The 54,953-nt window shown below is 59.8% G+C and carries 58 protein-coding genes (2 of these 58 running past the window's edge); 34 read left to right on the top strand and 24 right to left on the bottom strand.

Annotation, left to right across the window (positions count from 1 at the left end; all coding sequences use genetic code 11):
* Positions 1-221, top strand: the 3' end of a protein-coding gene (locus E5180_RS13555) for an ATP-binding protein (protein ID WP_254700484.1). Its footprint begins 229 nt before the window's first position; the window shows 221 of its 450 coding nt (coding positions 230-450); its start codon lies off the left edge, out of view; its stop codon occupies positions 219-221.
* Positions 222-537: 316 nt separating this feature from the next.
* On the top strand, positions 538-2,115 hold the full coding sequence (locus E5180_RS13550) for a gamma-glutamyltransferase family protein (protein WP_138924848.1): 1,578 nt from the start codon (positions 538-540) through the stop codon (positions 2,113-2,115).
* A gap of 36 nt (positions 2,116-2,151) precedes the next feature.
* On the opposite strand, the gene hspQ is transcribed toward E5180_RS13550, so the two are convergent.
* On the bottom strand, positions 2,152-2,478 hold the full coding sequence (gene hspQ / locus E5180_RS13545; protein ID WP_138924847.1) for a heat shock protein HspQ: 327 nt from the start codon (positions 2,476-2,478) through the stop codon (positions 2,152-2,154).
* 424 nt (positions 2,479-2,902) lie between these two features.
* On the opposite strand from hspQ, the gene E5180_RS13540 reads away from it, so the two are divergent.
* Positions 2,903-3,493, top strand: coding sequence for a transglycosylase SLT domain-containing protein (locus E5180_RS13540; RefSeq protein ID WP_171048952.1), 591 nt, complete (start codon positions 2,903-2,905; stop codon positions 3,491-3,493).
* A gap of 58 nt (positions 3,494-3,551) precedes the next feature.
* On the opposite strand, the gene E5180_RS13535 is transcribed toward E5180_RS13540, so the two are convergent.
* The 4 genes from E5180_RS13535 to E5180_RS13520 form a co-directional block, all read right to left on the bottom strand.
* Positions 3,552-4,154 (bottom strand): LolA family protein, encoded by a 603-nt coding sequence (locus E5180_RS13535; RefSeq protein ID WP_138924845.1) that lies wholly within the window; start codon positions 4,152-4,154, stop codon positions 3,552-3,554.
* Between the two features lie 172 nt (positions 4,155-4,326).
* Complete coding sequence (locus tag E5180_RS13530) at positions 4,327-7,248, bottom strand: DNA translocase FtsK (protein ID WP_138924844.1); 2,922 nt, start codon at positions 7,246-7,248, stop codon at positions 4,327-4,329.
* Positions 7,249-7,265: 17 nt separating this feature from the next.
* Positions 7,266-8,447, bottom strand: coding sequence for an aminotransferase class I/II-fold pyridoxal phosphate-dependent enzyme (locus tag E5180_RS13525; RefSeq protein ID WP_138925226.1), 1,182 nt, complete (start codon positions 8,445-8,447; stop codon positions 7,266-7,268).
* Positions 8,448-8,556: 109 nt separating this feature from the next.
* Entirely contained in the window at positions 8,557-9,885 is a 1,329-nt protein-coding gene (locus E5180_RS13520; RefSeq protein WP_138924843.1) for an amidase, read from the bottom strand.
* 89 nt (positions 9,886-9,974) lie between these two features.
* Between E5180_RS13520 and E5180_RS13515 the strand changes: the two genes are divergently transcribed.
* Positions 9,975-11,201, top strand: coding sequence for a UbiH/UbiF/VisC/COQ6 family ubiquinone biosynthesis hydroxylase (locus E5180_RS13515; RefSeq protein ID WP_138924842.1), 1,227 nt, complete (start codon positions 9,975-9,977; stop codon positions 11,199-11,201).
* 24 nt (positions 11,202-11,225) lie between these two features.
* Here the strand turns inward: E5180_RS13515 and E5180_RS13510 are convergent, their stop codons facing one another.
* From E5180_RS13510 to E5180_RS13490, 5 genes are all read right to left on the bottom strand, one after another.
* Complete coding sequence (locus E5180_RS13510) at positions 11,226-11,378, bottom strand: Trm112 family protein (RefSeq protein WP_171048985.1); 153 nt, start codon at positions 11,376-11,378, stop codon at positions 11,226-11,228.
* A 29-nt stretch (positions 11,379-11,407) separates the two neighbouring features.
* Positions 11,408-12,052, bottom strand: coding sequence for an LON peptidase substrate-binding domain-containing protein (locus E5180_RS13505; RefSeq protein WP_138924840.1), 645 nt, complete (start codon positions 12,050-12,052; stop codon positions 11,408-11,410).
* Positions 12,053-12,079: 27 nt separating this feature from the next.
* Entirely contained in the window at positions 12,080-13,000 is a 921-nt protein-coding gene (trxA, locus tag E5180_RS13500) for a thioredoxin (protein WP_138924839.1), read from the bottom strand.
* Between the two features lie 52 nt (positions 13,001-13,052).
* Positions 13,053-13,841: an exodeoxyribonuclease III gene (locus tag E5180_RS13495; RefSeq protein WP_138924838.1), complete on the bottom strand. Its 789-nt coding sequence runs from the start codon at positions 13,839-13,841 to the stop codon at positions 13,053-13,055.
* A gap of 242 nt (positions 13,842-14,083) precedes the next feature.
* Positions 14,084-14,770 carry a response regulator transcription factor gene (locus E5180_RS13490; protein WP_093731987.1) on the bottom strand — a complete coding sequence of 229 codons (687 nt, stop codon included), beginning with the start codon at positions 14,768-14,770 and terminating at the stop codon, positions 14,084-14,086.
* Between the two features lie 165 nt (positions 14,771-14,935).
* Here E5180_RS13490 and ribA point away from each other — a divergent pair, with 165 nt between their 5' ends.
* Both ribA and E5180_RS13480 read left to right on the top strand, forming a co-directional pair.
* Positions 14,936-16,024 carry a GTP cyclohydrolase II gene (gene ribA / locus E5180_RS13485; RefSeq protein WP_138924837.1) on the top strand — a complete coding sequence of 363 codons (1,089 nt, stop codon included), beginning with the start codon at positions 14,936-14,938 and terminating at the stop codon, positions 16,022-16,024.
* On the top strand, positions 16,021-16,512 hold the full coding sequence (locus E5180_RS13480) for a L,D-transpeptidase family protein (protein ID WP_138924836.1): 492 nt from the start codon (positions 16,021-16,023) through the stop codon (positions 16,510-16,512). The genes ribA and E5180_RS13480 overlap by 4 nt, the downstream gene beginning before the upstream one ends.
* Positions 16,513-16,521: 9 nt before the next feature.
* Here the strand turns inward: E5180_RS13480 and E5180_RS13475 are convergent, their stop codons facing one another.
* Together E5180_RS13475 and E5180_RS13470 are read right to left on the bottom strand one after the other, a co-directional pair.
* Entirely contained in the window at positions 16,522-17,175 is a 654-nt protein-coding gene (locus E5180_RS13475; protein ID WP_138924835.1) for a YggS family pyridoxal phosphate-dependent enzyme, read from the bottom strand.
* 103 nt (positions 17,176-17,278) lie between these two features.
* A complete protein-coding gene (locus E5180_RS13470; RefSeq protein ID WP_138924834.1) occupies positions 17,279-18,250 on the bottom strand; it encodes a porin in 972 nt (323 codons plus the stop codon).
* Positions 18,251-18,536: 286 nt separating this feature from the next.
* On the opposite strand from E5180_RS13470, the gene E5180_RS13465 reads away from it, so the two are divergent.
* From E5180_RS13465 to E5180_RS13445, 5 genes are all read left to right on the top strand, one after another.
* Positions 18,537-19,034 (top strand): DUF3576 domain-containing protein, encoded by a 498-nt coding sequence (locus E5180_RS13465; RefSeq protein ID WP_138924833.1) that lies wholly within the window; start codon positions 18,537-18,539, stop codon positions 19,032-19,034.
* 85 nt (positions 19,035-19,119) lie between these two features.
* The gene (gene leuS, locus E5180_RS13460; RefSeq protein WP_138924832.1) at positions 19,120-21,666 is read left to right on the top strand and encodes a leucine--tRNA ligase; all 2,547 of its coding nucleotides are present in this window, start codon (positions 19,120-19,122) and stop codon (positions 21,664-21,666) included.
* Positions 21,653-22,138, top strand: coding sequence for an LPS assembly lipoprotein LptE (lptE, locus tag E5180_RS13455; protein WP_138924831.1), 486 nt, complete (start codon positions 21,653-21,655; stop codon positions 22,136-22,138). Before leuS ends, lptE begins: the two co-directional genes overlap by 14 nt.
* Complete coding sequence (holA, locus tag E5180_RS13450) at positions 22,135-23,133, top strand: DNA polymerase III subunit delta (protein WP_138924830.1); 999 nt, start codon at positions 22,135-22,137, stop codon at positions 23,131-23,133. The genes lptE and holA overlap by 4 nt, the downstream gene beginning before the upstream one ends.
* Positions 23,134-23,163: 30 nt before the next feature.
* Positions 23,164-23,754 carry a glutathione S-transferase family protein gene (locus tag E5180_RS13445; RefSeq protein ID WP_138924829.1) on the top strand — a complete coding sequence of 197 codons (591 nt, stop codon included), beginning with the start codon at positions 23,164-23,166 and terminating at the stop codon, positions 23,752-23,754.
* On the opposite strand, the gene E5180_RS13440 is transcribed toward E5180_RS13445, so the two are convergent.
* The 3 genes from E5180_RS13440 to E5180_RS13430 all read right to left on the bottom strand — a co-directional run bounded on the left by E5180_RS13440 (position 23,751) and on the right by E5180_RS13430 (position 26,532).
* Entirely contained in the window at positions 23,751-24,953 is a 1,203-nt protein-coding gene (locus tag E5180_RS13440; RefSeq protein WP_138924828.1) for a TIGR03862 family flavoprotein, read from the bottom strand. The genes E5180_RS13445 and E5180_RS13440 overlap by 4 nt on opposite strands.
* Before the next feature lie 197 nt (positions 24,954-25,150).
* Positions 25,151-25,786, bottom strand: a complete 636-nt coding sequence (locus E5180_RS13435) for an enoyl-CoA hydratase/isomerase family protein (protein ID WP_138924827.1) — start codon at positions 25,784-25,786, stop codon at positions 25,151-25,153.
* Entirely contained in the window at positions 25,783-26,532 is a 750-nt protein-coding gene (locus E5180_RS13430; RefSeq protein WP_093731998.1) for an SDR family oxidoreductase, read from the bottom strand. Before E5180_RS13430 ends, E5180_RS13435 begins: the two co-directional genes overlap by 4 nt.
* Before the next feature lie 234 nt (positions 26,533-26,766).
* Between E5180_RS13430 and E5180_RS13425 the strand changes: the two genes are divergently transcribed.
* The 6 genes from E5180_RS13425 to lpxK all read left to right on the top strand — a co-directional run bounded on the left by E5180_RS13425 (position 26,767) and on the right by lpxK (position 33,027).
* Positions 26,767-28,293, top strand: coding sequence for a DUF2125 domain-containing protein (locus E5180_RS13425; protein ID WP_138924826.1), 1,527 nt, complete (start codon positions 26,767-26,769; stop codon positions 28,291-28,293).
* Positions 28,294-28,389: 96 nt separating this feature from the next.
* Positions 28,390-29,736, top strand: coding sequence for a TldD/PmbA family protein (locus E5180_RS13420; RefSeq protein WP_138924825.1), 1,347 nt, complete (start codon positions 28,390-28,392; stop codon positions 29,734-29,736).
* Positions 29,723-30,517 carry an inositol monophosphatase family protein gene (locus E5180_RS13415; protein WP_138924824.1) on the top strand — a complete coding sequence of 265 codons (795 nt, stop codon included), beginning with the start codon at positions 29,723-29,725 and terminating at the stop codon, positions 30,515-30,517. Before E5180_RS13420 ends, E5180_RS13415 begins: the two co-directional genes overlap by 14 nt.
* Positions 30,518-30,559: 42 nt before the next feature.
* Complete coding sequence (locus E5180_RS13410; RefSeq protein ID WP_005850395.1) at positions 30,560-30,802, top strand: DUF4170 domain-containing protein; 243 nt, start codon at positions 30,560-30,562, stop codon at positions 30,800-30,802.
* A gap of 6 nt (positions 30,803-30,808) precedes the next feature.
* Positions 30,809-32,038: a 3-deoxy-D-manno-octulosonic acid transferase gene (locus E5180_RS13405; protein ID WP_138924823.1), complete on the top strand. Its 1,230-nt coding sequence runs from the start codon at positions 30,809-30,811 to the stop codon at positions 32,036-32,038.
* Complete coding sequence (gene lpxK / locus E5180_RS13400; protein ID WP_138924822.1) at positions 32,035-33,027, top strand: tetraacyldisaccharide 4'-kinase; 993 nt, start codon at positions 32,035-32,037, stop codon at positions 33,025-33,027. The genes E5180_RS13405 and lpxK overlap by 4 nt, the downstream gene beginning before the upstream one ends.
* A 46-nt stretch (positions 33,028-33,073) precedes the next feature.
* On the opposite strand, the gene E5180_RS13395 is transcribed toward lpxK, so the two are convergent.
* Genes E5180_RS13395 through E5180_RS13385 form a run of 3 tightly spaced genes read right to left on the bottom strand, consistent with a single transcriptional unit; the run spans position 33,074 to position 35,419 of the window.
* Entirely contained in the window at positions 33,074-34,186 is a 1,113-nt protein-coding gene (locus E5180_RS13395) for a CaiB/BaiF CoA transferase family protein (RefSeq protein WP_138924821.1), read from the bottom strand.
* Entirely contained in the window at positions 34,186-34,896 is a 711-nt protein-coding gene (locus E5180_RS13390; RefSeq protein WP_138924820.1) for a DsbA family protein, read from the bottom strand. Before E5180_RS13390 ends, E5180_RS13395 begins: the two co-directional genes overlap by 1 nt.
* A 13-nt stretch (positions 34,897-34,909) precedes the next feature.
* Positions 34,910-35,419, bottom strand: a complete 510-nt coding sequence (locus E5180_RS13385; RefSeq protein ID WP_138924819.1) for a DUF721 domain-containing protein — start codon at positions 35,417-35,419, stop codon at positions 34,910-34,912.
* A gap of 84 nt (positions 35,420-35,503) precedes the next feature.
* Here E5180_RS13385 and E5180_RS13380 point away from each other — a divergent pair, with 84 nt between their 5' ends.
* Together E5180_RS13380 and E5180_RS13375 are read left to right on the top strand one after the other, a co-directional pair.
* The gene (locus E5180_RS13380; RefSeq protein ID WP_138924818.1) at positions 35,504-36,568 is read left to right on the top strand and encodes an A/G-specific adenine glycosylase; all 1,065 of its coding nucleotides are present in this window, start codon (positions 35,504-35,506) and stop codon (positions 36,566-36,568) included.
* Between the two features lie 78 nt (positions 36,569-36,646).
* A complete protein-coding gene (locus tag E5180_RS13375; protein ID WP_138924817.1) occupies positions 36,647-37,798 on the top strand; it encodes an alkane 1-monooxygenase in 1,152 nt (383 codons plus the stop codon).
* Positions 37,799-37,939: 141 nt separating this feature from the next.
* Here the strand turns inward: E5180_RS13375 and E5180_RS13370 are convergent, their stop codons facing one another.
* The 3 genes from E5180_RS13370 to E5180_RS13360 all read right to left on the bottom strand — a co-directional run bounded on the left by E5180_RS13370 (position 37,940) and on the right by E5180_RS13360 (position 40,525).
* Complete coding sequence (locus E5180_RS13370) at positions 37,940-39,040, bottom strand: site-specific DNA-methyltransferase (RefSeq protein WP_138924816.1); 1,101 nt, start codon at positions 39,038-39,040, stop codon at positions 37,940-37,942.
* 101 nt (positions 39,041-39,141) lie between these two features.
* Positions 39,142-39,759, bottom strand: coding sequence for a ribonuclease HII (locus E5180_RS13365; protein WP_138925225.1), 618 nt, complete (start codon positions 39,757-39,759; stop codon positions 39,142-39,144).
* A 187-nt stretch (positions 39,760-39,946) separates the two neighbouring features.
* Positions 39,947-40,525, bottom strand: a complete 579-nt coding sequence (locus E5180_RS13360) for a hypothetical protein (protein WP_138924815.1) — start codon at positions 40,523-40,525, stop codon at positions 39,947-39,949.
* Between the two features lie 188 nt (positions 40,526-40,713).
* Between E5180_RS13360 and E5180_RS13355 the strand changes: the two genes are divergently transcribed.
* The 5 genes from E5180_RS13355 (at position 40,714) to E5180_RS13335 (ending at position 44,855) form a co-directional block, all read left to right on the top strand.
* On the top strand, positions 40,714-41,007 hold the full coding sequence (locus E5180_RS13355) for a hypothetical protein (RefSeq protein ID WP_093732148.1): 294 nt from the start codon (positions 40,714-40,716) through the stop codon (positions 41,005-41,007).
* Between the two features lies 1 nt (position 41,008).
* The gene (locus E5180_RS13350) at positions 41,009-41,683 is read left to right on the top strand and encodes a hypothetical protein (RefSeq protein ID WP_138924814.1); all 675 of its coding nucleotides are present in this window, start codon (positions 41,009-41,011) and stop codon (positions 41,681-41,683) included.
* A gap of 124 nt (positions 41,684-41,807) precedes the next feature.
* Positions 41,808-42,584, top strand: a complete 777-nt coding sequence (locus tag E5180_RS13345; RefSeq protein WP_138924813.1) for an aldolase/citrate lyase family protein — start codon at positions 41,808-41,810, stop codon at positions 42,582-42,584.
* Positions 42,581-43,756, top strand: coding sequence for an MFS transporter (locus E5180_RS13340; RefSeq protein ID WP_138924812.1), 1,176 nt, complete (start codon positions 42,581-42,583; stop codon positions 43,754-43,756). Before E5180_RS13345 ends, E5180_RS13340 begins: the two co-directional genes overlap by 4 nt.
* Positions 43,757-43,832: 76 nt before the next feature.
* Positions 43,833-44,855, top strand: coding sequence for an aspartate-semialdehyde dehydrogenase (locus E5180_RS13335; protein ID WP_138924811.1), 1,023 nt, complete (start codon positions 43,833-43,835; stop codon positions 44,853-44,855).
* Positions 44,856-44,936: 81 nt separating this feature from the next.
* Here the strand turns inward: E5180_RS13335 and E5180_RS13330 are convergent, their stop codons facing one another.
* Both E5180_RS13330 and E5180_RS13325 read right to left on the bottom strand, forming a co-directional pair.
* Positions 44,937-45,536 (bottom strand): NYN domain-containing protein, encoded by a 600-nt coding sequence (locus E5180_RS13330; protein ID WP_138924810.1) that lies wholly within the window; start codon positions 45,534-45,536, stop codon positions 44,937-44,939.
* Positions 45,537-45,576: 40 nt separating this feature from the next.
* Positions 45,577-46,227, bottom strand: a complete 651-nt coding sequence (locus E5180_RS13325; protein ID WP_138924809.1) for a carbonic anhydrase — start codon at positions 46,225-46,227, stop codon at positions 45,577-45,579.
* Between the two features lie 149 nt (positions 46,228-46,376).
* Between E5180_RS13325 and E5180_RS13320 the strand changes: the two genes are divergently transcribed.
* From E5180_RS13320 to E5180_RS13310, 3 genes are all read left to right on the top strand, one after another.
* On the top strand, positions 46,377-46,754 hold the full coding sequence (locus E5180_RS13320) for a hypothetical protein (protein ID WP_254700483.1): 378 nt from the start codon (positions 46,377-46,379) through the stop codon (positions 46,752-46,754).
* A gap of 67 nt (positions 46,755-46,821) precedes the next feature.
* Positions 46,822-48,204, top strand: a complete 1,383-nt coding sequence (locus E5180_RS13315; RefSeq protein ID WP_138924808.1) for a leucyl aminopeptidase family protein — start codon at positions 46,822-46,824, stop codon at positions 48,202-48,204.
* Complete coding sequence (locus E5180_RS13310) at positions 48,201-49,010, top strand: C40 family peptidase (protein WP_138924807.1); 810 nt, start codon at positions 48,201-48,203, stop codon at positions 49,008-49,010. Before E5180_RS13315 ends, E5180_RS13310 begins: the two co-directional genes overlap by 4 nt.
* 31 nt (positions 49,011-49,041) lie before the next feature.
* Here the strand turns inward: E5180_RS13310 and E5180_RS13305 are convergent, their stop codons facing one another.
* Positions 49,042-49,392, bottom strand: coding sequence for a DUF2794 domain-containing protein (locus E5180_RS13305; RefSeq protein ID WP_138924806.1), 351 nt, complete (start codon positions 49,390-49,392; stop codon positions 49,042-49,044).
* Positions 49,393-49,506: 114 nt separating this feature from the next.
* Here E5180_RS13305 and paaI point away from each other — a divergent pair, with 114 nt between their 5' ends.
* The 7 genes from paaI to E5180_RS13270 form a co-directional block, all read left to right on the top strand.
* Positions 49,507-49,944 carry a hydroxyphenylacetyl-CoA thioesterase PaaI gene (gene paaI, locus E5180_RS13300; RefSeq protein ID WP_138924805.1) on the top strand — a complete coding sequence of 146 codons (438 nt, stop codon included), beginning with the start codon at positions 49,507-49,509 and terminating at the stop codon, positions 49,942-49,944.
* The gene (gene paaK / locus E5180_RS13295; protein ID WP_138924804.1) at positions 49,941-51,251 is read left to right on the top strand and encodes a phenylacetate--CoA ligase PaaK; all 1,311 of its coding nucleotides are present in this window, start codon (positions 49,941-49,943) and stop codon (positions 51,249-51,251) included. The genes paaI and paaK overlap by 4 nt, the downstream gene beginning before the upstream one ends.
* A 204-nt stretch (positions 51,252-51,455) precedes the next feature.
* The gene (locus E5180_RS13290) at positions 51,456-52,385 is read left to right on the top strand and encodes an AEC family transporter (RefSeq protein ID WP_138924803.1); all 930 of its coding nucleotides are present in this window, start codon (positions 51,456-51,458) and stop codon (positions 52,383-52,385) included.
* Positions 52,386-52,485: 100 nt separating this feature from the next.
* The gene (gene fghA / locus E5180_RS13285) at positions 52,486-53,319 is read left to right on the top strand and encodes an S-formylglutathione hydrolase (RefSeq protein WP_138924802.1); all 834 of its coding nucleotides are present in this window, start codon (positions 52,486-52,488) and stop codon (positions 53,317-53,319) included.
* Between the two features lie 9 nt (positions 53,320-53,328).
* Positions 53,329-53,778: a YaiI/YqxD family protein gene (locus tag E5180_RS13280; RefSeq protein WP_138924801.1), complete on the top strand. Its 450-nt coding sequence runs from the start codon at positions 53,329-53,331 to the stop codon at positions 53,776-53,778.
* A gap of 47 nt (positions 53,779-53,825) precedes the next feature.
* A complete protein-coding gene (locus E5180_RS13275; protein ID WP_138924800.1) occupies positions 53,826-54,446 on the top strand; it encodes an HAD family hydrolase in 621 nt (206 codons plus the stop codon).
* Positions 54,443-54,953, top strand: partial view of an ornithine cyclodeaminase family protein gene (locus tag E5180_RS13270; protein ID WP_138924799.1) — the 5' portion only. Its footprint extends 410 nt past the window's final position; the window shows 511 of its 921 coding nt (coding positions 1-511); its start codon is at positions 54,443-54,445; its stop codon lies off the right edge, out of view. The genes E5180_RS13275 and E5180_RS13270 overlap by 4 nt, the downstream gene beginning before the upstream one ends.

The following is a 54,953-nucleotide window of genomic DNA, read 5'->3' as shown; positions in this document are numbered from 1 at the left end:
CGGCGGATGATCTGCGGCTTCGCATCACGGATATCGGCAAACCGATGCCCGGGTTCGCCCTTCCCGCTGGAAAGCCGTTCAAACGGCATGAAATCGCAGATGTGCTGCCCGAAGGTGGGTTCGGTTGGGGGCTGATCCGGCTGCTGAGCTGCGATCTGGCGTATTCTCGCATGGGTGATATGAACCTATTGACCCTGCGCATACCTCTTGCCGCGGGGTGAAACTGATACATAGTGTGATGCAAACGGGCGAGCGACTTTGCTGCTCGTCGGTGTAAAGCGTTAGGCCATCGATACCCCAGTGCCTCCGAAAGCTTCGCATTGCCGCCTCAAAGGTTTCATATTTCCGCCCATTTTTGCGGGCAATGTCGGTCTTGTAGCTGCATATAGCTTCCCTCGGCGTTGCGTTTTAATAGCCCCCACCCAGTACGCAATGCCGAGGCACATTTTCCTGCCAAAATATTTTTTAAAAGATTGCCCACGCAATATCGCCCACGCTAGGCTCGCCCGAATGCTTTGCAACTGAGGGCCTACATCAATGCGCGATTTTCACCTTCCCGGACGTTCCCCTGTTTTGGCCCGCAACGGCATGTGCGCCACGTCCCATCCCCTTGCGGCGAAAACCGCTATCGACATTCTGGAACGCGGTGGCAACGCGATGGACGCCGCGATTGCAGGGGCCGTGTTGTTGGGGATTTGCGAACCGCAGATGACGGGGATCGGCGGCGACTGCTTTGTGCTTTATTCGCCCGCGGGCAGCCAAGAAGTGCATGCGTTGAACGGTTCAGGCCGCGCGCCCGCTGCGCTGGACGCCAGCCATCTGCGTGACGCCGGTGAAACGAACGTACCCCTGCGCAGCGCCCATGCCGTCACGGTTCCTGGCGCGATCGACGCCTTTTGCCACCTGTCTGAAAGTGTCGGCACCATGGGTCTGGATGCGCTTCTTGCCCCAGCGATCCGCTATGCCGACGAGGGCGTGCCCGTCGCGCCGCGCGTCGCTTTTGACTGGGGGAACGACGCGGACACCTTGCAAGAGGCTGCGCGTGATTTCTACCTGTCCGGTGGCCAGCCCCCCAAGACCGGCGACATGTTCCGTGCGCCTGGCCAAGCAGAGGTGCTGCGCCGCGTCGCCAAAGACGGGCGGGATGCTTTCTATTCCGGTGAAATTGCCGAAGATATGGTCGCGTCCCTCAACGCCCAAGGCGGGCTGCATACGGCAGAGGATTTCGCCGCCGTGGCCTGCACCCCCGGCGACCCTATTGCTACGCGTTATCAAGATGTCGAGGTGCTGGAGCATGCGCCGAACGGTCAAGGGGCCACCGCGCTGTTGATGATGAACATGCTGTCGCATTTCGACATCGCATCAATGGACCCGTGGGGCGCAGAGCGTGTGCACCTAGAGGCGGAAACCGCCAAACTGGCGTATGATGCACGCAACCGCTTTTTGGCCGACCCTGATCACACCGCGCGGTTGGCCCATATGCTTGCGCCCGAAACGGCGAAGCAACTGGCGGGCTTGATTGATGTAAAGAAAGCCATGCCCGACCCCGTCGCCCTGTCCGAAGCGGTGCATAAGGACACGATTTATATCACCGTGGTGGACAAGGACGGCATGTCGGTGTCGCTGATCTATTCGATTTTCCACGGCTTCGGGTCCGGTATCGCGTCGGATAAGTTCGGCATCCTGCTGCAAAACCGCGGCGCGGGCTTCACGCTTGAACAGGGCCATGCGAACGAACTGAAGGGCGGCAAGCGCCCGATGCACACGATTATTCCGGGGATGATCAAACGCGACGGCAAGGTGATTATGCCCTTTGGCGTGATGGGCGGTGCGTATCAGCCCAACGGCCACGCGCGGTTTGCTTCCAACCTCACCGATTTCGGGATGGACCCGCAGTCCGCGATCGATGCGCCGCGCGCGTTTTCCGACAAGGGCACCCTGAAGGTAGAGCGCGGCTATAGCGATGCGGTCCGCGCGCAACTGTCAGATATGGGCCACAAGGTCGAGATTCCCGACACGGCAATCGGCGGTGCGCAGGCAATCAAGCTGCATGATAGCGGGTTGCTAGAAGGGGCGAGTGATGCACGCAAGGACGGATGTGCCTTGGGCTATTGAACAGGGCGGCATGGCGCGGATGATCCGCGCTGTGCCTCAGTTCAGCTGGAAGTGCAGCGGATAGGCACCGTCAGTGAACGGGCCGAACAGATCGGGGATGTCGGGGTGGTCTACCGGCTCTCCCGAGTAATCAGCCACGAGGTTTTGTTCAGAGACATAGGCCACATAATAGCTCTGCTCGTTTTCGGCGAGCAGGTGATAATACGGCTGGTGCTTCTCTGGGCGGCTGTCTTCGGGGATCGCCTCGTACCACTCTTCGGTATTGGCAAATTCGGGGTCCACGTCAAAAATCACCCCTCGGAAGGGATGTTTTTTGTGCCGGACGATTTGGCCCAAGTGATATTTCGCGCGCGTTCTTATCATAACTTCGGTGCACCTACCGTTCGTTCGTAGTCCCTTCAAGGGGCTTTTGTCCAATCCTGCCATGCCAAACCAAGGAAACAGTTCGTGAACGCATCCCATGTACGATGGACAGATTGCAGTTGTGATCTGTTTGAACAGCCAGTGTAGTCCTGAAAGCGGAGGGCCGGATTTTGATGTCTCGACCCTATGGCGTGACGCCTTAGTCCTAGCAGACCGGCCCAGCACCATCCGTTGGCCGCCCGTTCTGGATTGAAAACAATGGCGAAATACAGGTTGCCAAATATGCGGTCCGGTCGTTTTGCGCATGCCGTGGTGTGTGGAAATACCGCTCATACTGGGGTTTCTAGGGTAAATTTCTGGTGGGCGTCTGGCGGCTGATCTGATAAACTAAGGACAATAAAAACACGAAAAATGTGAGAGGCCGATGAGCAGAACCTTTTGCGCCCTGATAATTGCTGTGCTTTTGGCATCATGTAGTGGCGGCCCGACAAGCGCCCCACGAGACCTTGATAATGCATGTGCGATTCTCAAAGAGCGCCCAGAATACTACCGTGCATTCCGTGCAGCCGAACGCCGTTGGGGTGTGCCTGTGCATGTGCAGATGGCAACGATCCATCAAGAAAGCAAATTCATTGCGGATGCCCGTACGCCGTTTCGCTATGTGATCGGCGTCATCCCCATGGGCCGTCAGTCCAGCGCCTTTGGCTATAGCCAAGCGCTTGATGCGACATGGGATGAATACCTTGCCGAATCTGGCGGTTTTCGCGCCAAGCGGGACCAGATCAACGATGCCTCTGATTTCATGGGCTGGTATATGAACAAGAGCCGGGAAAAGAACGGTATCGCGCTGCATGACGCCGAAAACCAGTATCTTGCCTACCACGAAGGCAACACCGGCTATGCGCGCCAAAGCTATAATTCCAAACCTTGGCTGGTCGCTGTGGCCCGCAAGGTACGTGCGCGGTCTGATATGTACCAACAGCAGATCGCAGGGTGCCGTTTGTCACGTTGGTAAGCCACCCGACACCGCATAAAGAAAGGGCCCCTCGCTGATGCTGGGGGCCCTTTTTCGTTTAGCGGTTCGTTTTGCCGGGGCTGCCGACATCAAACAGGCTGTTAGACAGGCTGCCGCCCTTTTGTAGATCACCCAGAACGACCGTGGTTCGCGTGCCATTGCCATCGTTGATGATCCACTGGCGCAGCTCTACGGGGCTGCCGGTGAACTTTAGTTCGATGTTACCGTATTCCGGATGCGCGGGATCTTGGGCGCGTACGGTGGTCGCGGTGCCATCATAGCTGTGGCCCGTGACCATCTTGGCCTGACCGAGGTTCACATTCGCCGCCAATATGATCGACAGCGGGGTCTTGGACAGGGGATATGTCTCTGCCGGCTGGTTCGATTTCTTGTCATAGATGACGACGGTGTTGCTGCCCGCGATAACAGTACCGGAATCCGGCGCGTTATATTCAAAGCGCACCTTGCCCGGACGCTTGATATAGATCGTGCCCGTGCTGATTGATCCGTCATCGTTGATCTGGGTGAATTCGCCCTTGGCGGTCTTCAGTTTATTCAAATAGCCGGAAATCTCGTTCAGCGGCAGTTTGTCGGCGGCAGCGGGCATCACAGCCGCGAGCCCCAAGCCTATGGCCAGTACGGTGGTTGTCACAAAACGCATCATAGTCTTCCTATTTTTATTCCAGTGCCTTGCCTTCGACATAGGGTTTCGCATCATGATATACGATATCACGCAGCAGGATATCGCTTAACACGGCGCAAACGCAAAAGGGGTCGGCCTGTTCCCAAGCCAACCCCCAACGTCGCTATGACGTTCCGATAAATTTTGCCGGTTAACCCTGTTCTGGTATCAGGATTTCGCGTTTGCCCACATGGTTCGCCGGCGAAACGAGGCCTGCGTCCTCCATCTGTTCGACCAGACGTGCCGCCTTGTTATAGCCGATGCCCAGTTTACGCTGGATGTACGACGTCGAACATTTGCGGTCCTTTGCAACGATGGCGACAGCAGTATCATACTGTGCGTCTTCGCCGTCAGTGTTCCCGCCAAGACCTAGTACTGCGTCGATGCTGCCCTCTTGGTCGTCAGACGGCCCTTCGACTACGCCCGATACATAATCGGGTTCGCCGTATGCCTTAAGGTGGTTCACGATCTCTTCGACTTCTTCATCGCTGACGAATGGCCCATGGCAGCGCACAATCTTGGACCCGCCTGCCATGTACAGCATGTCCCCCATGCCAAGCAGCTGTTCCGCCCCCATTTCGCCAAGGATGGTGCGGCTGTCGATCTTGGACGTCACTTGAAAGGAAATCCGGGTGGGGAAGTTCGCCTTGATCGTACCGGTGATCACATCGACCGACGGACGCTGTGTTGCCATGATCAAGTGGATACCGGAGGCCCGCGCCATTTGAGCAAGACGCTGGATACAGGCTTCGATCTCTTTGCCTGCCACCATCATCAGGTCGGCCATCTCGTCGACGACGACAACGATGTAGGGCAGTGCCTCGGGCTTGAACTCATCCGTCTCAAAGATCGGCTCGCCCGTATCATCGTCAAAACCGGTCTGAACGGTGCGGCTGAACATTTCGCCCTTGGCCAAAGCATCGCGCACGCGGCCGTTATAGCCCTCGATGTTGCGGACGCCCATCTTGGACATCTTGCGATAGCGCTCTTCCATCTCTCCTACGGTCCATTTCAGCGCGACAACGGCCTTTTTCGGGTCGGTCACAACAGGGGACAGCAGGTGCGGGATGCCGTCATAGACGGACAGTTCCAACATCTTGGGGTCGATCATGATCATCCGGCACTCTTGGGGTGTCAGCTTGTAAAGCAGCGACAGAATCATCGTGTTGATGGCAACCGACTTACCCGACCCCGTCGTCCCCGCAATCAGCAGGTGAGGCATCTTGGCAAGGTTTGCAACGATAGGATCCCCGCCAATGTCTTTGCCCAGGGCCAGCGGCAAGCGCATGGTACTGTCGCCGAAATCACGGGCAGCCAGAATTTCGCGCAAGACGACTTTCTCGCGGTTTTCGTTGGGCAGTTCGATCCCGATCACGCTGCGGCCCGGCACGGTGGAAACACGCGCCGACAACGCCGCCATCGAGCGCGCGATATCGTCTGCCAGACCGATCACACGGCTCGCCTTGAGGCCCGGTGCCGGTTCGAGTTCGTACATGGTGACAACCGGTCCGGGACGCACGGCGACGATTTCGCCCTTCACGCCATAGTCGTCGAGAACGTTTTCCAGCATGCGCGCGTTCTCCTCCAGCGCGTCATCGCTCAGGTGAAGACGTTCAACCGTGTCGGGGCTTTCCAACAGGTTCAGAGGGGGCAGCTCGAACCCGGGATGCGTGTCCTCAAAGGTCAGCGCAGGCTGCGCCTCGACCTGAGCCTGCTTGCTGGGTTGAACCGGTTTGCGGACCAGCGGCTGCACCACTTTGCGTGGTTGCGCGACAGGGATCTGCATGGCCGTGTCGGGCTCTGCCTCTTGCAAAGGCAGCTGGCTGTCGAACATTGGATCATCATCCAGAACCGCCATATCCGCATCGTAGTCGGGTTCGGACGGGGTCAGCTCAAGCACAGGCCGTTCGGCGATCAAAGGGCTACGGCTTGCGCTCAAAGGGGGCTCTGCCCGGGTAGGGGAGGGGGCCTGAGCGCCGGTGAGCGGGGGTTCTGCACGATGGCCACCCCGCGCTGTGGTATCCAGCAGCAGTGGATCGGGACCACGCCCGCGACCGCGTGTCAAAGGCGCGGTGGACGGGGTGTGCACGCCGCCGCCTTTGCGCACACGGCTTTTAATCACATCGGCGATCTTGGATTTGATGCGATCGTCGCTCGGACCTTCGTCCAGTTCCGGATCGGCCCATGTTTCGACCAATTCAGGTTCGGGCAGCGGATCGGAACGTTTGACCAGTGCCGGCATCTTCGACAGCAAACCGGTTCTGGGCGCAGGTGCAGGCGCATTATCATAGGCCGACGCATCGTTATAATACCCTTGGCTTGCAGCAAACTCAGCGTTCTCTTCGGCCTCTATGCGGTTGCGTTCGCGACGTTCCAGCTGACGTGACTGAAGCCCCTGTGCCGCTGAAACCGCACCCGAAGCACCGCGTCCCAAGAGGGTCATCAAACCGGCATAGCCCATGATCAGCCCCACCAGCATGAAGCGGAACAGGCGTTGCAGTTCAAGTCGGGTAAAGCCGAAGACAAAGGCACCGAACACGAGGATCGATACGCCCATGAGCAGCGACATCAGCTTGATCGTAAAGGTCGACCCGATGGGTAGAACGGTCAGGATGACCCCCATCACGGTATCACCGAACAGCCCGCCCAAGCCAAAGCTGTGGGTTTGCAGCCAAGCCGCATCCGGCGTCAGGGTCGCGCCATAGATTGAACAGAGCGCGACGCCAATCGGGGCGAAAATCAACCGGCCAACTGCGCGTTCTTCGCCACGGTGCAGGGCGAAACGTACGCCCCACGCCAGCAAGACTGCCGCAACAGACCACGCGCCCCAGCCCACGATCATGAACAGCGGTGCCGCGATCGATGCGCCCATGCGGCCCAGCCAGTTTTGAACCGGCGCATCGGTCGAAACCATCCAGTTCGGATCATCGGGGGTGTAGCTGCCAATCATCATCGCGGCCATCAGGCCAAGGGCTATCAACCCAAGTCCCAGCAATTCCTTGCCGCGCTTTTCGATCGCTTCTGCCATGTTTGTGTCTAGCAAAGGGTCGCGCCCACGTGTCTGATATGCCATTGCTCTGATCCCTCGTCTTACTCTGGATAGAGACAGCGGCGGATCGCTTCGATCCCGCGCGTCGTCTCTTCTTTTGGGGCGACCATCGCCACCCGAATATACTGTTTACCGGGGTTTTCGCCGTTTACGGTTTGCGCCAGATAGCCGCCCGGCAGCACCCGCACGCCGGTTTCACGCCAAAGTTTCAGTGCCGCAGCCTCGTCATCCTCGACCGGCAGCCACAAAAAGAACCCTGCCTCGGGGCTTTGGTATCCGGGAACATTACCCAGAATTCGGTCGGCGACTTCGTATTTTTCGACATACAGCGCGCGGTTCTCGGCCACATGGGCTTCATCGTCCCACACCGCAGCAGAGGCCGCTTGCAAGGGCAGCGGCAGCGGCGCACCGGCATAGTTTCGCAGCTGCTTGATCTCGCGCATGGTGTTGACACCTGATGCCGCAAAGCCGGACCGCAGTCCGGGCAAGTTCGACCGCTTTGACAGCGAATGGAAAATCACCACACGGTCCGGATCAGCGCCGACCTCTTGGGCGACCTGCAACGCACCGACGGGCGGCGTGTCGCGGTAGATTTCGGAATAGCATTCATCCGCAAAAATCTTGAAATCATATTTTTCAGCCAAGGCGATCAGATCGGCCCAATAGTCACGGGTGGCGACAGCGCCCTGCGGGTTGGCAGGCGAACAAATATAGGCCGCTGTGGTCCGGTTCAACACGTTTTCGGGCAGATTGGCAAAATCGGGCAAATGGCCGGTATCGCGCGTCGCGGGAACCATGACCGGATCAGCCGCACCGGAAATCGCGGCGATCATATAGACTTGATAAAACGGGTTCGGCATCAGAATGGCCGGCTTCTGGCCGTTCTTCGTTTCCGGACACACGGCCATGACCGCGTTATACAGCCCTTCGCGGGTGCCATTCAGCGGCATGACCTGCGTATCTGCGTCCACCGCCACGCCGTAGCGCCGGTTGATCCATCCGGCAATCGCACCACGCAACTGGGGTGTGCCATCGTTTGCGGGATAGCTGTTAAACCCAGCCGCATTTTGCGCGATCACATCGGTGACCCACGCCGGAAAAGCATGTTTCGGCTCGCCAATCGTCATATGGATCGGCGTGCCACCGCCTTCATGCGCATCAAGCAATGCGCGCAGGCGCGGCCACGCGTGGGCCGGAAGGTTCGAAAACCGCTCGGGGTACATCATTTCACTGCCTCGGGTTCGGGATCATTCATGCCCCGTTTGTTCCAGAGTACCCAAGGGCTTGCCCCGCGTCCAGACATTGCAGGACGCGGGGCAGCGTTTGTGTCATTTAGGCCAGTGCTTCCTCGGCGGCTGCGGCGACGCGCAGCAGATGCTCTTCGCCGTAGGGCGTGCCCATCAGCATAAGGCCGCAAGACGGGGTGCCGGTGGGCAGCGTCACTGCTGCTAGCCCCATAAGATTCCCGATACGCGTGTTGCGCAAGGTCATGAGGTTGGCCGAAACATAGTAGTCGTGTTCCGTTTCCAACCGGTCCAGTTTCGGCGGCAACAAGGGCGCGGTGGGGATCAGCACGGCATCAAAGCCCGCCACAGCTTTTAGGTACTCGACGCGGATTTTATCAATTTTCGCCCAGGCCGCCACATAATCGGGACCGGAGTGGGATTTCCCCAGACGAAAGCGTTCAAGGATTTCGCCGTACATCGCATCCGGATTCGCCTCGATCACGTCACGCCACAGCCCATAGGCCTCGGCAGTATAGAGACACCCGCTGAGCGGCATCGCCTCGTGCAGCGCCTCAAAGCTGATGTCCTCGATCACGGCTCCCGCATCTTTCAACCGCGCGACCGCATCGTCGAAAGCCGTCGCAGGGGCTTCATCGATATCGTCAAAGGCCACCGTCCGCAGGATAGCAAAACGGCGTCCTTCGATTTCAGTGCTGCCCATGTCCATCGGTTTTGACCCTTCGGTGAGCGCCAGCAGCAGGCTTGCATCCTCTACCGACCGGCAAAGCGGCCCAACGGTATCGAACTTGGCGGCCAAGGGCACGACGCCCTCAAGCGACACACGACCCGATGTGGTTTTCAGCCCCACCAGATCGTTCCACGCTGCAGGCACGCGCACCGATCCCCCCGTGTCAGAGCCGATCGCCGCCGCCGCTAACCCGAAAGCGACAGAGGCCGCGGCCCCCGAGGATGACCCGCCCGCAACAGCGGCTTCGTCGTTCACACAAGGCGGCGTGGCGGTGCTGGGGTTATATCCGAGCCCCGAAAACGCCAGTTCGCTCATGTGGGTTTTGCCAAGACAGACCAGCCCCATTGCCGTCGCATTCGCCAGCACACGTGCGTCGCGGTCGGGCACGCGGTCTTTTAGCAGGGCGCTGCCTGCCTCTGTCGCGACGCCCGCTGTGTCAAACAGGTCTTTCCAGCTGATCGGCACACCATCCAGCAGTGACAGACGCTGGCCTGCGCGGGCGCGATCCCGCGCGGCACCGGCTTCGGTCAGCGCACGGTCAGCCGTCACGCGGGCATAGATACGGTCCCGCAGCGGGTGTGCGTCAATCGCGTCAAGATAGGTCTGGCACAGCGTAACCGGGTCAATCTGGCCGTCACCGATGCCCCGTCCCAGATCTGCGGCTGTCATGGATAACCACTCTTGCATGTTGTTTCCTCGAATAATGCTATGGAAAAGGGACGGTAGCGACGCTAGCGTGCATGGACAATCCCTGCTGCACGCCCATATCTAAAGCTATGGATTTTGATACAGATATCGCAATCGTTGGTGGCGGGCTGAACGGCCCTACCCTTGCCTTGGCCTTGGCACAGATCGGCCTGCGGGTCACGCTGATCGACAGGCTGCCTGCCGCCGCGCGGGAAGATGCGGCGTTTGACGGGCGATCCTATGCGCTGGCGCTGACGTCGACGCGGATGCTGGGCGCGCTCGGCCTATGGGATGATGTGAAATCCCACGCGCAACCGATGCTCGAGATCAAGGTGACGGACGGGCGCGCGGGCGAAGGCCCCTCCCCTTTCTTCATGCATTTCGATCACGCGGAGATCGAAGAAGGGCCGATGGGCCACATGGTCGAAGACCGCCATCTACGGCGCGCCCTGACGGACGCTGTCAGCAACGAGCCACTAATAACGCGGCGGGATGCTGAAACGGTTGTCGCGCAGGACGCGGCACCCTCGGGTATCACCCTGACCTTCGCAGACGGCAAGTCCCTGCGCGCACGGCTGGTTGTCGGCGCGGATGGCCGCGCATCCGGTACCGCAATTCGTGCGGGGATCAAGCGGATCGGCTGGGACTATGCGCAAACCGCGCTGGTCTGCGCCATCGCTCACGAAAAACCGCATCACGGTGTCGCGCACCAGTTCTTTATGCCACCCGGCCCGCTGGCGATCCTGCCGCTCACTGACAACAGGTCGTCCATCGTCTGGAGCGAAACCGCTGCCAGTGCCGCACATATCAACGCGCTGCCAGACGACGGATATCTGGACGTGCTCCGCCCGAGGTTCGGTGACTTTCTGGGCGAGATCTCCCTTGCCGGCGCGCGCTACACCTACCCGCTGAGCCTGTCATTGGCGCACGCGATGATGGCCACGCGTGTCGCGCTGCTGGGGGATGCCGCGCACGGCGTACACCCGATTGCCGGTCAGGGATTAAACGCCGGTATGCGCGATGTCGCCGCATTGGCCGAAGTCATCGCAGATGCGCACCGACGCGGGCAGGATATCGGCAGCACCACAGTGTTGCAACAGTACCAGCTGTGGCGCCGGTTCGATAACACCGCGCTGGCTTTGGCGACAGATAGCTTCAACAGGCTGTTTTCGAACGACAATCCGCTGCTGCGTTTGGCCCGTGATGTGGGGATGGCAGCGATCAATGCCCTGCCCGATGCACGTCGTGGCTTTATGCGCGAGGCCGCAGGGCTGACCGGCACCCTGCCCCGTTTGATGCAGGGCAAAGCGCTATAGCGCAGTGCCAGCATCATCTAAAATTCAATCGATAATCCGCGCCTCGTCGACCAGCATCACGGGGATACCGTTGCGGATCGGATAGGCCAGGCCGGCGGTTTCAGAGATCAGCTCTTGTTTGTCGGCATCATAGGTCAGACGCATCTGGGTGCGGGGGCAAATCAACGCCTCTAGCATGCGGCGGTCAAACTGTATCTCTTCGGCGTTCAATTCATCATCTCCCCTTCTTGGCCACCCCGCAGGGTGTATTCGATCAACGTCAAGAGCGTCTCGCGTCGGGTAGACAGGGAGGGCGCTTCAAGCAAGGCCTGTTTGTCCTCACTGTCCAGATCAAGCATCATCGACAGCGAGTTGATCAACAGTTCATCGTCGGCCTCTTGCAGCGTATCCCAATCCGCCGACAGGTTGCGTGCATCGAAATAGCGGCTAAGTTTGTTCAAGAAGGTATCACGGTCGAACGTGCCGTCCTGTTCATCCTTGCCAAGGTCGCGTTCGAACCCGTCCCAGCTGACATCGCAGCGGCGGTATGGGGCAAAGCCGTCGACCTCTTTCACCACACGAAAGCGCGACATCCCCGCAAGGGTGATCATATAGCGCCCGTCCTCGGTTTCAGAGAACTGGGTGATCCGCCCTGCGCAACCGATGGTCTGCAGTCCCGGGCCTTCGCGGCCCGGCACGACATTAGGCTGCACCATGCCGATCAACCGTCCCGGCGTTTTCAGGCAGTCTTCGATCATCTGCAGATAGCGCGGTTCAAAGATGTGCAGCGGCAGCCGCGAGCGCGGCAGCAGCAAAGCGCCCGACAACGGGAAGATCGCGATTGTGTCTGGCAAGTCTGATTGCTGTATCATGTTAGATTACCTAGGGCGCAGCCCGCCTTATGCAAATATCATCGAGCTAAGTTTGCGACGGCCATTTAACGCAATGGGATCGTTCGCTTTCAGCGCATCGAAAATAGTGAAAAGCTGGGTTTTGGCGGCGCCATCATTCCACTCACGGTCCTTCCCAAAGAGCGTTAGCAGCTGATCCACGGCGGCTTGGGTATCGCCGTGCGCCTGAAGCGCCTGCGCCAGATCGAAACGGGCCTGCATGTCGTCGGGGTTGGCATCAACCGCGGCCTGAAGCTCGGCCACCGGACCGGCATCCGCCGCCTGTCGCGCCAGTTGCAGCTGTGCATGCGCTGCTTCAAGCTCGGGCGCTTTGGAAATTTCCATCGGGGCGCCATTCAGATGGGCTTCGGCCTGATCCAGCTGCTCCAGCGCGATGTACGCACGCACCATGCCGCCATAGGCACCAGCGTGGTTCGGGTCTTCGCCCAAGATCGCAGTAAAGGTGTCCAGCGCGTCTTGGGCAGCGCCCTCGGCCAACATGTCATCAGCCGCTGCCACAGCTTCGGAAAGCTCTTCGCCAGGGGCTTCGCCGCCACCTGCCTTGATCACGCGATCGATAAACGCCTTGATCTCGGATTGTGGCAAGGCCCCCTGAAACCCGTCAACAGGCTGGCCTTTGAAAAAGGCATAGACCGTCGGGATTGATTGAATCTGCAACTGCCCCGCGATCTGCTGCGCTTCGTCGACGTTGATCTTGACCATCTTGACCGCGCCTTTGGCCGCGCGCACCGCGTCTTCGAGCATCGGACCAAGCGTCTTGCACGGGCCGCACCAAGGGGCCCAAAAGTCGACAATCACCGGCACGGTTTGCGACGCCTCGACGACATCGGCCATGAACGTCGCTTCGGTGGTATCTTTGATCAGATCGGCATCACCGGCGGCAACAGGGGAAAGGTTCAAATCCATCATATCAAAATCCTCGCTTGGGGTTGCCCTTTATATGAGGGCGCGTCTGTCTATTTCAAAGGTCGAATGTCGCAAAGACCGGCGCGTGGTCGCTGGGCTTCTCCCATCCACGGGCTTCGCGTAGCACACGGCTGGAATGCGCCGCACCCGAGATATCGCCCGTGGCCCAGACATGGTCCAGACGACGCCCTTTGTCGGCAGCATCCCAATCTTTGGCACGGTAGGACCACCAGCTATACAGGTTGCCTCGGGGGACATCTTGCCGCGTGACGTCGACAAAACCGCCCGCGTCCTGGGTTTCGGCTAGTTTTTCGACCTCGATGGGGGTGTGGCTGACCACTTTGAGCAGCTTCTTGTGGTCCCAGACATCATCCTCGCGGGGGGCAATGTTCAGATCACCGACCAGAATGGATTTCTCGGGCTTGTCGCCATGAAACCAGTCGCGCATATCCGCCAGATAATCGAGCTTTTGGCCAAACTTCTCGTTCACCTCGCGGTCAGGCACATCGCCACCCGCCGGCACATAGAAGTTGTGCACTGTCACCCCGTTCTCGAGCTTGGCCGCAACGTGGCGGGCATGACCAAGGGTGGCAAAATCATGACCGCCGGCATCAACCAGCGGCAATCGCGACAGGATTGCAACACCATTGTATCCTTTTTGCCCACGCGCCACCATATGGGTATAGCCTGCTTCGATAAACGCGGCGGTCGGGATCTTATCAACGGGGCTTTTGCATTCCTGCAAGCACAGAACGTCGGGCCCATGTTCTGCCAGCAACTTAAGCACAATCGGTTCGCGCAACCGGACAGAGTTGATATTCCATGTGGCCAGCGTGAATGGCATGAGGCAGCTCCCTTGGGTCAAATCGCGCACACCCTACCGCGAAATGAGCGGTATCCACCATGCCGAATTCCAGAGACTCTGGAGTGCAGACAAAAAAAGACCGGGCACAAAGGCCCGGCCTAGTCCAACAGGGAGGTATGTATCATTTCCCGGATACAAACTTCGGGTTCAAACCGATCGACGGGTCATGAAAACCCCGTCTCTCGAAGGAATAACAACCGGACCCGCTTTGGGTTCCGAAATTAAGAAACAATTCTGTATCCACCTGATTCCGTTAGAAGAATCCGCGCATTCGAAGGATCGGGTTCGATCTTTTGGCGCAGACGGTAGATGTGCGTTTCCAGCGTATGCGTCGTGACACCGGCGTTATAACCCCAGACCTCGTGCAACAGCGTATCGCGCGGCACCACACCGGCCCCAGCCCGATAGAGGAATTTGAGGATATTCGTCTCTTTTTCGGTGAGCCGGATTTTCTTGTCGTCCTCGGTGATCAAGATCTTGGCCGAGGGCTTGAACGTATAGGGACCAAGCTGAAAAATCGCCTCTTCGGATTGTTCGTGCTGCCGTAGCTGGGCGCGAATACGCGCCAGCAGTACGGGGAACTTGAAGGGCTTCGTCACGTAATCATTCGCGCCCGCATCCAAACCCATGATCGTGTCGGCGTCGCTGTCGTGCCCCGTCAACATCAGAATGGGGCTTTTGACGCCCTGCGTGCGCAGGTCGCGGCACAGATCGCGGCCATCGATATCCGGTAGCCCGACATCCAAGATCACCAGATCATACAGCGCTTCGGCGGCGCGGGTTTTAGCATCCGCACCATTGCCTGCTTCAAATACATCAAAGTCTTCGGTCAGCAATAACTGCTCGCTCAGCGCTTCGCGCAGGTCGTCGTCGTCATCTACGAGCAAAATTTTCTTTAGCTGGGCCATATCAACTCATCCTCTACAACTGACTTACAGATGTGTTCACAAACCCGTGCACACAAGAGCAGCAGGCATTTGATCACAGGACCGTGCGAAATTGTCGCGCAATGTTTCAATCCTCGCGCATCTGCACTAATAAATGTGACAACATAACATGAAAGATTACAAATCATGGTTTTTGGGCCCGACATTACCGAACAACTGGCACGCGCCCGCGCCGATCTTCGTTTGGGCGTTCCCATTGTACTGGCCGGATCGCGTCCGGTTCTGGTTATGGCCGCCGAAACGCTGACGCCTGCGCGCTTGACCGGGCTGCTTGCACTGGGCGGCCAACCGGTGCTGGCGATCACTTCGCGTCGGGCCGAAACTCTGAAAGCGCACGCCTATGATGGCAGCTTTGCACGGGTGCTATTGCCGCATGATGCCGCTTTGCGGTGGGTTAAATCCGTTGCCGATCCTGCCGACGATTTGCGCAACCCGATGAAGGGCCCCCTTGCCTGCGCCCGCGGCGGCGATGCGACGCCACATGGGTTGGCGATCGATCTGATAAAATCGGCACGGCTACTGCCCGCCGCCGTGATACTAGACCTTACAGACGCCGCGCAATTCGCGGTGCAAAATGGCCTGACGGTGATTGATCTGAACGCGGCCAAACCGATCCTCGCCGCCCGCAGCCCGCTGCATCCTGTAGTCAACGCCCGCCTCCCGATGGAAGTGTCAGAGGCAGGGCGTCTGCATATTTTCCGCCCCGATGATGGCGGAGAAGAGCATTATGCCATCGAAATCGGTCGCCCCGACCGTAGCAAACCGGTACTGGCACGGCTGCATTCTGCCTGCTTTACCGGCGACATCATGGGCAGCCTGAAATGTGATTGCGGGCCGCAGCTTCATGCGGCGATGGCCCAAATGGGGTCCGAAGGAAACGGCGTATTGCTGTATCTGAACCAAGAGGGGCGCGGCATTGGGCTGACCAACAAGATGCGCGCCTATTCCCTTCAAGATCAGGGATTTGACACCGTCGAGGCCAACCACCGTCTGGGTTTTGAAGATGACGAAAGGGATTTTCGTCTGGGCTCGGATATCCTGAAATCGATGGGGTTTTCATCGGTACGCCTGCTGACCAATAACCCCCGTAAGGTCGAGATGATGGAGGCAAGCGGCGTCAAAGTGGCAGAGCGCGTCCCATTGAAGGTGGGCGAAAACCGTCACAATCACGCCTACCTTGCGACGAAAGCCGCTAAATCCGGTCACCTGCTGTGACGCCCGACGATCTGGTCCTCACGCGGCGAGGCGTCCGGTTTCAAGGGCGGTTGTACCCCTGCACCATTGGCAAAACCGGCGTTACTCACACCAAACAAGAGGGCGACAAGGCCACGCCCGCCGGCATTCACCGCATTGTCGGGATGCTATACCGGCCCGACCGTATCTCCGCCCCCGTGCCGTGGGCCGCGCCCATCGGGCTGCGCGATCTTTGGTCAGATGATGTGACACAGCCGGAGTACAACAGCCTTGTACAAACCCCCTACCCGCACAGCCACGAAGCGCTGCGTAGGGCTGACCCGCTTTATGATCTGGTGATTCTGACCGATTGGAACTGGCCCAATGCTGTGCCGGGGCGTGGATCTGCGATCTTTATCCACCAACAGCGCCGCCCCGGATACCCCACCGAAGGCTGCGTCGCTTTTTCCCGCGCGCACCTTCATCAAATAGCGACACAGCTGACCCGCCATAGCCGTTTGATCGTCTAGCAGGCAGCCTTAGCCCGCGCTGCGTTCCCCAAAGATGGCAGAGCCGACGCGCACATGGGTCGCACCAAGCGCGATGGCCTTTTCAAAGTCGCTGCTCATCCCCATCGACAAGTCGCCTACCCCGTTTCGCGCCGCAATCTTGGCCAGCAAGGCAAAATGAAGCGCGGCTTCCTCGTCGACCGGCGGGATACACATCAATCCGCGCACGGGCAGATCAAGCGACTGACATTCCTTGATAAACGCATCCGCGTCTGCCGGCAGAATGCCTGCCTTCTGTGCCTCTTCGCCGGTGTTCACCTGCACGAACATATCAGGGCAGTGCCCCAGTTCCTGCGCCAGCCGCGCGAATGTTTGGGCCAATTTAGGACGGTCGAGCGTGTGGATCACGTCGAACAGCTCCATCGCGCTGCGCGCTTTGTTACTTTGCAGCGGGCCGATCAGGTGCAAGCCCACTCCGTCATACTGTTGTTGAAAGGCGGGCCATTTGCCTTCGGCCTCTTGCACGCGGTTTTCGCCAAAACAACGGTGGCCTTCGTCCAGAACAGCCGCCACGCGGGCGTCCGGCTGCACCTTGCTCACCGCGATCAATTGGACGCTGCCCGGCGTGCGGCCTGCGTCGGCTTCGGCTTTGGCGATGCGGGATGTGATGTCGTGCAAGCTCATGTCAGTCGGCCCTCGTTGTTAAGGGCGCACAGAACAACAGCTTGGCGCAAAAGAAAAGGGGCAGACCAACGGCCTGCCCCTCTTTTAGACTGTATCGTTCAACTTAGAAGTTGAAGCGAACACCCAGGTCAGCAACGGTGTTGCCGGACGCGTTGTTCTGAACACCACCGCGCAGCGATGTACCGCCGCCCAGGTCGTGTGTTACGCCAACGCCGTAAACGGTGTCGGAATAGGATTCTTGATCCAGAACAACGGCTGTCAGACGTGTCGCTGCGCCGATGTCGAACGCCGCGGTGATCGCGAATGCGTCGCCGCCGGTGCCGTTGTCAGCATAACCGAATGTCAGGTCTGCAACGCCGACGTTACCGCCAACTGTCAGAGCCAGCTCGGTGTCAGCTGCGCGATCGGAGTCTTGCAGGCCCAGAGCAACGGTCCAGCCGCTGAATGTGTATGCAAGGTAACCTTCGATGCGCTCGCCTTCGAGGTCGTTGTTGTTCGCAACCAGGTCCAGCTCGGAGTACGACAGGTGAGCTTTCAGGTCGCCCATTGCGTACAGAACTTCAACACCGTTGCGGCCAGCTGCGCCGTTACCATCGGAGTCGTATGTCGCGGAATACACGCCTGCACCGTTGATGATGTAGTCATACGACAGACCGGTCAGGCCCAGCTCGACGGGGTACATGCCAGGCATGGAGTCGATCGCGCCGTAGATGTTGCCAACGCCGACTTCCAGACCACCGGAACGAGCAAAGTAGCGAATGCCGTTGATGCCTGTTTCAACGCGGTCACCGCGGAATGTGCCGCCTGCGGAAGCCGCATCCGCACCGAGGTTTGCACCGTTGCTGTCGCCATCGTTGTCCTGCTGGATACGAGCGCGTGCACCGAAGGTGATGCCGTTGTCGGCCTCAGCTGTCGCGTCGATCTGCAGACGGAAACGGCTGGTGATGGTTGTTTCGTTTGTTGCGCCTTCAACATAGATGACACCAAAACGGCCGTAGCCGCCGAATGTAACGTCTGCAGCTGCAACGCCAGCGGTCGCAACCAGAGCTGTTGTAGCGAAGAGAACTTTTTTCATGAGTTATCCCTCGGTTTGAATTCATATGCCCATACCGGGGAATCCGGTAGAGGTATGAGTGTGTTTTCAGCGTTTGCCTTTGTTTTGGCAAGGATCGCGGAGGCCCCCACAACATTGGGCAAAACTGTGATGCAGCTATGTCACAGTCATATTCGCGCCCGAAAGTCGCCCAGACCCAGAAGGCAAGAGCACAGTCGCACCATACTCTAGTATATACAGACATTGCGCTTGCCGACCGAACCCTGCTTGGATAGACCTGTGCGCAAACAGGCAAAGGACGGTCGAGATGGTGCGCAGTTCGGTATTCAAATCTACACTAGCCCTCGTGGCGGTCTTGTCGCTTGGCGCATGCGGCGCGCTCAACTTCGGCCCGCCCGCAGAGCGCGACCCGAATCTGGGCCTATCCTCCACCAACCCGAACTATGTCGAGATGGACTCGGACAATACAATCTGGTCGATCTTCAACCGTAAGAATACCGACACCAGCGTCTCGGTGAACAAGTACCTGTGGTCCGCGTCGCTTGAAGTGCTGAACTTCCTGCCGGTGCAATCCATTGATCCCTATACCGGGGTGATCGTCACGGGCTATGGCACGCCTCCGGGGGGCAATCAGTCCTACCGCGCGACTGTCCTGATTGACGACCCTGCCCTTGATGCACGGTCCTTGAACATCGCGCTGCAAACCCGCGGCGGTCGCACAGTGAGCAAAGCGACCTCTCGTGCTGTCGAGGATGCGATCCTGAGCCGAGCGCGCGAGATGCGCATCGCCGACGCCAAATTCTAAGCCCGCACCCGTCCCTTCCCCATTACAACGCCGGGCCACGCGCTAGTCGCTCGCCCGGCGTTTTTCGTTCATAAGGTCTGCCAAGATGTCCTCTTACTCCCCCGCCGAAATCGAAGCCCGCTGGCAAGCCGCCTGGGAAAAGAACGATGTGTTCCAAGCGGTACGCAATGCCGAAAAGCCCAAGTATTATGTGTTGGAAATGTTCCCCTATCCGTCGGGACGCATCCACATGGGGCACGTGCGCAACTATACGATGGGCGACGTCATTGCGCGCTATAAGATCGCAACGGGCCACAACGTATTGCACCCGATGGGCTGGGACGCCTTTGGGATGCCAGCTGAAAACGCGGCGATGGCGATCGGCGGCCACCCCAAAGACTGGACCTACGGCAACATCGCCGACATGCGCGGCCAGATGAAACCGCTGGGGCTGTCGATTGACTGGTCTCGCGAGTTTGCGACCTGCGATCCGGAATATTACGGCCAGCAACAAGCGCTGTTTCTCGATTTTCTGGCCGAGGGGCTGGTCTATCGCAAAAATGCTATCGTGAACTGGGACCCGATCGACATGACCGTGCTTGCCAACGAACAGGTCGAAGCAGGGCGCGGCTGGCGTTCCGGCGCGCTGGTTGAACGGCGCGAACTGACGCAGTGGTTCTTCAAGATCTCTGACCACTCCGAAGAACTGCTGGCGGCGCTGGACACACTTGATAATTGGCCCGCCAAGGTCAAACTGATGCAGGCCAACTGGATCGGCCAGTCGCGCGGGCTGCAGTTTGCGTTCTCTACCATCGATGCCCCCGAAGGCCACGACCGGATAGAGGTTTACACCACGCGCCCCGACACCCTGCTGGGGGCTAGCTTCGTCGGGATCTCGCCTGACCACCCGCTGGCCAAGCTGCTAGAAAAAGATTCGCCCGAGATCGCGGCCTTCTGCGCTGAATGCCGCAAAGGCGGCACAACGGAAGAAGCGATCGAGACCGCTGAAAAGCTCGGGATGGATACAGGCCTGCGCGTGCGTCATCCATTTGACACCGCGTGGGAACTGCCGGTTTATATCGCGAACTTCATCCTGATGGATTACGGCACGGGTGCTATCTTTGGCTGCCCTGCGCATGACGCGCGGGATTTCGAATTTGCCACCAAATACGGGCTGCCGATCACCTCGACCTTCCTGCCTGACGAAGATGCGGACCCTAAACTTTCCGCCCCCTTCGTGCCGGCAAAATCCGAAAAAGTTTATTACAACGGCGGATTCGCAGGCGAGAAATGGCAAACCGGCCAAGACGCCATCGTGGCAGCCATCGACGCCTGTGAAGCGCAAGGCGTAGGCCAGGGCGTGACCAAGTATCGCCTGCGTGATTGGGGCCTGTCACGGCAACGCTATTGGGGCTGCCCGATCCCTGTCGTCCATTGTGACGCCTGTGGTGTGGTGCCCGAGAAGAAAGAGAACCTGCCCATCGAACTGCCCTATGATGTCAGCTTTGACACGCCGGGCAACCCGCTGGATCGCCACCCGACATGGCGCAATTGCGCCTGCCCGTCCTGTGGCGCACCTGCAAAACGCGAGACCGATACGATGGATACGTTCGTCGATTCCTCATGGTATTTCGCGCGGTTCACTGCGCCACACGCCGACACGCCAACCAATATGGCGGATGCGGAATACTGGATGAATGTCGACCAGTATATCGGCGGCATCGAACACGCGATTTTGCACCTTCTGTATTCGCGCTTCTTTGCCCGGGCGATGCAGATCACCGGCCACTTGCCCGAAAAAGCAATCGAGCCGTTTAATGCTCTGTTCACCCAAGGCATGGTAACCCACGAAATCTACCAGACCCCCGGTGACAACGGACGGCCTGTCTACCACCTGCCGGAGGATGTGACCGACGGCAAACTCGCCGACGGGACACCCGTTGAAATCATCCCCTCGGCCAAAATGTCGAAGTCGAAAAAGAACGTCGTCGACCCGCTGGGGATCATCGCGAACTACGGGGCCGATACAGCCCGCTGGTTCGTCCTGTCCGATTCGCCCCCCGAACGCGATGTCGAATGGACTGCATCGGGTGCCGAGGCCGCCTATAAGCACCTCAACCGGGTCTGGAATATCAGCACCCGCATCGCGGAAATGGACGAAAGTGCGGCCGGCACGGGCGACGATGACCTGCTGCGTGCGATGCATAAAACCGTTCACGACGTGACGATGGGTGTTGAATCCTTTGGCTTTAACGCCGCAATTGCCAAGCTTTACGCCTTTACTGCGACGTTGCAAAAATCAAAGGCGGGCAAAGCCACGCAGCGCGAGGCGATCATGACGCTGGCCCAGCTCATGGCCCCGATGACCCCCCACCTGTCCGAGGAAATCTGGGCCGCTCAAGGCGGTGCCGATCTCATCACCACCTCTGCTTGGCCTAACGCCGACGACGCAATGCTGGTTGATGATACCGTTACCCTGCCAATCCAGATCAACGGCAAGCGCCGCGCGGAAATTCAGGTCCCTGCGGATATGTCGAAGGAAGAGGTTGAAAAGATCGCGCTCAACCACGAAGCTGTCATTCGTACCCTGGATGGGGCCACGCCCAAAAAGGTCATTGTTGTACCGGGACGGATCGTCAATGTCGTTGCTTAACCGCCGTTTTCTTTTTGCTGTGCCACTGCTGGCGCTGGCGGCCTGCGGGTTCCAACCCGTTTATGGCCCCGGCGGCAGCGGTACCGCGTTGCAAAATGCGGTGCAGGTCGACGCGCCGGATGACGCGTTCTCCTATACCCTGGTCCGCGAGATCGAGACACGGTTGGGCCGCGCCGCCAGCCCCCGCTATGCGCTGGCTCTAACGGTCGATACCTCGCAAGAGGGGTTGGCGATCGACAGCGAGGACAACACCACACGCTATAACTTGGTCGGCGATGTCGATTTCGCCTTGCGCAACATCTCCACCGGCCAAGTTGTCACGTCGGGAAATGTCGAAAACTTTACGGGCTATTCCGCGACCGGATCGACTGTTGCCACCCTCGCAGCAGAACGGGATGCGCAAAAGCGTTTGATGGTCATGTTGGCAGAGCAGCTGGTCACACGCCTTTACGCGGCTGATCTGACCCGATGAAGCTGCCCCCGCGCGACGCGAATGCCTATTTCGCCAAGCCCGATCCGAACAAGACCGGGCTTTTGATCTATGGCGGCGACGCGATGCGTGTCGCGTTGAAGCGGCAAAGCTTTCTGAAAAACCTATTGGGTCCCAACGCAGAAGAGGAAATGCGCCTGACCCGTATTCAGGCCGCCGATCTGCGCCGTGACGCGCCGATGCTTCTTGATGCGATAAAGGCCGTCGGCTTTTTCCCCGGTCCCCGCGCGGCCTTCGTTGAAGATGCCAATGACAATATCGCCAAAATCCTGTCTGATGCGCTGGCCGACTGGCAGCCGGGCGATGCGCAAATTGTGGTAACAGCCGGCGATCTCAAGAAAACCTCTAAGGTGCTCAAGGCGTTTGAAGCGCATAAGAATGCTTTTGCGACCCCTATTTACGACAATCCGCCTGACCGGGCAGAGATTGAACGTGTGCTCGCCGAGGCAAAACTGAGCCCAGAGCCCGACGCCATGGGGGTGCTGACCGAATTGGCGCGTGTGCTGGATCCGGGCGATTTTCGTCAAATGGTTGATAAGATTACACTCTACAAGATCAGCGACTCAGGCCCGCTTACCGCCGAGGATGTCGCCAATTGCGCGCCCACCTCTACCGAAGCAGAGGTCGACGACATTCTGCATGTCGTAGCCGAGGCCCGCGCAGGAGACATCGGGCCGGTGATGGCAAAGCTGCAGGCACAGGGTGTAAACGCCGTCACGTTAATCATCATGGCGACACGTCACTTTCGCACGCTTTACCGCATCGCGAGCAATCCGGGCGGGCAGATCTGGGGCGTGCGCGATCGAGACCGCGCTATGCGGCAAGCCAAAAGCTGGGGGGCAGCCAAGCTTGAAACGGCGCTGACCGTGTTGACGGATACCGACCTGACGCTCCGGTCGGCGGGGCAACATGCGCCCGCAATGGCGCTGGTCGAACGCGCTTTTATCCGCCTCGCGATGCTGGGCGCACAACGCTAGATTCTGGGTAATTTTTGGGAGGGAATGTCGATGTATAAGGTAATCGGAGCAACAAAATCGCGGGCGATGCGCGTCATGTGGATGCTCGAAGAACTTCGTCAGCCCTATGAACATGTGCCCTGCGGGCCGCGCTCGGACGAGGCGAAGCAATACAACCCGTCGGGCAAAATTCCGGCGCTGGTCGACGGCGATGAGGTTCTGACCGATTCGGTTGCGATCATGCAGTATCTTGCGGATAAACACGGCGCGCTAACGGCCCCTGCCGGGACCCCGGCGCGTGCGCGTCAGGATGCGCTTACCTTTTGGCTGATCGACGAGATGGACGCGATCCTTTGGGCGGCCGCCAAACACAGCTTTGTTTTCCCCGAAGAGCAGCGCGTCCCCGAAATCAAGGACAGCCTGAAAGCGGAGTTCGCACGATCCGCAGCGAATTTGTCCGACAGATTGGACGGTCCGTTTCTGATGGGCGAGCAGGTGACGATACCGGATTTGCTGGCGACCCACTGCATCAACTGGTCCATCGGCGCGGGCTTTGCCCGGGTGGATGACAAGCTCGGGAATTGGGCCAAATCCATGCGCGACCGCCCTGCGTTCAAGGCCGCGGCGACCCGCGAGGATTAATCCCGATGCGCCCAAGCGGCGGCATGTTGGCCCGCCCATCGGCCTGTCGCAAGGCAGGCCGAAATCAGATACCCGCCAGTAGGCGCTTCCCAATCCAGCATTTCGCCCGCAACGAACACACCGGGGCGTGCGCGCAGCATCAGCCCGTCGTCCACCGCATCGAATTTCACGCCACCAGCGGTGGAAATTGCTTCGTCCAGCGGCCGCAATCCCGCGTGTTTCACTGGCAACGCCTTTAGCAGTTTTGCCAGTTCCACAGCATCCCCCGGTAAGGGCCGCGCCATTTCTTGTAGCAGCGCAATCTTGGCCACATCCAGCTTGAGCGTTTTGCGCAAATAGTTCGCAAGGCTCATCTTGCCTCGTGGCTTAGCGAGCTTTTCTGCCAGCGTCTCGCGGGTTTGATCGGGCAGCAGGTCCAGCATCAATGGGTGCCCCTCGCGCAGCCCGCGCGAAACCGTGTAGATCCCGCCCCCTTCCAATCCCCGAGCAGAGATCACCGCCTCCCCCCGGGACCGGTAAGTTCCTGATTTCAAACCAATGCCTTTCAGCGCCGCACCGAAGTGCGCCCCCATATGCGCTGACCATTTCATCGTGATACCGGCATTGGCAGGCGCGAAGGGGGCGATATCAACGCCCGCGTCACGCAAGGGTAAGGCCCATGCGCCAGTGGCACCCAGCCGTGACCAACTTGCCCCGCCCATGGCCAGCACAATCACGTCGGCCGGTAGATGGTGCATCCCGTCAGGTGTATCAAAAACCGGCGTGCCTTCGTCCCATCCGGTCCACCGCCAGCGTGTTTTCAGCTCTACACCATTGCCCGAAAGACGTGCCAACCAAGCGCGCAGCAACGGCGACGCCTTCATCACTGTTGGGAAAACCCGCCCCGTCGTTCCGGTGAACAGGTTTTGCCCTAATTCTTCTGCCCAGCCTTGCACCGCAGGCGCATCGAAACTGTTCAGAATAGGTTCAAGCGGCCCTTTTGCCGTCGTAAACGCGTTTAAAAATTTGGTGTGTTCTTCGGCCTTGGTAATATTCAGCCCTGATTTTCCGGCCATCAGAAACTTGCGCGCGACCGACGGTTTGTGATCGCAGACAGTGACAGAGAGCCCTGCGGCCGCCATCATTTCGGCCGCCATCAACCCAGCAGGCCCCGCGCCAATGACAACCCCGCGCCGGGCGGGAAAAATATTTGATGTCATGACATGCTCTTTCAATCGGATTAAGGATATAGCTGTTTGTTATAGCGACACCATTAACTTGACCTTAAACCAAATGCACGACGATCGTGTTTATTCCAACAAGAAGGCAGAATATGCGCATTATTTTAATCATCTCGGGTCTCACCCTACTTGCAGGCTGCGGCGTACCCTTTGTGCCGTTTATCTAGGCTCGACTGTTACAAAATCTCGGCTGGGCTCCCTGACGCCGCGCACATTGATTTTATCCCGCTCGCGATATCAGGCGCAGCGGCAACGGTGTCGGACACGATAGAACGCGCGCTTTCCATCAACGCATCGTCGGCGACAATGCGATCCACCAAGCCGAAATTCAGCGCTTCGTCAGCGGTGATTTTCTGGCCGCCCATCAGAATGAGCTTGCTACGCGACGGGCCAATCAGCGCCGCCATCCGTGCAGGATCACTGGGTTGTGGCAAGAACCCCAACTTCATCACCGGATAAAAGAACTTGGCACTCGGGACGCAGATCCGCAGATCGCAAGCCAGCGCCATCCCCATCGCGCCGCCGACCAGCGTCCCGTTCATCGCGCAGATGCTCAGCCCCGGCAACGCGGCAATCGCACCGGACAGCCGCTCCCATATGTCGGAAACGGCCAGCCCTGCGCGGGCTTCGTCCAGATCGGCCCCTGCGCTGAACACCTTGCCATTACCGGTCAGGATCACGGCACGCGCGGCTTGGGCGTCCTCCATGAACTCGGCCAGCGCAACCAGCATATCATGGGTCAGGGAATTGGCTTTGTCCGGCCGGTTGATCGTCGCAACCCAGACGGGTCCTTCGCGGTAGAAATCAATCATACCAGACCAATCGTTTTGCGGATGCCTTCGTCGCGCAGCGAGATTTCCTCGCCGCAGTATGTGTCGGCGTCGGCACTGCACATCCACAGCAACGCACGCGCGGGCCAATCGGCGGGGATGTGATCCTCCCATGCCAGCTCGCTTACGGGGTTCACGCCGCTTGCCTTGATCTCGCGTTGCATCTGGGTCGCTACGGTGCCCGGCGACAGGCCGATGGCGCGGATGCCGTTTGCGGCTTCTTCCAGATGGATCGACCGCCCCATCATATTCACTGCCGCTTTGGACGCGCAGTAATGGCTCCAGGCTTCGATGGCGTGATGCGCGGCACCCGAACTGATCGTCAGGATTGACCCACCGCCAGCGTTCTTCATCACCGGCAGCACAGCGCGCATCCCGTTATAGACGCCCTTGAGGTTGATATCGATGACCTGAGACCACTCGTCCGGGTCCGATGCGGCAAGATGCGAGATCGGCTCGATCACGCCGGCGTTATTGATTAGCACATCAACGCTGCCAAAGGCCCCAAGCGCAGTTTCCACAGCCGAGGACATCTCGCCGAAACGGGCCACATTGCAGGGGATCGCGATGGCCTGCTTGCCGATTTCCCCAGCCAGATCAGCAATCGCATCTTGCGACCGCGCCATCAGCACAACGTTCGCCCCGGCGGAGGCGAAAACCCGCGCAGCTTCGGCACCGATCCCGCGGCTTGCACCTGTAATCATCACGGTTTTGCCAGTCATATCCATCGTATAATTCCCTTTGTCCTCAATATGCCCCCGTCCGGAGGCCACCGCGTTCGGCGTTTGGTGACATCGTTAGCAACAACATCGACCAGCGCCAATCAAAAGCGCCCGCGCGGGCGGAAGATCGCAGATTGGCGCGGGCCGCATTGCCTTGTAAGCTGGCATCGGGCGATTACCTTTAGCGCAACCGCGCTATCACCGAATGGCCGCCCGCGATTTGCGATAAAGGAATTTTTCATGATCCGCCCCCTCTTTGGCAGTGCCGCCCTTTCAGTTCTTTTCACATCATCCAGCGCTTTGGCAGATGTCACCCCGCAGGATGTGTGGCGCGACTGGCAGGACCATATGCAAAGCATGGGCTACACCCTGACCGCGACCGAAAAGGCGACCGGTGACACGCTTGCGGTAAGCAATGTCCGCTTTGACCTATCAAGCGAACCTGATCTGGCCCAAATCTCGATGTCGCTTGAACAATTGAGCCTGGTGCAGAACGACGATGGGACCGTGTCAGTCGTGATGCCCGAAGCGATGCCGCTGGTGCTTGAGATCACCCCGACCGACCCCGACGAAGACCGCGTCCGCGCCGCAGTGACCGTGAACCAGACAGGCCATGACATGCGCGTCAGCGGCACACCGACAGACCTGAGCAGCGCCTATGCCGCGGGTCTGCTGGGCCTGTCGCTTGATCAGATGACAGTGGGGGATGAAACCTTTGGCCCCGATAATGCGACGTTGAACGTGGTGCTCAATGACGTCGAATATCTGTCGAAATCGGTACTGACGGACATGCGCGCCTATGCGCAAGACGGCTCCGTCGCGTCGATGACCTTTGATATGCGGTTCAAAGACCCCGAAGAGCCCGCCATCGCGACGCTCAATGGCACGTCGGCCAATATGACCTTTGACGGCGACGGGCGGTTGCCGCTGGGTGTGGCACGGGCCAGCGATATGGCAGCGATGCTGCGGTCTGGCATGACCGGCGCAGGCACGCTCGCAAGCGGCAACAGCACGCTGACGGTGGACATCGAAGACCCCGAGAACGGCAATATGTCCGCCGCAGTCGCGTCTGAAGGCGGCCGCTTGACGGTTGAAACCAGCGCCGACGGGATGAGCTATGCCGGTTCGCGTCAGGGGATGGCACTGTCTGTGCAACCACAGCAGTTCCCGTTCCTGCTGTCCTTCGGCCTCGACAATGCGGCGTTCAATCTCAGCGCGCCGGTGCTCAAGACCGATGATGCGCAGGACGTGGCGCTTGGGTTGAACCTTGAAGGGTTCACCATGTCGGATATGGTCTGGGGCATGATCAACCCCCAAGGCACCCTGCCCCGTGATCCTGCGAACCTGTCGCTGGATGTCTCGGGCAAGGCACGCCTATTGATGGATTACTTTGATCCCGAGGCCGCGGCCAAGATGGCCGAAACCGGAAACGTTCCTGCCCAGTTGGATAGCGTGAACCTGAATGCATTGATCGTGGATGCATTGGGGGCCAAGTTGACGGGCAACGGTGCGGCAACCTTTGACCATGACGAAAACGACCCCACTGCGCTGAAGCCGTCGGGCGCAGTTGATCTTAAACTGGCGGGCGGGAACACCTTGATGGATACACTTGTATCTTCGGGGTTGCTGCCTGCGCAGATGGCGATGGGGGCCCGGATGATGATGGGCATGTTCGCCGTCCCTGCCGAGGGCGAAGATACATTGAAATCCAAGCTCGAATTCACCCGCGACGGGCAGATTCTCGCGAATGGCCAGCGGATCAAATAACGCCCTCTAGCCGCATCCCTTCACGGACGGGCGTCCCTTGCGCAGGTGCGACAGGGACGCTAGCAGTCTTTTCACCCACCCAAGGAGTATTCCCCCATGTCGCAATCCATTGAGGCGCTGACCAAGTCCTTGCTCCATGCCGCCAGCCGCGCAGGTGCAGACAGCGCCGATGCGATGGCCGTGCGCGGGACATCGGTAAACGTCGATGTGCGCGGCGGGGTGCTGGAACAGGCTGAACGCGCCGAGGGCGTGGATATCGGGCTGCGCGTCTTTGTCGGGCAACGGTCAGCCAATGTGTCTGCGTCTGACACGTCGGACCGCACAATCGAGGAAATGGCGATCCGTGCGGTTGCAATGGCAAAAGAAGCGCCCGAAGACCCCTATGTCGGGCTTGCCGACCCCGACCAGCTGGCGACGGATTGGGATATCGAAGCGCTGGAGCTTTACGACCCCGCGCCCGAGCCCTCGCCCGAAGCGCTACAAGATGACGCCGCCCGCGCCGAAGCCGCAGGGTTGGCCGTCAAAGGCGTCAGCCAAGTCCAATCTGCCGGTGCGGGATATGGGGCGCAGCAGGTATTCATGGCCGCCAGCAACGGGTTCGAGGGCGGATATCGCCGCACCGATCGCGGGCTGTCTTGTGTTGCGATCGCCGGAACGGGCACGGGGATGGAGCGGGACTATGACGGCGACAGCCGCATTTTCCAGACCGATCTGCGCGGCCCCGAAGACATCGGCACCAAGGCAGGCGAACGCGTTCTGACGCGCATGGGCGCACGCAAGCCGCCTACAGGGACTTATCCGGTGTTGTTTGATGAACGCATTTCCTCTGCCCTGATCGGGCACCTGCTGTCGGCCATCAGCGGTAGCGCGATCGCGCGTGGCGCATCATGGCTGCGCGGCGCTATGGGCGAACAGGTTCTGCCCAAAGGCCTGTCCCTGATCGAAGACCCCTTTCGCCCCCGCGTCGCAGGCTCGCGCCCCTTTGACGGGGAAGGCCTCCCCACATCGTGCCGCACCATCGTTGAAGACGGGATGTTGCAGGGTTGGACCCTTGATCTGGCGACAGCTCGTAAGCTGGGGCTGACGCCCACTGGCAATGCGGCACGCGGCACCGGATCGAACCCCGGTCCGGCCACCTGGAACATCGCGCTTACCCAAGGCGACGCCACCCGCGCTGACCTGATCGGCGATATGGGCACCGGCTTGCTTGTGACCTCGATGATCGGCTCTACGATCAATCCAAATACCGGCGACTATTCTCGTGGGGCGTCTGGCCTGTGGATCGAGAATGGCGAGATCACCCATGCGATCAACGAATGCACCATTGCGGGCAACTTGCGTGACATGTTGCAATCCATCGTTCCGGCAAATGACGCACGCGCGCATCTCAGCCGCGTGGTGCCGTCCTTGCTTGTCTCGGGAATGACCCTTGCCGGCGCTTGATGACCTCTCCCTCCTGATAGAGGCCGCGCACCGATCCGGCGAGATTGCGACCTCTTTCACCGGCAAAACCGCGCAGCGTTGGGACAAGCCCGACGAGGCCGGCCCCGTGACCGAGGCGGACCTTGCAGTCAATGCGATGTTGCACCAGACGCTGACAACGGCCCGTCCGGATTATGGCTGGCTGTCCGAAGAAAGCGACGATGGCCCGCAGCGGCTGGGGCAGCGCGATCTCTTTATCATTGATCCCATTGATGGCACGCGCAGCTTTATCGAAGGGTCCGACACATGGTCCCATTCACTTGCCATCTCGCGGAACGGGAAGATCACGGCAGCGGTGGTGTTTTTGCCCATGCTGGACCGGCTCTATGCGGCGGCTGCGGGGCGTGGGGCGACGCTGAACGGCCAACCGATTGCCGTCTCCGACATCGCCACCTTGTCCGAGGCGACCGTGCTGGCAACCAAACCGGTGATGGAAATGCAGCATTGGGCCAAGGGCGACCCCGGCTTTAAACGCGCGCACCGTCCCTCGCTGGCCTATCGGCTGGGGCTGGTGGGACAGGGCCGGTTTGATGGCATGGTCACGCTGCGCAAAAGCTGGGAATGGGACATCGCCGCGGGCGCGCTGATTGTTACCGAGGCAGGCGGGCAATGCACTGACCGCACGGGGCAACCGTTGCGGTTCAACAACCCCGACCCGCGTCTGAACGGTGTCGTCGCGGGGGGCGGTGCCGTCCATGCGGCGCTGCTAAGCGGCCTTGCCCAGACCCAAGCCACCCCGTAGATTGCGCCCAAGGCCATCTGTTTGAAAACAAAGGATCGCGATATGACCCAACGCCTGCACCTCGTTTTCGGGGGTGAATTGATTTCGCCCACCGGCACCGCGTTCAAGAATGTCGATGACATCCACGTCGTTGGGATCTTCCCGAACTATGCCAGCGCCTATGACGCTTGGAAAAACGAAGCACAGCGCACGGTCGATAACGCGCATATGCGGTACTTTATCGCGCATCTGCACCGTCTGCGCGACGAAGAAGCTGCAGCGTCCTCTACCGAAGAGTTGGGGTAACCCCTTATGGCGCGGTCGCTTGGGCTGTCAGCCTATCGCGCCTTTACCGGTCGCGGGGGCGTGCCGCCATTCACCCCCGTGGCCAAGCGCCCCGCAGGCGAACTTGTCTGGTGCCACGCCCCCGAACCCGGCAGCTTGTTCGCGATACAAGACCTCGCCATACGGCTTTGCCGTAGCCGTCCGGGGCTGAGTGTTCTGATCACCGTCCCCCAAGCCTCAACGCCGGTGGACCTGCCGCCGTGTAGCGAGGCAGACGTGCTGATCGATACCCTGCCCGAAGACCACCCGACGCTCGCCAAGACCTTTATCGATTACTGGCAGCCCGATGCCTGTGTCTGGGCGTGGGGGCGACTGCACCCGAATATGATCGCAGAGATGACCACACATGCCTGTCCGATGTTCCTGATCGACGCCGACAGCGACGGCTTTGACGGGCGGCGCGACCGTTGGCTGCGCGATCTGACCCGCGATCTGCTGATGCATTTCTCGGCCATCATGACGCGATCGGACGCGGGGCTGCAGCGGCTGGTCCGGCTGGGACTGGCCCGCAAAGACATAGAGCGGACCCCCGCACTGCAAGCCGGCGGACGCGTTCTGCCCTGTATGGAATCTGATCTGGCAGATCTGTCGGCAGCCGCCGTAGGGCGCCCGATCTGGTTTGCCAATCAGGTGCTCGAGGGCGAGCTGAACACGGTGCTCACTGCGCACCGTCAGGGTCTGCGTCTGTCGCACCGTTTGCTGCTGATCCTCGCGCCCGCCGACCCTAAACAGGCCGATGCTTTCGCGCAGCGCATGGACGATCAGAACTTTCGCGTGCTGCGATGGGGTGATGCGGGCTATCCCGACGCCTCGACCCAAGTGATGATCGCCGATGATCCGGCAGAGATCGGGCTGTTCTACCGGCTGGCTCCAGTGTCCTTTCTGGGGAATTCCTTGATCAACGGCAGCGGCGGCTGTGATCCGTTCGAGGCCGCCGCATTAGGATCGGCTGTGCTTTACGGGCCCAAGGTCCGGCGCTATCTGCCGCTTTATACCCGTCTCGCTGCCGAGGGTGCCGCGCGTATCGTGAATGACGCGACGGCCCTTGGCACTGCCGTGACCCGTCTGATCGCGCCGGATCAGGCCGCTACGATGGCGCAGGCGGGGTGGGATGTCATCAGCCGTGGTGCCGCCGTTACCGACAGGGTGATCGACCTTGTGCAAGAAACGCTTGATCAGCGAGAGGCCAAGCCATGAAACGCGCCCCCGCCTTTTGGCACCGCCCGACACCCGATTGGCGCGCACGTCTGTTGCAACCCTTGGGCGCGCTTTACGCCAAGGCCACTGCACGGCGGCTGACTGGGGGCACGCCGTTGCGTCTGGATATTCCGGTGGTCTGCGTCGGCAATATCAATGCTGGCGGCACGGGCAAGACACCAACAGTCATGGCCGTCGTCGAACATCTGCGTGACAAGTATCACACGCCCCATGTGGTTTCGCGCGGGTATGGTGGCACGCTAAAAGGACCGGTGCAGGTGGACCCCTCGCGCCACAGTGCCGCGCAGGTGGGGGATGAACCGCTGCTGCTGGCTGCTTTTGCTGATGTCTGGGTCGCGCAAGATCGGGCAGCGGGTGCGCAGGCGGCGGCGGATGCGGGGGCGTCAGTGATTGTGATGGACGACGGATTTCAGAACCCCGCGCTGCATCAGGACCTGTCGATCGTGGTGGTGGATGCGGCCAAGGGGTTCGGCAATGGGCTGTGCCTGCCTGCGGGCCCCTTGCGCGAACCCGTTGCTACGGGTCTGGCGCGGGCGGATATCGTGCTGTCCATCGGCGGCGCAGCAGATCAGGCGCAGTTCGACGCGACCGCCCTGCCCGATGGGCTGCCGCATGTCCGTGCCGAACTCGCCCCGCTACAAACGGGGATGGATTGGTCTGACACGCGGGCGCTGGCATTTGCAGGGATCGGCCACCCCGAGAAATTCTTTGCCACCCTGCGCGATCTCGGGGCCGAGATTGTCCACGCCGAAGCGCTGGAGGATCACCAGCCGCTGAACCCCGCCTTGATGGGACGGCTTGAGGCCGACGCTGCCTTGCGGGGGGCACAGCTGGTCACAACGGAAAAAGACGCGGTGCGTCTGCCCGCGTCTTTCAGAATGAAGGTAATTACCCTGCCCGTGCGTCTGAAATTCGACCCTGACAACGCGCTATTTGCGGCGTTGGACCAACTGCCGCCACCCAAATAGCACGCCGGACCCTGCAACGAGGCTCCGGCTGCGATTTGCGTGTGACCTAGTCGTCCTGACCAAGCTTTGGCGCTGCACGATGCAAAGCCAGCTCGGCTCCCGAGAATTTGAACGGCGACCGGATGCCCGGCACCCCGTCCAGTTCGACCTTCATGCCACGCGCGATGACTTGGGGGTCTTCGAACATATCGGCCATATCGTTGATCGGCCCTGCCGGCACGCCCTCTGCCTCGCAGGCGGCGAGTAGATCGTCACGGGTGCGCTGGCTGGTGGCCCCTGTCAAACGGCGGATCATCTCGGGGCGGTTGGCGACGCGGTCGGCATTCTTGGCATAGTCAGCCGAGGTTGCCATGTCATCCAGCCCCAACATCCGGCACAGCCGTTGGAACTGCCCGTCATTGCCCGTGGCAATGATCAGATGCCCGTCAGAGGATTCGAACACCTCGTAGGGGGTCAGGTTCGGGTGCGCATTGCCCATCCGCGTGGGCGCATTGCCCGTTGTCAGATAGTTCATTGCCTGATTGCCCGTGACCGCAACAGCACAATCCAGCAAGGCCATGTCGATATGCTGGCCCACACCGGTCTGGCCACGCTGGTGCACCGCTGCAAGAATGGCCGTGGTGGCATAGATACCGGTAAAGATATCCGTGATCGCCATCCCGTGTTTCTGGGGCTGGCGGTCGGGTTCACCGGTAATCGACATCAGGCCGGACATGCCTTGGATGATGAAATCATAGCCCGCGCGATGCGCATAGGGCCCGTCCTGACCGAAACCGGTAATCGAACAATAGATCAGCTTGGGGAACTGCTTGGACAGGCTGGCATAATCCATCCCGTATTTCGCCAGCCCACCGGTTTTGAAATTCTCGATCAGGATATCGGCAGCGGCCAAAAGCTCTTTCATCTTGGCCTGACCTTCATCGGTGGTCAGATCGACCACAACCGACGCTTTGCCCCGATTGGCCGAATGGAAATACGAGGCAGATTTATCCTCGTCGCGTTCAATGAACGGGGGCCCCCACTGGCGGGTGTCGTCGCCCGCCGGGCTCTCTACTTTGATGACCTCGCAGCCCAGATCCGAAAGGGTCTGGCCGGCCCAGGGGCCTGCCAGAATACGAGCCAGCTCAATAACCTTGAGCCCTGCCAGCGGGGCCGCCATTATTCTTCCAATGCTGCGTCGATGATCTCTTTCATCTCGGCATAGGGCATGTTGGAATATTTCTTGCCGTTGATCATGAAGCTAGGCGTGCTGGTGATGTCGTCCGCCTTTTGGTTTTCTTCCCACCATGCGACCAGCGATTGTGCTTTTTCACCGTCCTGAAGGCAGGCATCCAGTTCTTCGTTGTCCAAGCCGGCAAGGCGGCCGATCTTGCGCAGCTCTTCGACGATGGCTGTGGGCTCTCCGGCGCGGACCCATTCGGACTGGCCGGCATAGATCATGTCGGTGATGCCAAAGAACTTGTCCTCGCCCCCGCAGCGCGACACCATCGAGGCCCAAAGACCGTAGCGGTCAAAATAAACCTCGCGATAGGTAAAGCCGATTTTGTCGTTGTCGATGTAATCCGCCTTGAGCTGCTGGAACGGGCCTTGGTCAAAGGCGGCGCAGTGCGGGCAGGTGTAGGAGGCGTATTCGATGATCTGAACAGCTGAATCGGGGTTACCCAGTGTCATGTCCTCAATAGCAGCGGTTTCGGCAGTCGTTTCGGATGAAGCGGTGTCTGCTTTGTCCGCGCTAGCTGTTTGTGCGTTGGCTGCGCTGACCAGAGGGGTGATCTGCGTGCTATCCACGGCATTCGTACCGCTGAAAGCGTACCAGCCACCTGCGGCGGCCACGGCAACAGCGGCAAGGATGGGGAATGTCGGTTTCATGTGATTTCCTTTTTCAGCGTTTGGTCTTGTTCAATATGTTCTCGCCCAGACGTGCAAGTGCATCGCGCAGGGCGTCGTTCGCGACAGGGCCGACGGTTTCGACAGCGCGCTGATGCAAGACGGGATCGTTCGGCGGTTCGGGATGGGTCTTGGGTTGCGGTGCAAAGGCGACCTGCCCTTCGGCAAAGCCCGTCGCGGCGGTCTGTGTCACCCGCACACGCGCAATCGCGTTAAAGCCGTAGATGGCGTTTACCTTGGCGCGCAGTTGTTCTTTTTGCATTTCCAGCATCGGCGCATTCGCCCCTGTCGTCAGCAAGGTCAACGTCGCCCCCATGCCGCCCCGGCCATAGCTTACCTCAACGGGGCGCGAAATGGCCGCGGTGTCTTGGCCCACGATCTCGGCCCATTGGGTCAACAAGCGGGATTGGGCAAAACCACGGGTTTCGCTCGCCTGACGGATCTTGGCCGAAAGCAAGCTATCGGTCCTTTTGAACCCTTTTGTACTGGTACGCCGTGGCGGCATGACTATCTTTCCCGAATGACTAGCCACAACATAGCGATCCCGCCTCGTATCACCAGCCATACCCAACCGAAAAGGTTATAAACATTGCGTGACACCGACCCATCCGGCGACCTGCCGCTGATCCTTTTGGAATGGTACGATGTACATGCCCGTGCGATGCCGTGGCGGACACCTCCGGCGGACCGTGCGGCCGGCGTGCGCCCCGATCCCTATCGTATCTGGCTGAGCGAGGTGATGTTGCAGCAAACCACGGTTGCGACGGTGCGCGACTATTTCCAACGGTTCACCGCACGCTGGCCTACTGTGGCTGATCTGGCGGCGGCGGCCGATGCCGATGTGATGGGGGAATGGGCTGGCTTGGGGTATTACGCCCGCGCCCGCAACCTGCTGAAATGCGCCCGCGCCGTGGTGGCCGAGCATGACGGCCAGTTCCCCGCCGATCACGCCGCCCTGCTACAGCTACCAGGGATCGGGCCCTACACCGCTGCGGCCGTATCCTCTATCGCGTTTGATCTGCCGTTCACGGTGCTGGACGGCAATGTCGAACGGGTGATGGCCCGGCTTTATGATATTCACACGCCACTGCCCGCCGCCAAGCCCGATCTAATGGCACGTGCAGAGGTGCTGACCCCAGCCATCCGCCCCGGAGATTACGCCCAAGCGGTGATGGATCTGGGGGCCACAATCTGCACGCCGAAATCCCCCACCTGCGGCATTTGCCCGTGGCGCGATCCCTGCCTTGCCCGCCGCAACGGCACCGCAGCCGAGCTGCCAAAGAAGACCCCGAAAAAGCCGAAACCGATCCGGCATGGTACCGTTTATCTGGGGCAGCGGGCGGACGGGGCATGGCTGCTTGAGACGCGCCCCGACAAAGGATTGCTGGGCGGTATGCTCGGCTGGCCCGGCACCGACTGGATCAACACCGACACCGCGCGCCCGTCCGGTACGCCGCCTGCTTCCGCCGACTGGCAGCCGCTCGCGGGCGAGGTGCGCCATACCTTTACGCATTTCCACCTGATGCTGACCGTCATGCACGCGCCCCTACCGGCCGAGGCGGATCCGGAGCGCGGGCATTTTGTTGCGCCGGACGACTTCCGCCCCTCGGATCTGCCCACGGTGATGCGCAAAGCCTACGACTTGCTACGGTAGCGGCTGCACGTCATAGTTTATCGCAGCCAAACCTGTGCCCGTCCATCGGGGCCAGACACCCTCAAAAGGCCGTGCAGCATGACCTCGCCCACAACAAACGTAAGCACCCATCAACTGTCGCAGTTCCGCCGTGCATTGCCCTATGCTCTGTCATTTGGGTTGATCCCGCTGGTCTGGATATCAGCCTATGTTGGTGGGTGGACTGTGATCGTGATGCCGGTGGTCACATGGTACCTGTTTTCGATCATCGACGCGATCGCGGGGCTGAACCTTGATAACGCCGATCCGGACGCGTCCGATGACGATCTGTTCTGGTACCGCATGATTACGACCGCGTGGATGCCTGTGCAGTTCCTCACGTTGTTTGGGCTGCTGTGGTACGTGCCGCAGGCCGCGCATCTGTCCGGCTGGGAGAAGGCCGCGGTTTTCTTCGGGGTGGGCGTCATGACCGGCACCATCGGGATCAACTATGCCCACGAGCTGATGCACCAACGCAACAAGCGCGAACGGTTCTGGGCCGATGCCCTGCTGGCGATGGTGCTTTATTCGCACTTCCGGTCCGAACATTTGCTGGTGCACCACCGCTATGTCGCCACCCCGCGCGATCCGGTAACGGCGCGCTACAATGAAGGGTTCCACCGCTTTTATCCGCGCGTGCTGCGGCAATCGCTTGTGTCCAGCTTTCAGGCTGAAAAAGCGATGCTGGCACGCAAGAGCAAACCCTGGACCGACCTTGGCAACCCGTTCTTCAAATATTGGGCGCTGCAAGCGGGCTGCCTGATCCTGGCTGTGGTACTTGGAGGCTGGGTCGGACTGGCCCTGTTCCTGCTGCAAGCCGGCGTGGCGATCTGGCAGCTCGAACTGGTGAACTATATCGAACACTACGGGCTGACGCGTAAACATCTGGGCGAGGGCAAATACGAACATGTCCAGCCGCGCCATTCATGGAATGCCGCGCATATGGCGTCGAACTGGCTGCTGATCAATCTACAACGCCATTCGGACCACCACTACAAACCGGACCGTCGGTTCCCCGTACTGCAAACCTATGGCGACGCGCAGGCACCGCAGCTACCCTATGGCTACCCTATTATGACCATGGCCGCGATGATGCCCTGGGTCTGGCGGCGCGTGATGAACCCGCGGGTGCGTGCATGGCGTCGGACCTACTACCCCGAGATTACGGAATGGGCCGACTATAATGCGGGCAAGACCCCCTATCCGCGCTAACGCCCCTCGGTTTGAAACGAAAAAGACCCCGCCAATGAAAGGCGGGGCCAAGGTGAGTGTCCTTATAGGCACGCCTTCTCATAAGGCGGCAAGGACACCGGCGGTGTTCGTAAAAAGGGTGTAAGTGGGGGGTGGAGAAGCCTAGTTGGCCATCTCCGCCCGGATTTGCTGACGCAAGATATCGATCGGCACACGTTTGCCGTCTTTCTTGTAGCACCAGTATGTCCAGCCATTGCAGCTTGGCGCTTTCTCATACGCCGCACCAACCTGGTGGATCGATCCTTTGACCTCGTTGCCGATCAGCGTGCCATCGGCACGGACCTTGGCAGAGTAACGGCCGTTCAGGGAATAAAGCTCTTCACCCGGACGCAGCATGCCACGTTCAACCAACTGGCCAAACGGCACACGCGGTTCTGCACGCTTCGACGTGGTGGTCTGCAACGCCTCTTTGTCGAATTTGCGCACGGATTTGATCCGCTTTTCAGCGACCTTGCGGTAGGCTTCTTCGCGTTCGATCCCGATAAAATCACGGCCCAGCATCTTGGCAACAGCGCCTGTGGTGCCGGTACCAAAGAACGGGTCCAGCACGACATCGCCGGGGTTGGTAGAGCCGACGAGAATACGGTGCAGAAGGCTTTCGGGCTTTTGGGTCGGATGTGCCTTGTCGCCCGCGTCGTTCTTCAGACGTTCGTGGCCGGTGCAGATCGGCAGCACCCAGTCGCTGCGCATCTGGATGCCTTCGTTCAACGCCTTCAGCGCTTCGTAGTTGAAGGTGTATTTCGCGTTTTCGTCCTTTCCGGCCCAGATCATCGTCTCATGGGCGTTGGTAAAACGCTTGCCGCGGAAGTTTGGCATCGGGTTCGACTTGCGCCACACCACGTCGTTCAAGATCCAGAAGCCCGCATCCTGCAATGAGGCACCGACGCGGAAGATGTTGTGGTAGCTGCCAATGACCCAGATCGCGCCATTGGGTTTCAGCAATCGACGTGCGGCTTTCAGCCATTCACGCGTAAATTTGTCATAGACGGCAAAGCTGGAAAACTGGTCCCACGCATCGTCTACGGCATCGACTTTCGAGTTATCGGGACGATGCAAGTCACCCCGCAACTGAAGGTTGTAGGGTGGGTCTGCAAAGATAAGGTCCACCGACTCCGCAGGAAGCGCATTCATCGCTTCGATACAGTCGCCAGAAATGATCGTGTTTAAAGGGAGTGCTGCCGCACCCTTGGTCATCGTCTTCATAATAGCTGCCTCTTGCCCGGCACATTGTGTGCTCTTGGTTATCCACAAGATGCCCTGACAGACGATTCATGGTCAATTTCTTTTTTGAATCAAGTGGTTAGTTATTTATCTTGATACAACATGTTGTGTACCGGCTTGAACAAACGTCTATGGTGTGGGGTCACACCAATTTCCTGCAACGCTTCCATGTGCTTTTTTGACCCGTATCCCATGTTGGTTTCCCAGCCATATCCGGGATGCTGTTGCGCCAATGACAACATGACACAATCTCGACATATTTTAGCCGCAATAGAGGCCGCAGAAATCGACTGCGATCGGGCGTCTCCCTTGATCACGGTTTCAGCGACTACCGTCAGATCGCGTGGGATCATATTGCCGTCGATCAGCGCATAGTCCGCCGGCGTCTTCAGCCCCTTCAACGCGCGCACCATCGCAAGGTGGCTCGCCCTCAGGATGTTCAGCTCTTCGATTTCCTCGACCGAGGCATGGGCAACGCTTACATCTGCGACCTGCAAAATCTGCTCATACAGCCGTTCGCGCGCCCGTTTGGTCAGCTTTTTTGAATCGTTCAGCCCCTCGGGGATACGGTCAGGGTCCAGCACCACGGCAGCGGCTGTGACCGGCCCCGCCAATGGCCCGCGCCCCACCTCGTCAACGCCAGCGACCCGCAGAAAGCCGCGCGCATGGGCGGCCCGTTCAAATTCAAAATCTGGTTTCATAGGGTGTGCAAACCCCAACCCGCCCCAAAGCTCAAGCCCCGACACCGCGAATTGTGACATTGCGAAGACCGCGGTGCCACAATCGAAAAAGATATCCACAGACAATAAGAAAGGGAGGAATGCCCGAACATTCCTCCCTTCCCCGATGAAGGACACCTAGATGCCCCCCGGTATTGACACGCGGAGATTAACCGCGCGCCAAACTGTATCCCGCACCACGAAGGCAGCGGGCGTCATAACCATTGCGGGTGCCGCGATGGGTCCGGATTTGCTGCGCACATTGCTGCGGCAAACGGTCGGCATGACGGAAATTATTTTCGAGACAGCGGCGGCCGAACATCAGCACCTGACCGCGACGCGTATCGAAACTTTGGAAACATTGCTTGGGCAACAGCTTGGCATTGGCGTGCCTGTCGTACTGCTGGCGCTTGTACCCCTTTGGCAGCGGGCGCGGCTCTACATGGCGCTGCGCTTTGGGCGCGCGGTAGACCGGTACGTGTTCAGCCCGAGGGGGGCGGGGCGCGCGGTACACAGTGTCGGGCGCATGGCGATGCTTTGACACTTCCTGCCGTGCCCGTTCATCGTCGCGCTTGTTCTTGTCGTGAATGATCTTACCGACAATGGCCACACCCAGCACCCCCACCGCGATCTTTGCCAGGTCCCTATTGCGATCACCCGCGGCGGCTGGAACGGCGGTAAAAGCCGTGATTGCGACAGCTGCGGCTGCAATCGAGGCGATGAATTTATGGTGCAATGTAAAGCGCATTGTCTGATCCTTTCGGTTAAGGGCACCATGGGAAGCACCCCATGCAAAGCCATCAAGAGCGAGGCCGTGTGATCAAAATGGGCAACCCCCCTCAGACAGGCAATAACACCCCGCTGTTATCGGATATCAAGGCCCCCCAGCCCCAATGGATATTGAATATCCGCCCGGATAAGCGCAGTCTTATATACATGAAACACATCCTCCTTTCCCTGGCCGCGGCGGGGCTGCTCGCCCTGTCCGCCCCCTCTGCCCAAGCGGCAGAATGCTTTGCCGATTATAAAGCCAAGCAGGAAAACCCCTTGCGCCTGCATTATGGTGTGGCGCAAGTATCTGGTGACTGCAGCCGCGCCACGGCACAGTCACAACTGACCAAACGCTTGGCCGCACAGGGCTGGACGCTGCTGACGGTTGTTTCTGTCTTTGGCGAAGATGGGCTTAACCAAAGGAAAGAGAGTGCCGGAAAAAACTTCCTCCGCTTCTGAGATGCGGCGCACGGGCGGACGTTTTGTCGGCGGTGGTATCGCGGCCGTCGTGGCGATCATTCTGATCGGCGCGGGGCTTTTGCTGTGGGCTCTGCCCGACGCCAACGCCTTTAACGCACAGGTCGAACGCATCTTTGTCGAAAATGACGATCTGACCACACAGGCAGAAATCAAGCTGCTTGAAATCCTTGCGCAATCGGGCACGGCTTTCTCTGAAACCCTGTCGAGCTACCGGATCGTGATTATCGTGCTGCTGGTCTTTGCCACCGCAATGCTGGTCGCGGCGCTGGTGTTCCTGATCATGCTCGTCGGCTTCAACCGCCGCATGGCGCAGATCGAACGGGTGGGGATTCAGGTGAACTCCCTGCTGATCAGCCGCGAAGAGAACACCGTCTATCTCAATAACCTCGGTTTCAAACTGACCGCCGCCGCGATGGAGACGATGTCGGTTCTCGCCGAAGCACGTATGGATGATGACGTCCTGTCCGGCTCGGAAATCGAAGGCGTCATTTCAGGCCGGACCGCCGCCGATTGTGACGAAGCGGCGGGGGCCACGCGCATCAAACGTCTACGCGACACGCTCGGCAACCAGATCGTGTCTGAACTGCTGGTCAAGAATATCGCGCGGCGCGGCTACATGCTGGCCATCGACAAGGATGTAATCAAGGTCATCTGACCCCTTCATTTTGCCCTTTAAACTCCGGGGGAGGCGCGCCCGCGCGACGGGGGCAGCGCCCCCTCTGGACACTTCGTAATGCTTGACCCTAGGGTACGCTGAAACAGCACCAAGGATCATGCCCATGCCAGCCCCCTTCAACGCGTTCAAACAGGCTTTGAAACAAGGCGATACCGTCTTTGGCTGCTGGCTGGGGCTTGCGGATACCTATAGCGCTGAACTGATGGGGACTGCGGGTTTCGACTGGCTGGTCATCGATGGCGAACACGCCCCCAACGACCTGCGCTCTATCTTGGCGCAGCTGCAGGTGCTCGAAGCATCAGACAGCCATCCGGTTGTGCGCGTCCCCGTGGGCGAGACCCACCTGATCAAACAGATGCTTGATGCCGGGGCGCAGACTTTGCTGGTGCCAATGGTCGACAACGTCGATCAGGCCCGCCAACTGGTGCGCGACGTCACCTACCCACCTCATGGCGATCGCGGCGTCGGCTATGCGCTGACCCGCGCAGCACGGTTTTCGCAGATCGCGGATTATGGCACCACAGCGGACGACGAAATCTGTCTGCTTGTGCAGGTTGAAAGCGTTAAAGGGCTGGAGAACCTCGACGATATTCTGAAAATTGACGGGATCGACGGGGTGTTCATCGGGCCCGCGGATCTGGCGGCGGATATGGGGTATATGGGCAATGCGCTCCACCCCGAAGTGCAAGACGCGATCATGACCGCGCTGCACAAGATCCACGCGGCGGGTAAAGCGCCGGGCATCCTGTCGACCAACGACGACATGACCCGCGATGCCCTAGAGGCAGGGGCGCAGTTTGTCGCGGTCGGGGCCGATGTGTTGATCCTTAGCCACGCGGCCCAAGCGCTTGCGGGCAAATGGCGTGATACCCTGAAATGATGCGCGGGATCGCCCTGTTGGGGTTGGGCTATGTGCTCAGCCAGTTTTTCCGCGCCTTTCTGGCCGTGCTCAGCCCCTCTTTGCGGGTCGATCTGGGGGCCACGCCCGAAGACCTCGCCTTTGCGTCGGGGCTGTGGTTCTTTTCCTTTGCGGCGATGCAACTGCCCGTTGGTTGGGCGCTGGATACAGTCGGGCCACGGCGCACGGCGGCCAGCCTGCTGCTGATTGGCGGTGGGGGCGGGGCTGCGCTTTTTGCGGTGGCAACGCAGCCGCTGCATATCAATCTGGCGATGGTGCTGATCGGGATCGGTTGCGCGCCGGTGCTGATGGCGGCCTACTATATCTTCGCGCGTGAATTTGCGCCGGGCCGTTTTGTCGTGCTGGCGTCTGTCATGGTGGGGGTCGGCACATTCGGGAACCTCGTGGCATCCTATCCAATGGCGATTGCGGCTGAAACGATCGGCTGGCGCGCCGCGCTTTGGGGGCTTTGCACCATCACGACGCTGACGGCGATTGGCATCTGGTGTGTCGTGCGCGACCCCGCCACCCCCGAAGGGGAACAACGTGGCAGCCTGCTTGGCGTCTTTAAGATCAAAGCACTGTGGTTCATTTTCCCGATCATGAGCGTCAGCTACGCCCAGGTCGGCGCGTTGCGCGGGCTTTGGATCGGCCCCTATTTCGAGGACGTCTTTGGCGCGAATGCCCATCAAATCGGGTGGGCTACCCTACTAATGGGGATCGCGATGGTAGCTGGCAGCCTTGCCTACGGCCCGCTGGACCGCTTTATCGGCAGCACAAAGTGGGTGATCATCGGGGGCACTGCGCTCAACCTTCTTACACTGATCGCTCTTGTGATGTTCCCCGACAGCGGCATCATCCTTGCCACAGCCTTGATGGCGGCGATCGGTCTTTTTGGCGCGACATATGCAGTGATCATCGCGCATGGGCGCAGCTTTATGCCACCGCAGTTAATCGGGCGCGGCATGACCCTGCTGAACCTGTGCAGCATCGGCGGCGTCGGCGTGGCGCAGTTTCTGTCGGGCCGCGTCTATGCAGCCAGCCAGCCCGCTGTCACGGCTCAGGCCCCTTATGTGATGATATTTACCCTGTTTGCCGCGCTCATGGCGGCGGGTCTGTTTGTCTATCTGTTTTCGCGTGACGCAGGTGAATAGGCCACGACCCCTTCCCCCGCGCCCCCAAGCGGTATAAGAGGCCCGCACCATCACATTTTAGTATTGGAGTTTTAAGATGGGTTATCGCGTCGTCATCGCGGGTGCCACAGGTAATGTGGGCCGTGAAATGCTGAACATTCTGGCCGAGCGCCACTTCCCTGTAGATGAAATCGTGGCTCTTGCTTCGCGCAAGTCTATGGGATCCGAAGTCAGCTTTGGCGATAAGACACTCAAGACGAAAGACTTGGATACGTTCGACTTTACGGGCTGGGATATGGCGCTGTTTGCCGTCGGGTCAGAGGCGACAAAGAAATACGCGCCCAAGGCTGCCAAGGCCGGTTGTGTCGTGATCGATAACTCTTCGCTGTACCGCTACGATCCGGATATCCCGTTGATCGTACCAGAGGTGAACGCCCACGCGATCCACGATTACGCCAAGAAAAACATCATCGCGAACCCGAACTGCTCTACCGCGCAGATGGTTGTCGCGCTTAAGCCGCTGCACGACCGCGCCACGATCAAACGTGTTGTCGTGTCGACCTACCAGTCGGTGTCCGGTTCGGGCAAGGACGGGATGGACGAGCTGTGGGACCAGACCAAGTCGATCTATAACCCCACCGACAGCAAGCCGCCGCGCAAGTTCACCAAGCAGATCGCCTTTAACGTGATCCCGCATATCGACGTCTTTATGGACAGCGGCGACACGAAAGAAGAGTGGAAGATGATGGTTGAGACGAAGAAAATCATCGATCCCAAAATCAAGGTCACAGCGACCTGCGTGCGCGTCCCCGTCTTTGTTGGCCACGCCGAATCGATCAACATCGAATTCGAGGACCATCTTGACGAGAACGAGGCCCGCGACATCCTGCGCGAAGCCCCCGGCATCATGGTGATCGATAAGCGCGAAGACGGTGGCTATGTCACCCCCGTTGAATGTGCCGGTGATTTCGCGACCTTTATCAGCCGTATCCGTCAGGACAGCACGATCGATAACGGTCTGAACCTGTGGTGCGTGAGCGACAACCTTCGCAAGGGTGCCGCGCTGAACGCCGTGCAGATCGCTGAACTGCTGGGCCGCGAAGTGCTGAAAAAGGGCTAAGCTCCCTACCCTGAATTAAACAAAGGCCAGTGCGATGCGCTGGCCTTTGTTATGTCCGACTGCCGGCGGGCGACCCTTGGCTCATGCAGCGTTATGCGCGTCTGACACGGTCGCAAAATCAAACCACAGTTTTTGTTGCCGGTACCCGCCTTTGATCAGATGCCCGTGACCCAGCACTTCGGGGAAATCCTCTGCCCAGTCACGGTAGCGATCATTTGTGACCACGACGGCCCCCATCTCGCGCGCAGCGGTCAGGATATACGGATCCGCCGGAGAGCCGCTCGGTACGACCATCACCTGATCCACCGGCAGCTTGAGCATCGCCGCAAGCGCCGCATCGTCCTTAAAGGCATTCGTCAGCAGGTACCCTGCGTTTGCATCGAACACCACGCCCGTCTTGAAACCAAGGTGCGTCAGGGTGCGCACCACATCCTGCACTGGCGCGATCGACGGCGTGCCGCCCCACCAGTACATGACGTTTGACCCGTCGATCACCACCGCCCCGCGGGCACTGCGCCGGGACTGACCCGCCAGCCAGACCCGCGCTTCGCGCAGCAGCAAGATCGCGCTGGCGATGGCGCTTGGCCCCGCCAGCAAGACGAGATCCCCCCAGACAGGCTGGGAGGTCGCGATAACCGTGCCAATGATCGACACCAACAGTAAAAGCGCAGGAACAATCACACGTCAGCGCCGCCAAAACCGCGCTGGCCTTGCTGGTCCATTATACCGGCCGGAACATCTTCTTGTCGGCGCTATAGCATTCCAGCCCGCCTTCGCCGATGTTGTGCCACAGTCCGTGCAATGTCAGCTCGCCCGCATTGACCTGCTCGGCCACAAAGGGGAACGTCATCAGGTTTTCAAGCGAAGTCATAACAGCGTGTTTCTCAAGCTGGCGCGCCTGCTCTTTCGGGTCTTCGATATCCGCGACAACTTCGTATTTCGGGCGCAGGATATCCATCCACCGTCCGACAAAACTGTCTTTGGCGTCCAGTGCCGGAGCATTGCCCTGACACATATCCAGACAGCCCTGAACACCGCCACAGCTGGAATGGCCCAGCACGATTACATGCGCAACTTTCAACGCCTGAACCGCATATTCAACCGCGGCAGAGGTACCGTGCTGCTGGCCGTCGGGCTGATAAGGTGGCACCAAGTTGGCGATATTACGGTGAATAAAAAATTCACCCTGATCTGCGCCAAAGATTGACGTCACATGAACTCGGCTGTCGCAGCATGAAATGATCATCGCACGGGGATGCTGCCCGTCGCTGGCCAACCGTCGGTACCACGACTCGTTTTCAGCGTAACTGGTTGCTTTCCAACCGAGATAGCGCTGAACCAGGTAATTCGGGAGCGGTTTCGCCTTATCCATCTGTGTCTCGCCTTTACTAAATTTTAACCGAAATACCCTGAATTCGCATCGTATTCGAGCGAAAACGCACGCGGCCGTTAACGAACTGGACATCATTTGGCCGACATAGTGCCGATGCGCTGTGGGGGCGTTATGATGAGGTGACACGAATGTATGTATTGCAAATGCGGCCAGTCGAACAAGTCCGCGTAGATCAGGAACGTCTGGGTATTTTATATGACCAACTGGGCGAAACAGGGGCCGAGGATGTGGTTTGCCGCGCGATGGAGGAATTGGCCCTGCGCATGTCACATTGCAATCGCCTATACCAAGCGTCCAACTGGCCCGAACTGCGTAAAAACTGCCGATCCCTGATCGCGATTGCCGAACAGGTCGGGCTGGAAAAACTGGCGCATGTCGCGGGGAATGTCATCTGCGCGATAGACCAGACCAGCCCGGTTGCCATTGGCGCGACGCTGACGCGGTTGATCCGCATCGGCGACCGGTCGCTGACCGCGATTTGGGACACGCAGGACTTCCCCCTTTGACGGGCTTGCAGCGGCACAGGATACGTCTAGGCTGCGGGCGAATACCACGCACGAAAGGCCTTGCCCCATGCCCGCTCTCTTCGCCGATCCCACCGCCTCTGCGATTCCGCTTCATCTGATCGGGTGCGACGCCCTGCCAGGCTGGCTCGACGGCCAGCCCGCCGCAGTGCGTAAATGGGTCGAGGTGCAGGGGTTCACCGGTGCCTTGGGACAGGCCCTGACGCTGCCGGGCGATGACGGGTCGCTTCGCATGGCGCTGGCGGGGTATGGCACAGCCAACAGCCGCACACGGGGGCGCTTTCATCTTGCAGGGGCCGCGGCCAAGCTGCCCAAGGGTGACTATGCGCTACACGCCGACCTATCCCCGGCTGACTTGGCCGTTGAAACGCTGGGTTGGTTGCTCGCCTCATACCGGTTCGACCGTTACGCCACGCAATCGCCGATGGCCGCACGCCTTGTCGCGCCAGACGGAGTTGACGCCGATCACATCCGCGCCCTCGCCGAAGGGGAAATGCTGACCCGCGATCTGATCAACACGCCTGCCTCTGATATGGGGCCGCCCGATCTGGAAGACGCCGCGCGCAAGCTTGCTGACCGACACGGGGCCCGCATCACTGTGATCACCGGCGACGATCTGCTGACCCAGAACCTTCCCCTGATCCACACCGTGGGCCGCGCCGCCGACCGCGCACCCCGCCTGATTGATATGAACTGGGGCAACAGCGGCAAGACACTGACGCTTGTCGGCAAAGGCGTCTGCTTTGATACCGGCGGGCTGAACCTGAAGCCGGGCGCTTCGATAGGTCTGATGAAAAAGGACATGGGCGGTGCGGCAGCGGTGCTGGGGCTGGCGCATATGATCATGGCCACGGGAATGGACGTGCAGCTACGCGTGCTGATTCCCGCTGTTGAAAATTCGGTCTCCGGCAATGCCTTCCGCCCGCAGGATATCCTGACATCACGCAAGGGCCTCACGGTCGAAATCAACAATACCGATGCCGAAGGGCGGTTGGTGCTGGCCGATGCACTCGCACTGGCGGATGAGGACAAACCCGACCAGATCATCTCTATGGCGACGTTGACCGGTGCCGCGCGGGTCGCTGTGGGTCCTGATCTTGCGCCCTATTTCAGCGATGACCCCGATTTCATCGCCGCACTTGAAACCGCCGCGGTCACGCAGGCGGACCCCGTCTGGCGCATGCCGTTCCACGCGCCCTACGAACCATTGATCGAACCCGGCATCGCCGATCTGGATAACGCCCCCTCGGGCGGGTTCGCGGGCTGCATCACGGCGGCCCTTTTCTTGCGTCGCTTTGTCACCGACAGCCCTTACGCGCATTTCGACATCTATGGCTGGCAACCCGCCGCAGCGCCCGCCCGCGCCAAAGGCGGCGTCGGACAGGCAACCCGTGCGCTACATGCCAGCCTTGGGACGTTTCTATCCAAATGACCGACCGCCGTCTGTCTCCCAACCCCGCGCTCATCACCCAGAAAACTACGGCGCAAATCATCGTGCCGGTCACCGATCTTGACCGCAGCCCGACTTGCCCCCGCGACCGGCAGGCGCTCTACGGTGAGATGCTGACCGTGCTGGATCGCGTCAACGGCAGCGCCTATGTGCAACTGACCAAGGATAGCTACTGCGGCTATGTCAACGAAACTGCCATCGGCCCTGTGACCACACCAACCCATGTCGTGACCGCACCGGCCACCCACGCCTATGCCCACGCCGACCTGAAATCACCCGATGTCAGTGCGCTCAGCTTTGGCAGCCGTGTTGCCGTGACCCAGACAGAAGGCCGGTTTGCGCAAACCGCGCTCGGCTATATCCCGACCCAACATCTTGCGCCGCTGCCGCACCACTTTAGCGATCCCGCCGCCGTGGCCGAGATGTTTTTGGGCACGCCATATTTGTGGGGGGGGAACAGCCGCTGGGGGATCGATTGCTCGGGCCTCGTGCAGGCCGCTTTCCTTGCCTGCGGCATTCCTTGCCCCGGCGACAGTGACCAACAGCAGTCCAGCTTTGCCGACCCCGTGCCCGATTCAAGCCATACCCCCCGCGATATCCGGCGCAATGATCTGCTGTTCTGGAAAGGTCATGTCGCACTCGTGCTTGACCCCACCACGATGATCCACGCAAACGCGCATCACATGGCCGTCACACGCGAACCCGTTCAGGACGCGTTGACACGTATCGCCAAAATCGACGGCCCGCTGACCGGACACAAACGCCTAAGCCCTTCCAAATGGCCTTAGATCCATCCCCGGTTACCGCGCACGCGATCGGTTAGTTGTCTACCGAACGGATCATCTTGCGCTCGAGCACCCGCAGCACGGAGGCAAGGTCCTGACCGCGCCGCAGCACTTGCCCGTTGGCACCAATGACTGCGTACATCCCCTGTTTCATCCGCAACTTGGGGCGCTTCTCGATGCGGTACAGTGGTATCTCGGCGGTCCTGCGAAAGATCGAAAACACAGCAACCTCTCGCAGCAAAGAGATGCCATAGTCGCGCCATTCACCCGCCGCGACCATTCGGCCGTAAAGCGACAGGATCGGGCCAAGTTCGGTCCGGTGAAAGGAAACCTGCTCGGGCGCGCGTTCGTTCTGCGGGTGTGAGGGATGGATATGCACTGTCATACTTTGACAGTTGCGCCCTTCGACGCTCAAATCAAGAGAGCCCGCAGATCAAATCTCTTGAACGCGTTACATTATCTGTGCAAGCATTCAAAATGTGAAACATAAAGGCCCGTCATGACCCCGCAACTCCGTGCTGAAAAATCCGCTGCCGCCATGTGGTCAACCGATACAGCAAGCCAGTCGTTGGGCATGCGGATCGACCATATCGGCCCCGGAGAGGCAGACCTGTCGATGGTGATCACCCCGGTCATGCTTAACGGCCACGGCATCGCACACGGCGGGTATATCTTTACCCTCGCGGACAGCGCATTTGCCTTTGCCTGCAACAGCTACAACCAGCTTGCCGTGGCCCAACAGAACCAGATTTCCTACCTCGCCCCCGGCAAACCGGACGAACGACTGCTGGCAACAGCGCGGGAACAATCAAAAACCGGACGCTCCGGCGTTTATGACGTGACAGTCACGGGGGAGGACGGGCGCACCATCGCCTTGTTCCGTGGCCTGTCACGCACCATCAAAGGCCATCATTTCGAGGAGGAAATGACCCCATGAAAGACCTCACGCCCGCCCGATCATCCCTCGACCCGATCGAGCTTGCCAGCCGCGATGAAATCAGCGCCCTACAGCTGGAGCGGCTGAAGAAATCACTGCACCACGCCTATGCGAACGTCCCCTTTTACCGCCAAAGCTTTGACACAGCGGGCGTACACCCCGACGACCTACACAGCCTGTCGGATCTTGCAAAGTTCCCCTTCACCGTTAAAACCGATCTACGCGATAATTACCCTTTTGGCATGTTCGCCGTGCCCCGCGACCAGCTGGCGCGCATCCATGCGTCATCGGGCACGACGGGCCAGCCAACGGTCGTGGGTTATACGAAAAACGACCTCGCCAATTGGGGAACTGTCATGGGGCGGTCCCTGCGTGCTGCGGGGCTCAAACCCGGCGACATGCTGCACAATGCTTACGGGTATGGGCTGTTTACGGGCGGGTTAGGGGTACATCTGGGGGCTGATAACCTCGGGCTTAGCACGGTGCCGATCTCGGGCGGGATGACCCCGCGGCAGGTGCGCCTGATCGAAGATTTCAAGCCCGACGGCATCACGGTGACGCCTTCTTACGCGCTATCGATCCTCGACGAATACGCGCGTCAAGGCATCGACCCGCGCCACTCCTCGCTACAGGTGGGTATCTTCGGGGCCGAACCCTGGACCAACGCCATGCGGATCGAGATTGAACAGGCGTTCGATATGCACGCCGTTGATATCTATGGCCTGTCCGAGATCATGGGCCCCGGTGTCTCTTGCGAATGCGTCGAGACCAAGGACGGGCTGCACATCTGGGAGGATCATTTCTATCCCGAAGTGATCAACCCCGAAACAGGCCAGCCCGTAGCCGACGGCGAAAAAGGCGAACTGGTGTTTACATCGCTCACCAAAGAGGCGTTTCCGATCATCCGCTACCGCACCCGCGACCTGACCCGCCTGCTGGCCGGCACCGCGCGCAGCATGCGCCGGATGGAAAAAGTCACCGGCCGCAGCGACGATATGATCATCCTGCGCGGCGTCAATGTTTTCCCCACGCAGATCGAGGAAGCCCTGATGGCGACACCCGGACTCGCCCCGCATTTCCAGATCGAGCTGAGCAAACCGGACCGGATGGATCAGATGCGCGTGCTGTGCGAATGTGCCGACGCCACCGTTGGCGGACTCGCCCGTGAGGCTGCAGCGCAACAACTGGCCGCGCAGATCAAAGAGACCGTGGGCATCAGCGTGCAAATCGACGTGGGCGATGTGAACAGCATCACCCGCTCCGAAGGCAAAGCCGTGCGCATCATCGACAACCGCCCCAAAGGCTAGCCGCCGCAGCGCGCCTGCAAACCCATCGGCCGCGCACGCCACCACGCGGTCGATCTAGACCTCTGAAATTGCGGGGACGCTGCCGAATAGACTGCCACGCTCCGCCCCCTGAACTGACAGCGTCCCCCACCCAAAGCAGATGTATTTGCATCACAGCACTGTTGCCCCGTTGCACGAAGCACAAGCAGCCGCTACCAATTCCACATGCTGGCGATCTTTCTCAAAACACTGCCCTTTTTCGCGCTGATCGGTCTGGGCTATTGGGCCGGGCGCACACGGTTCTTCACCGCAGAAGCCACGGCCTATCTGACCAAGTTCGTCTTCTATTTTGCGCTCTCCGCCATGCTGTTCCGCTTTTCTGCCAATCTGTCCCTGGCAGAGGTCTGGGACACACGGCTTGTCGCGGCCTATCTGTGGGGAACAGGGTTCGTCTATGGCATCGCCACGTTGGTCGGCTTTTGGCGCGGGCTTGACGTTCCCAGCACCGCAATGGAGGCGCAATGCGCCGTCATCGGCAACACCGGCTTTCTTGGCGTCCCCATGCTCACGCTTTTGCTCGGGGCAGAGGCAATCGGCCCTGTGGTACTAGCACTGGCGGTAGATCTGATCGTCTTCTCCAGCCTCATCGTCATCCTGATCACCGGGTCGCGCGACGGCCAACTTAGCTTGCGCGCCTTGCGCACCATTGGCTTGGGGCTGGTGAAAAACCCGATGATCGTTGCGATGACATTGGGCTTCTTCTGGTCCGGCCTGCGCATCCCCATTCCGGCCCCGATGAATGACTTTCTGGCGATCCTGGGCGGTGCGGCAACCCCTGGCGCGTTGTTCGCAATCGGCGCCTCGCTGGCCACAAAATCTGCCGAAAAACTGCACGTTGCAGGCTGGCTGTCTTTTTGCAAGTTGGTGCTGCACCCCGCGTTTGTCGCCCTTGCTGCGCTGTGGCTGTTCCATGTGGACCCGTATAAGGCAGGTGTTATCATCGCCACCGCCGCGCTGCCCGTTGCGGGCAATGTCTATATGCTCGCCCAACACTACAACGTAGGGCCGCAACGTGTCTCTGCTGCGATACTGGTGTCAACGCTGTTCAGCATCCTCAGCGTCAGTCTCGTGATCGCATGGGTGACGGGCCTGTAGCCTTCACCCTTTTCGCAAATACGCGCCGCGCAGCGTCCCGCCCTTGCCGCCCGCGTCGATGCCCGATAGCCATATACCAACCAGACACAGGAGACGCCCGATGAAAACGATTTCCGAGAACACCAGCTTCAGAGGCACCCAAGGCGTCTATTCCCACCGCTCCACGGCCTGCAGCTGCGATATGACCTTTGCCCTGTTCCTCCCCGAAGAGGCCAAGCAGGGACCGGTACCGCTGATGTGGTTCCTGTCAGGCCTGACCTGCACCCACGAAAACGCGATGACCAAGGCAGGGGCACAGGCATGGGCCGCTGAACACGGGATCGCAGTCGTTTTTCCTGATACATCGCCGCGCGGGGATGATGTGGCCGATGATGACGCCTATGATCTGGGCAAAGGCGCGGGCTTTTATGTGAACGCCACACAAGACCCGTGGAAGCCGCATTTCCAGATGTGGGACTATATCGCCGACGAACTGCCTGCGCTGCTTGGCGAAAATTTCGCGCTGGATATGGACCGTCAGGCGATCTGCGGGCACTCGATGGGCGGGCACGGGGCGCTGACATTGGCGATGAACTTGCCGGGACGGTTTACCTCGGTCTCTGCCTTCGCACCGATCGCCCACCCCACCAGCAGCGATTGGGGTCGCAAACAGCTGGCCGCATACCTTGGCAATGACGAAACCACATGGGCCAAACATGACGCAACGCTTTTGATGGCCGAACGCGGTTTTGACGGCCCGATCCTGATTGATCAGGGCACGGATGATCAGTTCCTTGATCTGCTCAAGCCCGAAGCATTGGCCGAGGCGATAGCGAAGGCGCGCCAGAATGCCACACTGCGGATGCAACCGGGGTACGATCACAGCTATTTCTTCATCTCGACGTTCATGGAAGACCACATCGCGTTCCATGCCGACGCCCTGTATGCGCGATAGGCTGGGACAATGACCGCGCTTTATATCGACGCTGATGCCTGCCCCGTCAAAGCAGAGGCCGAACGCGTGGCCACCCGTCACAAGGTACGGATGTATGTGGTGTCCAACGGCGGGCTGCGCCCCTCGCAGAACCCACTGGTCGAAACGGTGATTGTCCCCGACGGCCCCGACATCGCCGACATCTGGATCGCAGACCGCTGCGGCCCTGGCGATGTGGTGGTCACGGGCGATATCCCCCTAGCGGCGCGCTGCGTCGAAGCGGGCGCACGGGTGCTGAAACACAACGGCGAAGCGCTGACCTCGGCCAATATCGGTAACGTGCTGGCAACCCGCGATCTGATGACCGACCTGCGCGCCGCCGACCCGTTCCGTCAGGGCGGTGGCAAAGGGTTTACAAAGGCAGACCGCTCCCGTTTTCTGGAAGCACTAGAGCGCGAACTTCGCGCGGCACAACGGTAGGGCTCGGGGCAGCAAGACCCCTTCGGACCCGGCAAAAGGAAGAGCACATGAAACCAGCAGCAGTCGTCTTTGACATTGGAAATGTGCTGATCGAATGGCAGCCCGAACGGTTCTACGATTCCGTCATCGGAGAGGAACGCCGCCGCGCCATGTTCGCCGAAGTCGACCTGCACGGCATGAACGACCGCGTCGACAGCGGGCAGCATTTTACCGACACGATCTATGCCGCCGCCGAGGAAAACCCCGCGTGGCGCGCCGAAATCCGCATGTGGCACGACCGCTGGATCGAGATGGCAGCGCCCGTGATCCCCCGCTCATTGCGGCTGAAAGAAGCGCTGCAGGCCAAGGACGTGCCTGTTTTTTCGCTGACCAATTTCGGCATCCAGTCCTATGATCTTGCGGCGCAGCACTACCCATTCTTGCGTGCGTTCGATCGCGATTTTATCTCGGGCCATATGGGCATGATCAAGCCGGACCCTGCGATCTATGCCGCACTTGAAGATACCTCAGGCCTGTCAGGCGACGCGCTGTTGTTCGCCGATGACCGCATTGACAATATCAACGCCGCAAACGCCCGTGGCTGGCAAACCCACCACTTCACCGGACCGGACGGGTGGGCAGACAGGCTGGTCACCGCAGGTCTGCTGACCGAGGAAGAAGCCGCATGACCCAGTTCGATATTATCCCCTTTGACCAAGGCGAGGCGCTGCTGGACTGGATCGGCCTGACCGATGCGCTGGCCGCCGGCCACAAACTACCGCGCGCCGAGATTTCGGATACGTTTTTGTACCGTGGCAAGGACACGCTGCTGAACCGCGCCGCCTGGATCGACGGGCTGGGGCTGGCCGTGAAATCCGCCACCATCTTTCCCGACAACCCCGCCAAAGGGGCACCTATGGTGAACGGTGGCGTGTCGCTTTATGCCGACGATCATGGCGCGCTCGAGGCGCTGGTGGATTTTCATCTTGTTACCAAATGGAAAACCGCCGGTGACAGTCTGCTGGCGGCCCGCAAGCTTGCCCGCCCTGACAGCCGCAAAATCCTGATTGTCGGCGCAGGCACCCAAGGGCGCGGACTGCATGCCGCCTATAGCGCGGTCTTTCCCGATGCCGAATTTACCGTGTGGAACCGCTCTGCCCCGAATGCGCAAGCGATGGCCCGCGATATCAAGGGTC

It is taken from the genome of Sulfitobacter sp. BSw21498, from assembly GCF_006064855.1.
In the GTDB taxonomy this organism is placed as follows: domain Bacteria; phylum Pseudomonadota; class Alphaproteobacteria; order Rhodobacterales; family Rhodobacteraceae; genus Sulfitobacter.
Note: the sequence above shows the minus strand (reverse complement) of the source record. Positions and strands in the feature narration are given on the sequence as shown.

What these genes read in the sequence shown, in the direction of transcription:
- E5180_RS13325 (WP_138924809.1), bottom strand. Translation starts at nt 46,227, where the DNA reads ATGGATAAGGCGAAACCGCTCCCGAATTACCTGGTTCAGCGCTATCTC.
- leuS (WP_138924832.1), top strand. Translation starts at nt 19,120, where the DNA reads ATGTCCTCTTACTCCCCCGCCGAAATCGAAGCCCGCTGGCAAGCCGCC.
- E5180_RS13515 (WP_138924842.1), top strand. Translation starts at nt 9,975, where the DNA reads ATGGATTTTGATACAGATATCGCAATCGTTGGTGGCGGGCTGAACGGC.
- fghA (WP_138924802.1), top strand. Translation starts at nt 52,486, where the DNA reads ATGAAAACGATTTCCGAGAACACCAGCTTCAGAGGCACCCAAGGCGTC.
- E5180_RS13280 (WP_138924801.1), top strand. Translation starts at nt 53,329, where the DNA reads ATGACCGCGCTTTATATCGACGCTGATGCCTGCCCCGTCAAAGCAGAG.
- E5180_RS13275 (WP_138924800.1), top strand. Translation starts at nt 53,826, where the DNA reads ATGAAACCAGCAGCAGTCGTCTTTGACATTGGAAATGTGCTGATCGAA.
- E5180_RS13310 (WP_138924807.1), top strand. Translation starts at nt 48,201, where the DNA reads ATGACCGACCGCCGTCTGTCTCCCAACCCCGCGCTCATCACCCAGAAA.
- E5180_RS13540 (WP_171048952.1), top strand. Translation starts at nt 2,903, where the DNA reads ATGAGCAGAACCTTTTGCGCCCTGATAATTGCTGTGCTTTTGGCATCA.
- E5180_RS13435 (WP_138924827.1), bottom strand. Translation starts at nt 25,786, where the DNA reads ATGATTGATTTCTACCGCGAAGGACCCGTCTGGGTTGCGACGATCAAC.
- E5180_RS13335 (WP_138924811.1), top strand. Translation starts at nt 43,833, where the DNA reads ATGGGTTATCGCGTCGTCATCGCGGGTGCCACAGGTAATGTGGGCCGT.
- E5180_RS13365 (WP_138925225.1), bottom strand. Translation starts at nt 39,759, where the DNA reads ATGAAACCAGATTTTGAATTTGAACGGGCCGCCCATGCGCGCGGCTTT.
- E5180_RS13530 (WP_138924844.1), bottom strand. Translation starts at nt 7,248, where the DNA reads ATGGCATATCAGACACGTGGGCGCGACCCTTTGCTAGACACAAACATG.
- E5180_RS13360 (WP_138924815.1), bottom strand. Translation starts at nt 40,525, where the DNA reads ATGCGCTTTACATTGCACCATAAATTCATCGCCTCGATTGCAGCCGCA.
- paaK (WP_138924804.1), top strand. Translation starts at nt 49,941, where the DNA reads ATGAAAGACCTCACGCCCGCCCGATCATCCCTCGACCCGATCGAGCTT.
- ribA (WP_138924837.1), top strand. Translation starts at nt 14,936, where the DNA reads ATGGTTTTTGGGCCCGACATTACCGAACAACTGGCACGCGCCCGCGCC.
- E5180_RS13385 (WP_138924819.1), bottom strand. Translation starts at nt 35,419, where the DNA reads ATGCCGCCACGGCGTACCAGTACAAAAGGGTTCAAAAGGACCGATAGC.
- E5180_RS13345 (WP_138924813.1), top strand. Translation starts at nt 41,808, where the DNA reads ATGCCAGCCCCCTTCAACGCGTTCAAACAGGCTTTGAAACAAGGCGAT.
- E5180_RS13420 (WP_138924825.1), top strand. Translation starts at nt 28,390, where the DNA reads ATGTCGCAATCCATTGAGGCGCTGACCAAGTCCTTGCTCCATGCCGCC.
- E5180_RS13355 (WP_093732148.1), top strand. Translation starts at nt 40,714, where the DNA reads ATGAAACACATCCTCCTTTCCCTGGCCGCGGCGGGGCTGCTCGCCCTG.
- E5180_RS13405 (WP_138924823.1), top strand. Translation starts at nt 30,809, where the DNA reads ATGGCGCGGTCGCTTGGGCTGTCAGCCTATCGCGCCTTTACCGGTCGC.
- E5180_RS13510 (WP_171048985.1), bottom strand. Translation starts at nt 11,378, where the DNA reads ATGCTAGAGGCGTTGATTTGCCCCCGCACCCAGATGCGTCTGACCTAT.
- E5180_RS13430 (WP_093731998.1), bottom strand. Translation starts at nt 26,532, where the DNA reads ATGGATATGACTGGCAAAACCGTGATGATTACAGGTGCAAGCCGCGGG.
- E5180_RS13315 (WP_138924808.1), top strand. Translation starts at nt 46,822, where the DNA reads ATGCCCGCTCTCTTCGCCGATCCCACCGCCTCTGCGATTCCGCTTCAT.
- holA (WP_138924830.1), top strand. Translation starts at nt 22,135, where the DNA reads ATGAAGCTGCCCCCGCGCGACGCGAATGCCTATTTCGCCAAGCCCGAT.
- E5180_RS13440 (WP_138924828.1), bottom strand. Translation starts at nt 24,953, where the DNA reads ATGACATCAAATATTTTTCCCGCCCGGCGCGGGGTTGTCATTGGCGCG.
- E5180_RS13340 (WP_138924812.1), top strand. Translation starts at nt 42,581, where the DNA reads ATGATGCGCGGGATCGCCCTGTTGGGGTTGGGCTATGTGCTCAGCCAG.
- E5180_RS13395 (WP_138924821.1), bottom strand. Translation starts at nt 34,186, where the DNA reads ATGGCGGCCCCGCTGGCAGGGCTCAAGGTTATTGAGCTGGCTCGTATT.
- E5180_RS13290 (WP_138924803.1), top strand. Translation starts at nt 51,456, where the DNA reads ATGCTGGCGATCTTTCTCAAAACACTGCCCTTTTTCGCGCTGATCGGT.
- E5180_RS13465 (WP_138924833.1), top strand. Translation starts at nt 18,537, where the DNA reads ATGGTGCGCAGTTCGGTATTCAAATCTACACTAGCCCTCGTGGCGGTC.
- E5180_RS13390 (WP_138924820.1), bottom strand. Translation starts at nt 34,896, where the DNA reads ATGAAACCGACATTCCCCATCCTTGCCGCTGTTGCCGTGGCCGCCGCA.
- E5180_RS13470 (WP_138924834.1), bottom strand. Translation starts at nt 18,250, where the DNA reads ATGAAAAAAGTTCTCTTCGCTACAACAGCTCTGGTTGCGACCGCTGGC.
- E5180_RS13490 (WP_093731987.1), bottom strand. Translation starts at nt 14,770, where the DNA reads ATGGCCCAGCTAAAGAAAATTTTGCTCGTAGATGACGACGACGACCTG.
- E5180_RS13495 (WP_138924838.1), bottom strand. Translation starts at nt 13,841, where the DNA reads ATGCCATTCACGCTGGCCACATGGAATATCAACTCTGTCCGGTTGCGC.
- E5180_RS13370 (WP_138924816.1), bottom strand. Translation starts at nt 39,040, where the DNA reads ATGAAGACGATGACCAAGGGTGCGGCAGCACTCCCTTTAAACACGATC.
- E5180_RS13505 (WP_138924840.1), bottom strand. Translation starts at nt 12,052, where the DNA reads ATGATACAGCAATCAGACTTGCCAGACACAATCGCGATCTTCCCGTTG.
- trxA (WP_138924839.1), bottom strand. Translation starts at nt 13,000, where the DNA reads ATGATGGATTTGAACCTTTCCCCTGTTGCCGCCGGTGATGCCGATCTG.
- E5180_RS13410 (WP_005850395.1), top strand. Translation starts at nt 30,560, where the DNA reads ATGACCCAACGCCTGCACCTCGTTTTCGGGGGTGAATTGATTTCGCCC.
- E5180_RS13520 (WP_138924843.1), bottom strand. Translation starts at nt 9,885, where the DNA reads ATGCAAGAGTGGTTATCCATGACAGCCGCAGATCTGGGACGGGGCATC.
- E5180_RS13305 (WP_138924806.1), bottom strand. Translation starts at nt 49,392, where the DNA reads ATGACAGTGCATATCCATCCCTCACACCCGCAGAACGAACGCGCGCCC.
- E5180_RS13550 (WP_138924848.1), top strand. Translation starts at nt 538, where the DNA reads ATGCGCGATTTTCACCTTCCCGGACGTTCCCCTGTTTTGGCCCGCAAC.
- E5180_RS13475 (WP_138924835.1), bottom strand. Translation starts at nt 17,175, where the DNA reads ATGAGCTTGCACGACATCACATCCCGCATCGCCAAAGCCGAAGCCGAC.
- lptE (WP_138924831.1), top strand. Translation starts at nt 21,653, where the DNA reads ATGTCGTTGCTTAACCGCCGTTTTCTTTTTGCTGTGCCACTGCTGGCG.
- E5180_RS13525 (WP_138925226.1), bottom strand. Translation starts at nt 8,447, where the DNA reads ATGTACCCCGAGCGGTTTTCGAACCTTCCGGCCCACGCGTGGCCGCGC.
- E5180_RS13320 (WP_254700483.1), top strand. Translation starts at nt 46,377, where the DNA reads ATGTATGTATTGCAAATGCGGCCAGTCGAACAAGTCCGCGTAGATCAG.
- E5180_RS13425 (WP_138924826.1), top strand. Translation starts at nt 26,767, where the DNA reads ATGATCCGCCCCCTCTTTGGCAGTGCCGCCCTTTCAGTTCTTTTCACA.
- E5180_RS13375 (WP_138924817.1), top strand. Translation starts at nt 36,647, where the DNA reads ATGACCTCGCCCACAACAAACGTAAGCACCCATCAACTGTCGCAGTTC.
- E5180_RS13445 (WP_138924829.1), top strand. Translation starts at nt 23,164, where the DNA reads ATGTATAAGGTAATCGGAGCAACAAAATCGCGGGCGATGCGCGTCATG.
- E5180_RS13350 (WP_138924814.1), top strand. Translation starts at nt 41,009, where the DNA reads ATGCGGCGCACGGGCGGACGTTTTGTCGGCGGTGGTATCGCGGCCGTC.
- hspQ (WP_138924847.1), bottom strand. Translation starts at nt 2,478, where the DNA reads ATGATAAGAACGCGCGCGAAATATCACTTGGGCCAAATCGTCCGGCAC.
- paaI (WP_138924805.1), top strand. Translation starts at nt 49,507, where the DNA reads ATGACCCCGCAACTCCGTGCTGAAAAATCCGCTGCCGCCATGTGGTCA.
- E5180_RS13535 (WP_138924845.1), bottom strand. Translation starts at nt 4,154, where the DNA reads ATGCGTTTTGTGACAACCACCGTACTGGCCATAGGCTTGGGGCTCGCG.
- lpxK (WP_138924822.1), top strand. Translation starts at nt 32,035, where the DNA reads ATGAAACGCGCCCCCGCCTTTTGGCACCGCCCGACACCCGATTGGCGC.